60 protein-coding genes (2 of these 60 only partly in view) are annotated in these 55186 nt (G+C 68.1%); 12 read left to right on the forward strand and 48 right to left on the reverse strand.

Annotated elements, in window-relative coordinates:
- The 7 genes from pcrA to HKK72_RS03125 all read right to left on the reverse strand — a co-directional run.
- A protein-coding gene (gene pcrA / locus HKK72_RS03095; RefSeq protein ID WP_187232762.1) for a DNA helicase PcrA crosses the window boundary here: on the reverse strand, positions 1 to 1196 show its 5' portion. 1051 nt of this gene lie to the left of the window's left edge; 1196 of the gene's 2247 nt are visible here — the first part of the coding sequence; its start codon is at positions 1194 to 1196; its stop codon lies off the left edge, out of view.
- A gap of 158 nt (positions 1197 to 1354) precedes the next feature.
- The gene (dhaM, locus tag HKK72_RS03100; RefSeq protein WP_315987050.1) at positions 1355 to 1756 is read right to left on the reverse strand and encodes a dihydroxyacetone kinase phosphoryl donor subunit DhaM; all 402 of its coding nucleotides are present in this window, start codon (positions 1754 to 1756) and stop codon (positions 1355 to 1357) included.
- A 110-nt stretch (positions 1757 to 1866) separates the two neighbouring features.
- Entirely contained in the window at positions 1867 to 2574 is a 708-nt protein-coding gene (locus tag HKK72_RS03105) for a LuxR C-terminal-related transcriptional regulator (RefSeq protein ID WP_187232669.1), read from the reverse strand.
- A gap of 301 nt (positions 2575 to 2875) precedes the next feature.
- The gene (locus HKK72_RS03110) at positions 2876 to 3580 is read right to left on the reverse strand and encodes a BTAD domain-containing putative transcriptional regulator (protein ID WP_222720267.1); all 705 of its coding nucleotides are present in this window, start codon (positions 3578 to 3580) and stop codon (positions 2876 to 2878) included.
- Positions 3581 to 4159: 579 nt separating this feature from the next.
- Positions 4160 to 4876, reverse strand: a complete 717-nt coding sequence (locus tag HKK72_RS41990; protein ID WP_187232671.1) for a response regulator transcription factor — start codon at positions 4874 to 4876, stop codon at positions 4160 to 4162.
- A 150-nt stretch (positions 4877 to 5026) separates the two neighbouring features.
- Entirely contained in the window at positions 5027 to 6289 is a 1263-nt protein-coding gene (locus HKK72_RS03120; protein ID WP_222720268.1) for a cation:proton antiporter, read from the reverse strand.
- A gap of 264 nt (positions 6290 to 6553) precedes the next feature.
- Positions 6554 to 7507, reverse strand: coding sequence for an ATP-binding cassette domain-containing protein (locus HKK72_RS03125; RefSeq protein ID WP_187232673.1), 954 nt, complete (start codon positions 7505 to 7507; stop codon positions 6554 to 6556).
- A gap of 100 nt (positions 7508 to 7607) precedes the next feature.
- Between HKK72_RS03125 and HKK72_RS03130 the strand changes: the two genes are divergently transcribed.
- A complete protein-coding gene (locus HKK72_RS03130; RefSeq protein WP_187232674.1) occupies positions 7608 to 8267 on the forward strand; it encodes a TetR/AcrR family transcriptional regulator in 660 nt (219 codons plus the stop codon).
- A 247-nt stretch (positions 8268 to 8514) separates the two neighbouring features.
- Positions 8515 to 9141: a maleylpyruvate isomerase family mycothiol-dependent enzyme gene (locus tag HKK72_RS03135; RefSeq protein ID WP_187232675.1), complete on the forward strand. Its 627-nt coding sequence runs from the start codon at positions 8515 to 8517 to the stop codon at positions 9139 to 9141.
- Between the two features lie 72 nt (positions 9142 to 9213).
- On the opposite strand, the gene HKK72_RS03140 is transcribed toward HKK72_RS03135, so the two are convergent.
- The 7 genes from HKK72_RS03140 to HKK72_RS03170 all read right to left on the reverse strand — a co-directional run bounded on the left by HKK72_RS03140 (position 9214) and on the right by HKK72_RS03170 (position 16295).
- Entirely contained in the window at positions 9214 to 10593 is a 1380-nt protein-coding gene (locus HKK72_RS03140) for an acetyl/propionyl/methylcrotonyl-CoA carboxylase subunit alpha (RefSeq protein ID WP_187232676.1), read from the reverse strand.
- An 18-nt stretch (positions 10594 to 10611) separates the two neighbouring features.
- On the reverse strand, positions 10612 to 11151 hold the full coding sequence (locus HKK72_RS03145) for an acetyl-CoA carboxylase biotin carboxyl carrier protein (RefSeq protein WP_187232677.1): 540 nt from the start codon (positions 11149 to 11151) through the stop codon (positions 10612 to 10614).
- A complete protein-coding gene (accA, locus tag HKK72_RS03150; RefSeq protein WP_261986496.1) occupies positions 11148 to 12737 on the reverse strand; it encodes an acetyl-CoA carboxylase carboxyltransferase subunit alpha/beta in 1590 nt (529 codons plus the stop codon). Before accA ends, HKK72_RS03145 begins: the two co-directional genes overlap by 4 nt.
- A gap of 278 nt (positions 12738 to 13015) precedes the next feature.
- Positions 13016 to 13678, reverse strand: coding sequence for a hemerythrin domain-containing protein (locus HKK72_RS03155; RefSeq protein ID WP_187232679.1), 663 nt, complete (start codon positions 13676 to 13678; stop codon positions 13016 to 13018).
- 122 nt (positions 13679 to 13800) lie between these two features.
- Positions 13801 to 13995, reverse strand: coding sequence for a DUF5999 family protein (locus tag HKK72_RS03160; protein WP_187232680.1), 195 nt, complete (start codon positions 13993 to 13995; stop codon positions 13801 to 13803).
- A gap of 126 nt (positions 13996 to 14121) precedes the next feature.
- Positions 14122 to 14550: a nitroreductase family deazaflavin-dependent oxidoreductase gene (locus tag HKK72_RS03165; protein ID WP_187232681.1), complete on the reverse strand. Its 429-nt coding sequence runs from the start codon at positions 14548 to 14550 to the stop codon at positions 14122 to 14124.
- A 125-nt stretch (positions 14551 to 14675) separates the two neighbouring features.
- Positions 14676 to 16295 (reverse strand): MFS transporter, encoded by a 1620-nt coding sequence (locus HKK72_RS03170; protein WP_187232682.1) that lies wholly within the window; start codon positions 16293 to 16295, stop codon positions 14676 to 14678.
- A gap of 224 nt (positions 16296 to 16519) precedes the next feature.
- Between HKK72_RS03170 and sigJ the strand changes: the two genes are divergently transcribed.
- Positions 16520 to 17458, forward strand: a complete 939-nt coding sequence (gene sigJ, locus HKK72_RS03175; RefSeq protein WP_187232683.1) for an RNA polymerase sigma factor SigJ — start codon at positions 16520 to 16522, stop codon at positions 17456 to 17458.
- A gap of 51 nt (positions 17459 to 17509) precedes the next feature.
- On the opposite strand, the gene HKK72_RS03180 is transcribed toward sigJ, so the two are convergent.
- The 22 genes from HKK72_RS03180 to HKK72_RS03280 all read right to left on the reverse strand — a co-directional run bounded on the left by HKK72_RS03180 (position 17510) and on the right by HKK72_RS03280 (position 37500).
- Positions 17510 to 17974 (reverse strand): antibiotic biosynthesis monooxygenase family protein, encoded by a 465-nt coding sequence (locus HKK72_RS03180; protein WP_222720269.1) that lies wholly within the window; start codon positions 17972 to 17974, stop codon positions 17510 to 17512.
- 13 nt (positions 17975 to 17987) lie between these two features.
- Entirely contained in the window at positions 17988 to 18284 is a 297-nt protein-coding gene (locus HKK72_RS03185) for a hypothetical protein (RefSeq protein ID WP_187232684.1), read from the reverse strand.
- Positions 18285 to 18379: 95 nt separating this feature from the next.
- A complete protein-coding gene (locus HKK72_RS03190; RefSeq protein ID WP_187232685.1) occupies positions 18380 to 18925 on the reverse strand; it encodes a flavin reductase family protein in 546 nt (181 codons plus the stop codon).
- A 7-nt stretch (positions 18926 to 18932) separates the two neighbouring features.
- Positions 18933 to 19418 carry a GNAT family N-acetyltransferase gene (locus HKK72_RS03195; RefSeq protein WP_187232686.1) on the reverse strand — a complete coding sequence of 162 codons (486 nt, stop codon included), beginning with the start codon at positions 19416 to 19418 and terminating at the stop codon, positions 18933 to 18935.
- Positions 19419 to 19448: 30 nt separating this feature from the next.
- Positions 19449 to 20618, reverse strand: coding sequence for a nucleotide disphospho-sugar-binding domain-containing protein (locus HKK72_RS03200; protein ID WP_187232687.1), 1170 nt, complete (start codon positions 20616 to 20618; stop codon positions 19449 to 19451).
- Between the two features lie 10 nt (positions 20619 to 20628).
- Positions 20629 to 21636: a dTDP-glucose 4,6-dehydratase gene (rfbB, locus tag HKK72_RS03205; protein WP_187232688.1), complete on the reverse strand. Its 1008-nt coding sequence runs from the start codon at positions 21634 to 21636 to the stop codon at positions 20629 to 20631.
- A gap of 14 nt (positions 21637 to 21650) precedes the next feature.
- Positions 21651 to 22538 carry a glucose-1-phosphate thymidylyltransferase RfbA gene (rfbA, locus tag HKK72_RS03210; RefSeq protein WP_187232689.1) on the reverse strand — a complete coding sequence of 296 codons (888 nt, stop codon included), beginning with the start codon at positions 22536 to 22538 and terminating at the stop codon, positions 21651 to 21653.
- The gene (locus HKK72_RS03215; RefSeq protein WP_187232690.1) at positions 22535 to 23137 is read right to left on the reverse strand and encodes a dTDP-4-dehydrorhamnose 3,5-epimerase family protein; all 603 of its coding nucleotides are present in this window, start codon (positions 23135 to 23137) and stop codon (positions 22535 to 22537) included. The genes rfbA and HKK72_RS03215 overlap by 4 nt, the downstream gene beginning before the upstream one ends.
- On the reverse strand, positions 23134 to 24297 hold the full coding sequence (locus HKK72_RS03220) for a DegT/DnrJ/EryC1/StrS family aminotransferase (RefSeq protein ID WP_187232691.1): 1164 nt from the start codon (positions 24295 to 24297) through the stop codon (positions 23134 to 23136). Before HKK72_RS03220 ends, HKK72_RS03215 begins: the two co-directional genes overlap by 4 nt.
- 78 nt (positions 24298 to 24375) lie before the next feature.
- Positions 24376 to 25368 (reverse strand): NAD-dependent epimerase/dehydratase, encoded by a 993-nt coding sequence (locus HKK72_RS03225; RefSeq protein WP_315987051.1) that lies wholly within the window; start codon positions 25366 to 25368, stop codon positions 24376 to 24378.
- The gene (locus tag HKK72_RS39665) at positions 25365 to 26774 is read right to left on the reverse strand and encodes an NDP-hexose 2,3-dehydratase family protein (protein WP_315987052.1); all 1410 of its coding nucleotides are present in this window, start codon (positions 26772 to 26774) and stop codon (positions 25365 to 25367) included. Before HKK72_RS39665 ends, HKK72_RS03225 begins: the two co-directional genes overlap by 4 nt.
- A gap of 36 nt (positions 26775 to 26810) precedes the next feature.
- Positions 26811 to 27488, reverse strand: coding sequence for a nitroreductase/quinone reductase family protein (locus HKK72_RS03230; RefSeq protein WP_222720271.1), 678 nt, complete (start codon positions 27486 to 27488; stop codon positions 26811 to 26813).
- 2 nt (positions 27489 to 27490) lie between these two features.
- Complete coding sequence (locus tag HKK72_RS03235) at positions 27491 to 28015, reverse strand: cupin domain-containing protein (protein ID WP_187232693.1); 525 nt, start codon at positions 28013 to 28015, stop codon at positions 27491 to 27493.
- 71 nt (positions 28016 to 28086) lie between these two features.
- Entirely contained in the window at positions 28087 to 29781 is a 1695-nt protein-coding gene (locus HKK72_RS03240) for an NAD(P)/FAD-dependent oxidoreductase (RefSeq protein ID WP_187232694.1), read from the reverse strand.
- Between the two features lie 127 nt (positions 29782 to 29908).
- Complete coding sequence (locus HKK72_RS03245) at positions 29909 to 31030, reverse strand: FAD-dependent monooxygenase (protein WP_187232695.1); 1122 nt, start codon at positions 31028 to 31030, stop codon at positions 29909 to 29911.
- Position 31031: 1 nt separating this feature from the next.
- Positions 31032 to 31982 carry an aromatase/cyclase gene (locus tag HKK72_RS03250; protein WP_187232696.1) on the reverse strand — a complete coding sequence of 317 codons (951 nt, stop codon included), beginning with the start codon at positions 31980 to 31982 and terminating at the stop codon, positions 31032 to 31034.
- A 30-nt stretch (positions 31983 to 32012) separates the two neighbouring features.
- Positions 32013 to 32798, reverse strand: coding sequence for a 3-oxoacyl-ACP reductase (locus HKK72_RS03255; protein WP_187232697.1), 786 nt, complete (start codon positions 32796 to 32798; stop codon positions 32013 to 32015).
- Positions 32788 to 33144 carry an acyl carrier protein gene (locus HKK72_RS03260; RefSeq protein ID WP_187232698.1) on the reverse strand — a complete coding sequence of 119 codons (357 nt, stop codon included), beginning with the start codon at positions 33142 to 33144 and terminating at the stop codon, positions 32788 to 32790. The genes HKK72_RS03255 and HKK72_RS03260 overlap by 11 nt, the downstream gene beginning before the upstream one ends.
- Positions 33145 to 33176: 32 nt before the next feature.
- A complete protein-coding gene (locus HKK72_RS03265) occupies positions 33177 to 34394 on the reverse strand; it encodes a ketosynthase chain-length factor (RefSeq protein ID WP_315987053.1) in 1218 nt (405 codons plus the stop codon).
- Positions 34391 to 35647 carry a beta-ketoacyl-[acyl-carrier-protein] synthase family protein gene (locus tag HKK72_RS03270; RefSeq protein ID WP_222720272.1) on the reverse strand — a complete coding sequence of 419 codons (1257 nt, stop codon included), beginning with the start codon at positions 35645 to 35647 and terminating at the stop codon, positions 34391 to 34393. The genes HKK72_RS03265 and HKK72_RS03270 overlap by 4 nt, the downstream gene beginning before the upstream one ends.
- A 32-nt stretch (positions 35648 to 35679) precedes the next feature.
- Positions 35680 to 36009 (reverse strand): TcmI family type II polyketide cyclase, encoded by a 330-nt coding sequence (locus tag HKK72_RS03275; RefSeq protein ID WP_187232701.1) that lies wholly within the window; start codon positions 36007 to 36009, stop codon positions 35680 to 35682.
- Positions 36010 to 36018: 9 nt separating this feature from the next.
- Entirely contained in the window at positions 36019 to 37500 is a 1482-nt protein-coding gene (locus HKK72_RS03280) for an FAD-dependent monooxygenase (protein WP_187232702.1), read from the reverse strand.
- Positions 37501 to 38258: 758 nt separating this feature from the next.
- Here HKK72_RS03280 and HKK72_RS03285 point away from each other — a divergent pair.
- Together HKK72_RS03285 and HKK72_RS03290 are read left to right on the forward strand one after the other, a co-directional pair.
- Positions 38259 to 38945 carry a hypothetical protein gene (locus tag HKK72_RS03285; protein WP_187232703.1) on the forward strand — a complete coding sequence of 229 codons (687 nt, stop codon included), beginning with the start codon at positions 38259 to 38261 and terminating at the stop codon, positions 38943 to 38945.
- On the forward strand, positions 38942 to 39169 hold the full coding sequence (locus HKK72_RS03290; protein WP_187232704.1) for a transcriptional regulator: 228 nt from the start codon (positions 38942 to 38944) through the stop codon (positions 39167 to 39169). Before HKK72_RS03285 ends, HKK72_RS03290 begins: the two co-directional genes overlap by 4 nt.
- A gap of 26 nt (positions 39170 to 39195) precedes the next feature.
- On the opposite strand, the gene dhaL is transcribed toward HKK72_RS03290, so the two are convergent.
- Both dhaL and dhaK read right to left on the reverse strand, forming a co-directional pair.
- Complete coding sequence (gene dhaL / locus HKK72_RS03295; protein WP_187232705.1) at positions 39196 to 39840, reverse strand: dihydroxyacetone kinase subunit DhaL; 645 nt, start codon at positions 39838 to 39840, stop codon at positions 39196 to 39198.
- On the reverse strand, positions 39840 to 40835 hold the full coding sequence (gene dhaK, locus HKK72_RS03300; protein ID WP_187232706.1) for a dihydroxyacetone kinase subunit DhaK: 996 nt from the start codon (positions 40833 to 40835) through the stop codon (positions 39840 to 39842). Before dhaK ends, dhaL begins: the two co-directional genes overlap by 1 nt.
- Before the next feature lie 140 nt (positions 40836 to 40975).
- Here dhaK and HKK72_RS03305 point away from each other — a divergent pair, with 140 nt between their 5' ends.
- Entirely contained in the window at positions 40976 to 41656 is a 681-nt protein-coding gene (locus HKK72_RS03305; protein ID WP_187232765.1) for a PIG-L deacetylase family protein, read from the forward strand.
- Positions 41657 to 42026: 370 nt separating this feature from the next.
- Here the strand turns inward: HKK72_RS03305 and HKK72_RS03310 are convergent, their stop codons facing one another.
- Complete coding sequence (locus tag HKK72_RS03310) at positions 42027 to 43223, reverse strand: hypothetical protein (protein WP_187232707.1); 1197 nt, start codon at positions 43221 to 43223, stop codon at positions 42027 to 42029.
- 296 nt (positions 43224 to 43519) lie between these two features.
- Between HKK72_RS03310 and HKK72_RS03315 the strand changes: the two genes are divergently transcribed.
- Complete coding sequence (locus HKK72_RS03315; protein ID WP_187232708.1) at positions 43520 to 44458, forward strand: nucleoside hydrolase; 939 nt, start codon at positions 43520 to 43522, stop codon at positions 44456 to 44458.
- Between the two features lie 34 nt (positions 44459 to 44492).
- On the forward strand, positions 44493 to 44945 hold the full coding sequence (locus tag HKK72_RS03320) for an SRPBCC family protein (protein WP_187232709.1): 453 nt from the start codon (positions 44493 to 44495) through the stop codon (positions 44943 to 44945).
- A 22-nt stretch (positions 44946 to 44967) separates the two neighbouring features.
- On the opposite strand, the gene HKK72_RS03325 is transcribed toward HKK72_RS03320, so the two are convergent.
- Positions 44968 to 45513, reverse strand: a complete 546-nt coding sequence (locus HKK72_RS03325) for a MarR family winged helix-turn-helix transcriptional regulator (protein WP_187232710.1) — start codon at positions 45511 to 45513, stop codon at positions 44968 to 44970.
- Positions 45514 to 45625: 112 nt separating this feature from the next.
- Positions 45626 to 45757 carry a hypothetical protein gene (locus tag HKK72_RS40555; protein ID WP_261986497.1) on the reverse strand — a complete coding sequence of 44 codons (132 nt, stop codon included), beginning with the start codon at positions 45755 to 45757 and terminating at the stop codon, positions 45626 to 45628.
- Positions 45758 to 45938: 181 nt separating this feature from the next.
- On the opposite strand from HKK72_RS40555, the gene HKK72_RS03330 reads away from it, so the two are divergent.
- Positions 45939 to 46241 carry an ArsR/SmtB family transcription factor gene (locus tag HKK72_RS03330; RefSeq protein WP_187232711.1) on the forward strand — a complete coding sequence of 101 codons (303 nt, stop codon included), beginning with the start codon at positions 45939 to 45941 and terminating at the stop codon, positions 46239 to 46241.
- Positions 46242 to 46256: 15 nt separating this feature from the next.
- Here HKK72_RS03330 and HKK72_RS03335 read toward each other — a convergent pair whose 3' ends face one another.
- The 3 genes from HKK72_RS03335 to HKK72_RS03345 form a co-directional block, all read right to left on the reverse strand.
- The gene (locus HKK72_RS03335) at positions 46257 to 48038 is read right to left on the reverse strand and encodes a PQQ-binding-like beta-propeller repeat protein (RefSeq protein WP_187232712.1); all 1782 of its coding nucleotides are present in this window, start codon (positions 48036 to 48038) and stop codon (positions 46257 to 46259) included.
- A 174-nt stretch (positions 48039 to 48212) separates the two neighbouring features.
- Complete coding sequence (locus tag HKK72_RS03340; protein ID WP_187232713.1) at positions 48213 to 48842, reverse strand: LuxR C-terminal-related transcriptional regulator; 630 nt, start codon at positions 48840 to 48842, stop codon at positions 48213 to 48215.
- 52 nt (positions 48843 to 48894) lie between these two features.
- Complete coding sequence (locus tag HKK72_RS03345) at positions 48895 to 50070, reverse strand: ATP-binding protein (RefSeq protein ID WP_187232714.1); 1176 nt, start codon at positions 50068 to 50070, stop codon at positions 48895 to 48897.
- A gap of 174 nt (positions 50071 to 50244) precedes the next feature.
- On the opposite strand from HKK72_RS03345, the gene HKK72_RS03350 reads away from it, so the two are divergent.
- Positions 50245 to 51627 (forward strand): PspC domain-containing protein, encoded by a 1383-nt coding sequence (locus HKK72_RS03350; RefSeq protein ID WP_187232715.1) that lies wholly within the window; start codon positions 50245 to 50247, stop codon positions 51625 to 51627.
- Positions 51620 to 51817 (forward strand): hypothetical protein, encoded by a 198-nt coding sequence (locus HKK72_RS03355; RefSeq protein WP_187232716.1) that lies wholly within the window; start codon positions 51620 to 51622, stop codon positions 51815 to 51817. Before HKK72_RS03350 ends, HKK72_RS03355 begins: the two co-directional genes overlap by 8 nt.
- A 7-nt stretch (positions 51818 to 51824) precedes the next feature.
- On the opposite strand, the gene HKK72_RS03360 is transcribed toward HKK72_RS03355, so the two are convergent.
- The 4 genes from HKK72_RS03360 to HKK72_RS03375 all read right to left on the reverse strand — a co-directional run bounded on the left by HKK72_RS03360 (position 51825) and on the right by HKK72_RS03375 (position 54669).
- Positions 51825 to 52700, reverse strand: coding sequence for a hypothetical protein (locus HKK72_RS03360; RefSeq protein WP_187232717.1), 876 nt, complete (start codon positions 52698 to 52700; stop codon positions 51825 to 51827).
- Entirely contained in the window at positions 52697 to 53215 is a 519-nt protein-coding gene (locus HKK72_RS03365) for a HEAT repeat domain-containing protein (protein WP_187232718.1), read from the reverse strand. The genes HKK72_RS03360 and HKK72_RS03365 overlap by 4 nt, the downstream gene beginning before the upstream one ends.
- Positions 53216 to 53228: 13 nt before the next feature.
- Positions 53229 to 54032, reverse strand: coding sequence for a hypothetical protein (locus HKK72_RS03370; RefSeq protein WP_187232719.1), 804 nt, complete (start codon positions 54030 to 54032; stop codon positions 53229 to 53231).
- 148 nt (positions 54033 to 54180) lie between these two features.
- Positions 54181 to 54669 (reverse strand): cysteine dioxygenase, encoded by a 489-nt coding sequence (locus tag HKK72_RS03375; protein ID WP_187232720.1) that lies wholly within the window; start codon positions 54667 to 54669, stop codon positions 54181 to 54183.
- Positions 54670 to 55038: 369 nt separating this feature from the next.
- On the opposite strand from HKK72_RS03375, the gene HKK72_RS03380 reads away from it, so the two are divergent.
- Positions 55039 to 55186, forward strand: partial view of an alkaline phosphatase D family protein gene (locus HKK72_RS03380; RefSeq protein ID WP_187232721.1) — the beginning only. It continues 1394 nt past the right edge of the window; only the first 148 of its 1542 coding nucleotides appear in the window; its start codon is at positions 55039 to 55041; the stop codon falls past the right edge of the window.

Consider the following 55186-nt stretch of genomic DNA (forward strand, 5'->3'; position numbering starts at 1 on the left):
GCCAGCAGATCGCGGACCTCCTTGCGGTCGTAGAACCGCACCCCGCCGACGACCTTGTACGGCAGCCCGACCCGCATGAACACCTCTTCGAACACACGGGACTGCGCGTTGGTGCGGTAGAAGACGGCGACCTCGCCGGGCCTGGTGTCGCCCGCGTCGGTGAGCCGGTCGACCTCCTGGGCGACGAAGGCCGCCTCGTCGTGCTCGTTGTCGGCGACATAGCCCACGAGCTTGTTGCCGGAGCCCTGGTCGGACCAGAGCTTCTTGGGCTTCCGGTCGCTGTTGCGCTCGATGACGGCGTTGGCGGCCGACAGGATGCGCTGCGTGGAGCGGTAGTTCTGCTCCAGCATGATGGTCGTCGCGTTCGGATAGTCGCGCTCGAACTCCAGGATGTTGCGGATCGTCGCGCCCCGGAAGGCGTAGATCGACTGGTCGGCGTCACCGACCACGCACAGCTCCGCGGGACCGATGGCGCCCTCGTCGGCGCTCTCGTGCCCGACGAGCTCGCGTACGAGTTCGTACTGCGCGTGGTTGGTGTCCTGGTACTCGTCGACCAGCACGTGCCGGAAGCGCCGGCGGTAGTGCTCGGCGACCTCGGGGAAGGCCTGCAGCAGGTTGACCGTCGTCATGATCAGGTCGTCGAAGTCGAGCGCCCCGGCCTGCTGCAGCCGCGCCTGGTACATCTCGTAGGCCTCGGCGAGCGTCTGCTCCATGTGCGTCGACGCGCGGGCCTTGAACGACTCGTAGTCGATCAGCTCGTTCTTGAGGTTGCTCACCTGCGCGGAGAACGACTTGGGCGGGTAGCGCTTGGGATCGAGGTCGAGTTCGCGGCAGACCAGCGCCATGAGCCGCTGCGAGTCGGCCTGGTCATAGATCGAGAAGCTGGAGGGGAAGCCGAGCCGCTTCGCCTCGCGCCGCAGGATCCGCACGCAGGCGGAGTGGAAGGTCATCACCCACATGGCCCTGGACCTGGGACCGACCAGCGCGTCGACGCGCTCCTTCATCTCCCCGGCGGCCTTGTTGGTGAAGGTGATCGCCAGGATCTGGCCGGGATGGGTGTCCCGATGGCCCAGCAGGTGGGCGATCCGGTGGGTGAGGACGCGGGTCTTCCCCGATCCGGCGCCGGCGACGATCAGCAGGGGGCCGCCCTCGTGCACGACGGCGGCGCGCTGCTGCGGGTTCAGGCCGTCGAGCAGCGAGCTCTCACGTGGGGAGCCGCTCTCACCTGAGGGGCCGCTCTCATCCGAGCGTCTGGGGGAAATCGGTGCGGTCGACATCACAGCCGAGTTTACGGGCCGCCGCCGACTCTTTCCGCGCTTCGGTCGCCTCGGCGGCCCCTCCCGCCCCGCCGTGCTCAGGTCTTCCGGATGTCGTACGCCTCCGACGCGGCGCCGGCCACCCCGGCCAGATCCGCTCCCCCGGCCGCTGCGGAGGCGGCGGCCACCGCGCCCTCGACCAGAGGCGCATCGGCCAGCACGACCATGCCGACCTCCCCGTCCTCGGTGCGGTCCTGGAGATAGGTCTTGGCGGTCAGGACGGAGCTGCCCACGTCGGCGAGCAGCACCACTCCGGCCCCGGAGTGGGCCGCGCCGACGGCCCGTTCCACGAGTTCGAGGCTCGTGCCCAGTCCTCCGCCCACATCTCCTCCGGCGGGTTCAACGGCCACGCCTCCCATGCCCATCTCGCGCGCAAGCTCGGCGACCCCCTCGGCCAGCCTCCGGCTGTGCGAGATCACCACGATCCCCACCGTGTCCACCGGCATCTCCTCTCGACCGTGTCGCCGCTCGATCCCCGCGGCCTGGCACATCCTCCCCGCCTCAGGTGATCTTGTGCTCGCGAGCCAACGCGATCAAGGTCCGGGAGTCGTCAAGCGCTGTCTCGTTCGCCCATGGTCTCCCGGCGAGACGGATGGGATGCCCAGCCGGGGAACATGCCCACCCGATAGGCAAAGATCACGATGTGCACGCGATTCCGCAGGTCGAGCTTGGCCAGGATGCTTCGGATGTGCGACTTCACGGTGCTCTCTCGCAGCGCCAGGTCCTGCGCGATCTCGGCGTTGCTCCAGCCATGACTGACGAGCCGGAACACATCCAGCTCCCGCTCGGTCAATTGCTCGATCCGCTCCTTGGGAGGATGCCGGATATGAGAGGCAGGAGTTGCAGGTGGTGCGCCGCCGTCGTCCGCGGGCGGTGGCAGTAGGTAGTAACCCTTCGCCACCATTTGCACCGCGGAAATGAGCTGAGCCGGATTTGAATGCTTGAGGAGCAGTCCGTTGGCGCCGGACCTGATGGCCGAGAGCACGCCCTGGTCGTGCGCGTTGGCAAGGATGAGGATGCCTATGGACTGGGCCGACTGGTCGATGATCCGCCGGGTGAGCTTGTCGGTGTCCAGGTCGTGTGCCAGTGCGTCGATGATGACGACCGCCGGTTTGAGTCCGACCACCAGTTCCAGTATCTCTTCGAAGTCTCCGGACTCGCCGACCACCTCGATGTCGCGCTGGTCCGCGAAGATCGACTTTATGCCCAGCCGGACGAGCATCCGGTCATCGGCGAGAAGAACTCGGATATTCAGCATGATTGCGTCCGTTAATATCGACTGGACGGCGGCGAGGTGGGCACGAGCTTGACGAACTCTGCGATCTCACCAGACCGGGGCGGCCCAGCGGCCTTACTGTCCCCCTTGTCAGTCAGTAAAGGTTATTGTTAGCCTTCCAAATGACATGACGATATGCACGGGGCCCGGGAACGATTATCGTTTTCCTCGGCACGGGCGCATCTTAATTGCAAGCTCTTTACTATAAGGGTCAACCTAGGACTTGTGAAGGTGCGGCCCGTATTCTCCCGGTCGCGGAGCGAATTGTGCTGCTCTCAATCGCCTACAGCGCCCACAGATCGACTTGCTCGAATATCCGGTCGTCCGAGGAGAGCACCGCCTGATGCACACGCCGCAACTCCTGGTTCGGCTCCACGTCCAGTTGCTCGACGAGCGAGCGACGGACCCGGCGGTAGACGCCGAGCGCCTCACCGGTCCGGCCCGAGCGGCACAGCGCGATCATAAGCCGGGCCTGCAGGCTTTCGTTGAGGGGATGTTCAGTGGTGAGGCCCTTGAGTTCAGCGACGAGGTCGAGGTGGCGGCCCAGCCGCAGATCGAGATCGATCCGCCGGGCAAGGGCTGCCAGCCAACCCTCCTCGAGCCGCAGCGCAGCGCCATCCAGCAGTGGGCCGCCGCGCACGTCCGACAGCGCCGACCCGCGCCACAGGCCGAGTGCGCGTCGGTAATGGTGGGCGGCGAGTTCGAAACGCTGCTCGGACCCGGACTGCCTGCCCTTCCCACAGAGCCGGTCGAACTCCATGATGTCGAGCGAACCCGGTTCGATTTGCAGGCGGTAGCCCGGCGGCTGGGTCACCAGCCGCGGCAGGGTGGGCCCGTCGCCGAGCCGGCCGAGTACCCGGCGGAGCTGCGAGATGTACACCCGCAGCGCCTGGAGCGCGGTCCTCGGCGGAAGGTCCTCCCACAGCTCGCGGGTGAGCGCGCTCACCGAAACCACCGAGTTGTCGCTGACCAGCAGGACGGCGAGCACGGTACGGATCTTCTGCGCCGGAGGAGTCATTATCCGGTCTTCGCTGGACGCGACCTCTAACGGGCCGAGGAGCGAGAAGCGGGGTGTCGCCCGCCGCGGCATGCGGGCTTCGGGGATGGGCACGCCGCTGACGCCCCGGTGGCGGCTCACCTCGCCAAAGGTCACGTTGCTCATGCTGTCCACCCGTCCTGGTAAGGCAAACCGTGCGGTTCATGATCATCAAAAGGAACCGCGGGAGCTGCCTTACTTCCAGCAGGCACCAGTTGATTCGGACTTACGTTAAAACTAGCCCTCGCCGACTCTTGGCACTTCCCCAGTCCTGACGAAAGCGGTGGGCCGGAAGTGCGGAGGACCCTGGTCGCGTGGGTCCGAGGGCGGCAGTGAAAAGATGACCACGGATGATCCGCTGGGGTGGGGCGGGCGAACTAATTGCGGAGAGCAATCCTCCGAAAGGATGCATCTTCGGTTCAACCAAAGGAAACGCCGCCCGCCATTGCTAATGGCAAGAAAGATCCTAGCAAAGCCATACTGCCTTGCCGAAGTGATACGGCGGAGGAAGATCTACAGGACCAGGCGAGGTCACCTGCCATCGACCGGCACAAGACCACTCTCGTACGCGTAGATGATCAGGCGGCAGCGATTCGGCAGGCCGAGCTTGTGCAGCATGCGGCCGATATGGGACTTGACCGTGTTGTCGCTGACCGAGAGCGCCGCCGATATCTCCGCGTTGCGGAATCCGGACGCCACCAGCCGCAGGACCTCGGTCTCCCGGTTGCTCAGCCGACACGGCGGGCGGCTCTCACGGCCGATGAGCAGCTTGGGCAGACACCTTTGGTGCGCATCTCCGGCGAACGCCGGCGCGATCACGAAGTAGCCGGCCGAGGCTAAGCGAATCGCGTGCACGAGCTGCTCGCCGTCGGCCTGGACGAGCACTATGCCGCAGGCGCCCACCCACAGCGTCTCGGCCATATCGGGGTCATGGGCACTCGCGAGAAGCAGGATGGCCGGTGACGCCGGGTAGCACTTCCTGACGATGTGCTGAACCAGTCCGAGGACCTCGGCTCGGTTGCCGAGTGCCTCTATCAATACGACATCGGGACTGCACTCGACGGCCTGCTCGACGGCCCGCTCGGCGTCGGCCGCCTCGGCGACCAGCTCGATGTCCGGGGCCCGCCGGAGGACCGACCGCAGGCCGAGCCGCGAGAACTGGCTCTCGGCGACGATGGCGACGCGCATTCTGTCCTCGTCCGGCGCACTCGCCTGCTCGGTGTCCACCAGTCTGTCTCCGCTGCTCACCCGACCACCCATCCGTTCCTCGAGATCGCTCGGGCCCGGCTCTCGGGTTCGAACACGGGTCCTTGAGCACTGCATCCATACTTCTCCCGGCCGACGCGAATAGCGAGCCCTCGCTGACCGGATTCACATATTCGCGCAGCCGAATCCGACCTACGTGGACGTCTTGGCAAGAACCTTCGGAGAGACCGGTTCAATGGTCTCCGGCAGGTCGCGGACGCGCGGCAGCAGTGGACCCGCCAGTGCCGTTGTGACCAGGGCCATGATGACCATCATGGTGAACATGGGGGTGTCCAGGACGCCGAGGCCGACCCCGGCGTTGAGGATGATGAGCTCTGTGAGGCCGCGGGTGTTCATGAGCAGACCGAGGGTGCCGACCTCTCGCCAGGGCAATCCGAAGGCCCTGGCGGGCGCGGCGGAACCTATCAGCTTTCCGGCACAGGCCACGACGATGATGGCGGCGAGTTCCAGGTAGTTACGTCCGGACAGGCCGCCGATGTCCACGCCCAGACCGGTGACGATGAAGAAGACCGGCAGCAGCAACAGGCTGACGGTCTCCAGCGGTTTGCGGAGGTGCGACTCAAGGACGTCGCCCGGTTCTCGCGGCATGATGAAGCCGAACAGGAACGCGCCGAAGATGGCGTGGATGCCGATCCAGGTGGTCGCGTAGGAGGACAGGAAGACCCCCGCGGCCAGCATCACCAGCAGGTACGGAGCGCCCCGCCCGCGGGTCCAGCGGCGGACCAGGAACGCCAGCAGGGGCCGGACCAGCAGGACCATCACCGCCACGTACACCATGGAGAGCCCGAAGATCTGCACGAGATCGGAACCATCGCCGGCCGTGACGAGCGCCGAGACGAGCGCCAGGAGGCACCAGGCCACCACATCGTCGACCGCGGCACTGGCGAGCGCGAGCGCACCCACCCGCGTTTGCATCAGCCCGTTGTCGCTCAGGATCCGGGCCAGCACCGGAAAGGCGGTGACCGACATCGCCGCTCCCAGGAACAGCGCGAACGCCGTCGCGGGCACCTCCTTGCCCTGCACCGTGGAATGCTCCGCGTAGAGCACGAACGCCAGCCCGACCCCGAGCACGAAGGCCAGCAGGACCGATGACAGTGAAACGGCCGCGGCCAGGGTCTTACGCTTCCGCAGCAGTCCCCGTTCGAATTCCCAACCGATCATGAAGATGAACAACAGCAGGCCCGCCTGAGCGATCGCCGACAACAGTGGCCGCGCCTCAGCGGGGAAAATATGGTCGGTCAGGTTGCCGGGAAGCAGTCCGAGCACACTCGGCCCCAGCAGAATGCCAGCGGCGATCTCTCCGATGACCGGCGGCTGCCGAAGTCGCCGGGCGAAATTTCCGAGCAGCGTCCCAGCGATCAGGACGAACGCGATTCCGGCTATTGCAGTGGCCATGATCAGATCTACATGTGTGGCCGGACTTTCCATCAACTGTCCCCTACGTTTAGGCCAGAGTGCGGGCGTGAGGAAATCGGCTTTTGCCTGACAATGACTTTTCCATGCGCCCGTAAAGCGGGCGTTAATACAAGATGCGACGGCCTGGAAATCGCCCTTGATCTTTACTGGCTTGACCGAGACTCATGACCGGCTTGCCCGCGGCCGGCTTCCGTACGGCCGGGCGCGGAGCTCTCAGCGCCGCTCAAAGCAGACGGGGACCCGTCAGGACCACCGCTGATGACGGAAGACCTCCGTGAGGCCGGGGCTCGGGCTGCGCAGATGGAGGTCGTCGAGTGCGATGTGCACCTCGCCGAGTTCCCGGACGGCCTCCGCGAGGACGGACTTCCCGTCCGTGACCGGCACGCTTACCCGCCGGCCGGTCACGGACGGCACTCCGCCACCGATCCTGGCGAGCGCGGCGGTCGCGGCGGGCAGGTCGGCGAGGCCGTGGACGACCGCCTCCAGCAGGACGCCACCGGCTTTGAGTTTCAGCAGACCGGCCCTTCCCTCGGCGATCACCCTGCCGCGATCGAGCGTCACGATCTGGTCGGCGAACTGGTCGGCCTCGTCCATGTGGCGCGTGGTCAGCAACAGGGTCGCGCCACAGGCGACGTGCTCGCCGAGCAGCTCCCAGACGGCCAGCCGGGCGGCCGGTCCGAGCCCTGTGACGGGCTCATCGAGCAAGAGCACGGTTGGCCTGCCCAGCAGCGCAGCGGCCATGTCGAGGCGGCGCTGCCTGATGTCGTCACACGCCCTGGCGATCCGGTGGGCCACCGGTATCAGATCGAGCCGCTCGATCAGCTCGGTGGCGCGCCGCTCGGCGATCCGGCTCGGCAGCCGTGCGACCCGCCCGGCCTCGAGCAGGAACCCGTACCCAGTGCGCGACCCGTCCATTGCGGCGCTCCGCCCGGTATAGCCAAGCTGGGCGCGGACCATGGCCCGTTCGGTGACGACGTCGAACCCGGCCACGGTGACCCGTCCGCCATCTGGCTCGAGCACTGTGGTCATAATGCGTACGGCGGTGGTCTTGCCCGCTCCGGCCGGGCCGAGAAGGCCCAGCACGGTGCCGGGCGCGACGCTGAAGTCGATCCCATCGAGAGCGACGATCTCACCAAAGCGCTTGGTCAGAGCTTCGACGGTAATGACGGGTTGCGAGGCCACGGGTTGCGAGGCCATGGGCCCTCCTCCCGGTCATTCATCACATAAAACCACAGCCGCTGTAAAATTACAACTGCAGTAATTTTATTGCTGATGTATCGCGCGATAGTCTGGCGCCGTGGGGGAGCCGGACGGCCTGCGGGAGCGCAAGAAGCGGCAGACTCGTCGGACGATCGCGCGCACGGCCCTCCGGCTTTTCGCTGAGCGCGGCTTCGAGAACGTCACCGTCGCCGAGGTGGCCGAGGCCGCGAGCGTGTCAATGAAGACCGTCTTCAACTATTTCGCCACCAAAGAGGACCTTGTGTTCAGCGAAGAGGGCGGGGACGAATGGTGGATGCTGAAGGCCGTGCGCAACCGCAGGCCCGGCGAGTCGGCGATCGTCGCCGTGCATGGTCGGATGACGGGCTATCTGAGGCAGCGCGGCCTCGAAAGTGATCAGCCGCGTCAGCGGGCCAAAATCATCGCCAACAGCCCCGCGCTGCGGCTACGCCAGGCCGACGAGTTCCACCGCCACATCGACCGGCTTTCCGCGCTGCTGGCCGAGGAGAGCGGGGTCAGCTCCGAGGACCCCGAGCCGAGGCTGGCTGCCACCATGATCGTCGATGCGTTCAGCCTGCTCTGGAGCGTGGTCCAGCGGCAGATCGCGGACGGCCGGCCGGCCGAGGAGGTCTTCGACGGCCTTCCCGAGTACGCCGAGCGCGCCTTCGCCCTTCTCGAACACGGCCTGTCCGACTACGCGGTACGTGCGGCCGAAGGCCTGCCGCGAAGCAGCGCTTGACCCGGCACGTCTCCCGCCCCTCAGAGGCACGGCGGCCTAATCGACGCTTCATCGCGTCTTTACCGGCTCGTGCCAGCATGGTCAGGGGTCGCCGGAGGCACCGGAGCGTACGGCACGCAAGCGCCACCGTTCCGGGCCTTCGCCCCCAGCGGGGCCGGATGGGCGAACGGAAGACGTGCGGCCAGAGCATGATCCATACGGTCCCGTCGATGCGCCTCCACAACGGAGTGCGAGTAACGGAGACCTCATGTACGGCAAAGATCAGCTGCGGCGGTTCGGGTTGGCCGAGCGCAGGCGCGTGGCCAGGACACTTGCCGGCCTGACCGCGCAGCAGTGGGCGGCGCCATCCCTCTGTGCGGACTGGACGGTCCGGGATGTGGTCGCCCATATGGCCGACGGTGTCCAAGGCAGCACGATCGGGTTCATCGCCGGCATGGTGACCGTCAGGTTCGACATCGACGAGTACAACAAGAAGACCGCGGCGTCATTGGCGCGTCGTCCCACCCGGGAACTGGCCATGGCGTTCGACAGCGGCCGGATGAAGCTGTTCCTCAAGTTCAATCCGGGGGTGCTGCTGGTCGACACCATGGTGCATCACCAGGACATCCGCCGGCCGCTCGGACTCGGCCGCGACCTTCCGGAAGATCATCTGCGGGCCTGCCTGGAGGCCATCACCACCAGCAGGTTCTTCGCCGAGGCGTACAAGCGCGCCGACGGCCTCTGCCTGGTCGCGACGGACCTGGAGTGGCGGAGTGGCTCGGGTGGCAGAGAGGTCCGGGGCACCGCCGAGGCGCTGATGATGGGCCTGCTGGGCCGGCGGCTGGAGCGAGGGGAGCTTTCCGACGATTCGGCCTTCTGGGCGACCGCCTCGTAGCAATGGTGCCGCCGTACCTCTGGTGGACGTTCGTCGACCACCGGGAACCGGCGGCCGCCATCGCTGAGCCGCTCAGGTGAGATGACCGCCCGGCACGTCGGCATCGATCCCCGCCAGCATCTCCTCGACCAGGGACGTGCTGTGCGACGCCGCCCGGAAGCGTGGATGGTCGATGACGTCCAGCAGAAATTCGCGCGTTGTGCTCAGGTTGTCGCCGGTGATGCGGAACTCGTTCAGCGCCCGGCGCATCCTGGCGATGGCGCCCTCCCGGTCAGGTGCCCACACGATCAGCTTGGCCAGGAGCGAGTCGTAGTCCGGCGGTATGGCGTCGCCGGACCGGACATGAGTGTCGACGCGGACGAATGGGCCAGCGGCGGGGACGAATTCGTGAACGGTTCCCACGGTAGGGGCGAAATCGCGGCCCGGGTCCTCAGCGTTGATCCGGCATTCGATGGCGACTCCGCGCGGCTGGACGTCACTCTGCCCGATCCGAAGTGGTTCACCTGCGGCGATCCGCAGTTGTTCCTGCACGATGTCGATCCCGGTCACCATCTCGGTCACCGGGTGTTCGACCTGGATACGGCAGTTGACCTCCATGAAGAAGTAAGCACCGTCCGGAGCCAGGAGGAACTCGAACGTGCCTGCCCCCTCATAGCCGGCCGACAGCGCCCCCCTCCGTACCGCCTGCCCCATTTCGGCAAGGAGCGCGCCGGACAGTCCGGGGGCAGGGGACTCTTCAACGAGCTTCTGGTGGCGGCGCTGTACGCTGCAGTCCCGCGCGCCCAGGTAGATCGCGTTGCCGTGGCCGTCGCAGAGAATCTGGATCTCCACGTGCCGGGCGGCTCGGAGGTACTTCTCGAGATAGACCCGCCCGTCGCCGAAGAGCATGAGCGCCGTCGACCGAGTCTCACGGTAGGCCTCGGTGAAGCCGTCCGGCCCATCGATCACCCGCATCCCTCGTCCGCCACCACCGGCGGAAGCCTTGACGATCACTGGAAAGCCGATCTGCCCGGCGAGTTGCAGCGCGTCGTCGACGTCCAACACGTCCAGGCTGCCGGGCAACAGCGGCAGGCCGGCCTTCGCCATCAGGGCACGAGCGGAGATCTTGCTGCCCAGCCGCTCCACCGTCAAAGCCGGTGGACCGACAAAGACGATTTCAGCGGCCTCGCAGGCTTCCGCGAAATCGGCGTCCTCCGACAGGAAACCGTAGCCGGGGTGAATGGCCTCGGCGCCAGTGCAAATCGCCGCCTCCAGAATGGCCGCGGCGTTGAGGTAACTTTTCTTCGGCTGTGGCGGGCCGATCTGCACCGACTCGTCGCACAGCCGTACCGCCGCCGAGTCCCGATCGCGGGTGGAGTGAACGACGACGGAACGGATGCCCATCTCCTGGCAGGCTCGTACGACGCGCAGGGCGATCTCACCCCGGTTAGCGATCAAGACTTTCTTGAACATCAGGCTCCGATCCGCGGTCTATTCCGTGCTGACCGGCGTGAGCGCCAAGAGCCGCTCGCCGTATTCCACGGCCTGACCGTCCTCGATCAGCACCTCGACGACCAGTCCTGAGCGATCGGCCTCGACGGGCAGCATCAGTTTCATCGCTTCGATGATCGCCACCTGGTCTCCAGAACTGATCGTCGTGCCCTCCGCGACGAACGGCGGTGCACCGGGCTCCGGCGCACGGTGGAAGGTCCCGATGCTGGGCGCGCAGACGTAATGCCGGACCGGCAGGCGCTCTTCAGCGGGCAGATCATCCCCCGACCGGCCGGGCGGGCTCGCCACAGGGCCCTCGGCGGTCCGCCCGGCACCGGCCGGTGGGGACGTGATGAGGGATGCCGTGGGCGACCGCCAGTCCAGGTCGACGGTCACATCCGCCGCGGTCACGCGCAGCCGCTCGGGGCGATCGGGGAGCGACTCCAGCAGTTCGAGGGCGGCCCGCCAGACCCCGTCGAGAACCGATTCCATGCAGGGGTCCGGCGGTTGCTCTGGTTCGCCGTGCTCAGCCCCGGTCATCGGACGAGCCTCTCGAGCGTTCCGACCTCCGCGAGCGCTTCCGCCGCCCGCGTGGCCTTGGAGCAACCGAAGCGGGCGAACCGTCGCCGTCGATCTTCCACGAGCTGTGATGCGGTCATGCCGGCCAGTTCGGCGAAGCTCGCCAGGAGCGCGGCACGCAGTTGGTCGGCAGCGAGCACAGGGTCGGCCGCGAGGCCACCCGCGGGTTCCGGCAGCACGCCGTCCACCACTCCGAGCCGCAACAGATCGCGGGAGCCGAGGCCGAGGGCCGCGGCCGCCGTCGCGCCCATCCTCGGGTCCTTCCAGAGAATGGACGCACAGCCTTCCGGGCTGATCACTGAGTAGACGGCGTGCTCCCAGATCAGGACACGGTTGGCCAGTGCGATGCCGAGCGCACCGCCGCTGCCGCCTTCGCCGGTCACGAAACTGACCACCGGAACGGGCAAGGAGGCCATCAGGCGCAGGTTCTCGGCAATGGCCGACGCCTGTCCCTGTTCCTCGGCCCGTTCACCGGGAAACGCTCCCGGCGTGTCCACGAGCGTCACCACCGGCATTCCCAGCTTGGCGGCGAGCCGCATCACGCGGGCCGCCTTGCGGTACCCGGCTGGAGTCGGCATGCCGAAATTGCGTTCGGACAACTGAGCGAGGGTGTGCCCCTTCTGCTGGCCGATCAGCGCGACCGGCCTGCCGTCCAGTTGTGCGATGCCCGCGACCATGGCACTGCATTCACCAGAGACCCGATCACCGTGTAGTTCCTGGAAGTCATCGAAGGCGAGAGCGATGTAGTCCAGCGTGGTCGGACGGGTCAGATCGCGAGCCCTGCGGACCTGCTGCCACGGCTCTTCCACAGGCAGCAGCTCAGGAATGCGGACGGTCGGATCCGCCAGGACGTCGCGAACTCGATCCCATTCTCTGCCGCGGGTCCGCTGCGAACCCGCCCGTAGCAGCTTGGCGAGTACTTCACGCAGAGACCGCCTGGGCACCACCATGTCGACGAAGCCGCGTTCCAGCACGAACTCCACCGTCTGGAACTCGGGCGGCAGCTTCTGCCGGATCGTCTGCTCGATCACCCGCCGCCCGGCGAAGCCCAACCGCGCCCCTGTCTCTCCGATGATCACGTCCGAAAGGGTCGCGAAGGATGCGGCGACTCCCCCGTATGTCGGGTCGGTGATCAGAGAGACGGTGAGCAGTGCGGCCTCGTCCAACTTGGCCCAAGCCACGCTGGTCTTGGCCATCTGCATCAATGAGATGGCGCCCTCCTGCATCCGCGCTCCACCAGAGGCGGTGACCGCCAGCAGGGGAATCCGGTCCGCGAGGGCCGCCTCGGCGGCCCTGGCGACGGCCTCCCCCGCCACGGCACCGAGGCTTCCGCCCATGAAACTGAAGTCCATCACCGCCACGACCACGGGAGCGCCCTCGATGGTGATGCGAGCACACAGCACTGCCGCATCAAGGCCCGTACGGGCTCGCGCCTCCGCGAGGCGTTGCGGGTACGGCATCGTGTCGACGAAGCGCAGCACGTCCGGGACAGCGCCCCTCGGCAGGTCGAGCAGTCGGATACTTCCAGGGTCAGCGAGTTGTTCCAATCGTGTCGGGGCATTGAGCGGGCTGTGGTCCGCGCATTCCGGACATACCTTCTGGCACCTGATCCATCGTTTTCCATAAAGGATCGTCTGGCAGTTCTTACACAGAACCCACTGGGGGGACTCCGCCGATATATTGGTTATTTGGGGCATTGTCGAGAGTCCCCTTCTGGCGGCCGTGGGCCGCCATGCGGATCATTCGCTCTGGTGAGGACCGTTCGAGCGGGCCTTGCCGTACGGCCGGCTCGAAGCCAGGGGCACTGGTCCTTGATTGGCAAATGTCAGTCATTCTGCGCCGTACGGCTCTGGTCCGTGGGTCGGGAGCGCCACAGATTCCGCTTCTGGTAGCGCGGCTCCCACGCCAGCCGGTTGATCAGTTGAAGAGGCGCAGGCATCATGCTCAGGAACCTGCGCCGGTCGGCGAGCGGTCGCCCGTCGATGACCCACGGAATGTAGACCGCGGCGCCTTTGACGCCCTGACGCCGTGCCATCGCACGCTTGAAACCGCGCCAGTCCGCCGCCGTCAGCACGGATTGGATGAGCGGAAGCGCGCCTTCCTCCTCATGCCTGAGGTGGTCGGTGAGTGCCACTGACAGCTCATGGACGCGTTCGACCAGGCCGGGCGTCTCCTCCGCCAGCGCCGCATCGACCGCGGCCAGCAACGGATCGATACGGGCGTGCTCGGCCTCCATCTCCGTCAATAGCGCCAGGTCCGCGGGCCGGCCGGCCACCGCGCGGCGGAGCCTGGGCCACAGGTAGGCGTCCTCCACGCCGTGGTGAACGAGGAGCTGAGCCTTGAAGTTCTCCCACCCCATCCGCACGTGCGGGTCGAGGCCGCTCCCCGCTGCCGTGGCCGCCCGCATCCTGTCGAGATCGCGCTCGAACGCGCCGTGGGTCGCGTACATGACGGTGAAGTCGATCATGCCTTGCTGCGAAACGGCCATGATGCACCTTTCCTTTTTCAGTTCTGGAGGAGGGCGTGATCGACCGGCCGGGCGGCGGAGGCTCCCGATGACGGCCAGGAGGGTGATCGTCCTGACGGGGCGAGGGCGTGTCCCGTACGGGCTCACCTCACGGGCAGATCCGTCGGCCGGTGCGGTACGACGATTCCCCCATCGGGCAGCAGCTCGCCGGTGTCCTCGAACACCACGACCCCGTTGCACAGCAGGCTCCACCCCTGTTCTGGGTGGCAGGCCACGGTCCGCGCGGCGTCGTGGTCGGCCGCCTCATGCGGCGGACAGTGCGGCTGGTGCTGGCACATTGGCGTGCCTCCGGTCTCGACTACGTTCGACTGTGCTTCTCTGTCCTGCGGACGGCTCTCAGTTGATACTGAGTTCGCCGTCTCCCGGTCGCCCGTTCGCCGGTCCGACGGGCAACCGGGTGGGCTCTACTCGGAGGCCTGGCCAGCGTGATCGCCGGGCACCTCGATCCGAGGCACCTCCCGTGGTCTCAGCGCGAGGAAGTCGGTGGCGTTGATCCGTATCAGCACCCTGCGTATGAGGGCCGGAATCTCGGCCTGTTCGTCGTCCACGTACAACCGCGGTTCGACGAGGGGCACCCGCCGTCCGCGGGTCATGAGGTCGCAGCCGCCGGCGGCGAGAACGTTCTTCACCCAGTCGGAGTCCGAGCCGTACGGCAGCGACAGCACATAAAGGTCCCCGCGCCGGAACACCTTGACGGGAGTTCGGTACTCGCGCCCCGACCTCCGCCCGCGATGGTGGACGGCGCCGAACCCGGGCAGCCGGGGAATGACCCGGCCGACGATGCGATTGGCGAACATGCGGTTGAAACGGGCCAGCCGTCTTTGGATCGACATCTACGACTCCCTGTACTCCCGGGTGTGCTGTGACATCGCCGAGACGGACTTCTCCCGGCATTCCGGATCGGCGTCAGCGCGGCTGAGCGCGCGGAGTTCAAAGATCCTGCGCGGATCCCTCGGGGTCACCGCTCCGACGGGAGTGCGGCGGCGGGCTCGGGTGCTTCGGAGACGGGGAGGTCGTGCGGGTTCGCGGAAGGGCCGCGGTGGCTCTTGACCGCCAGGCAGGCGACCGCGCCGGCGAGCAGCACCGCGATGGAGGCGATCATGGTGGGTTGCATGGCGTCGATGAATCCATGCCCGAAGATGCTCTGGGCGAGGTCCTGGGGAACACCGTCCGGGAGCTGCTGTGCGGTCCCGCTCTGATTGGCGCCGACATCGAGCCCGTGCTTGCCGGCGTCGGCGAAGCCCGCCACGAACCCTTCGCGGTAGGGGGCGGGGACGGCCCCGGCCCGCAGCTCCGCCTGGTCGCGCAGCGCGGTGGCGAGCTGGTTCTGCAGGACGGCGCCGATCACTGCGCCGGCCAGCACGGAGCCGACCTGCCGCAGGGCGCCGTTGACCCCGGAGGCCGCACCGGTCAGTTGCAGTGGGACGTTGCGCATGAGTTCTGTGGCGATCGGGGTGAAGGTGCAGCCGGCGCCCAGGCCGATGATGAAGAGCGGGATCAGGAAGGCGGTCCAGCTCGTGCCGACATCGGCGATGGCCATGATCCAGGCAATTCCGGCAGCGTACGCCACCAGCCCGCCCACCACGATGAACTTACCGCCGAGGCGATCCGAAAGCGCGCCTGCCGGTCCCGCCATGGTCATCGCCCCCAGCGCCAGGGGGATCAGGACCAGCCCGGCCTTGAGCGGGCTGAAGCCCAGCACCGACTGCAGGTAGATCGTGATAGGCAGGAGCAGCCCGATCACGCCGAACGCCGACGCCATCCCGACGAAGTTCATGATCGAGAAGTTGCGGTCCTTGAACAGCACGAAGGGCACCAGTGGCTCGTTGTCCTGCTGACCACGCTGATGCACCAGGAAGATCACCAGGAGTACGCCGGCCGCGCCGATCAGCGCCCAGATCCAGGCGTTCCAGCTGTACCGCTGCCCCTCGATCAGCGCGAAGGACAGGCAGAAGAGCACGGCCGAGGCGATCAGCACCCCCGTGATGTCAAGCTTGTGCTTCAGGGTGCGCTGCGTGCCTGGCAGCACCGCCACGGCCATGACCAGCACCAGCACGCCGACGGGAATGTTGATGAAGAAGATCCATCGCCAGTCCAGATGAGTGACCAGCAGCCCGCCGACGCTCGGCCCGGCGATGCCGGACACGCCCGCCGTCGCGCCCCAGACGCCCAGCGCCACGCCACGGCGCTCGGCCGGGAACGTGTCAACGATGATCGACAACGTCTGCGGCAGGAGCAGCGCAGCCCCCACGCCCTGCACGATGCGGAACGTGATCAGTTGCGCTGGATCCTGGGCGAGGCCGCAGGCCAGGCTGGCCAGGGTGAAGAGGGCCACCCCGGCGATGAACAGGTTCTTCTTTCCCCGCAGGTCACCGAGACGACCCGCGGTGATCAGCAGAACGGCCAGGGCCAGGGTGTAACTGTTGACGACCCAGAGGATCTGGTCCAGTGACGCGTCGAGCTCGTCCACCATGTTCGGGATCGCGATGTTCACGATCGTGAGATCCAGGAGCACCATGAAGAAGCCGGCGGACAGGATGATCAAGATGACCCACGGGTTACCGCGCAACGTTCTCATGATGCTTCCCTAAGATCGTATGGTCTGGGGTGAGTCGCTCCGTGAGCGGTACGGCTCAGTTGGTGTTCGCGCTTGCTCAGATCCATGTGCACCCAAGAGGGCTCTGTCGCCGGTGAATGTGACATCCGAGTCCGCCGTGTGACGCAGATCACACCTCACGGCGGATGGCACGTTCTCGGTGCCGCCGGGCATCTCAGCAGGGAGCGCCTCCCAGGAGAGCCACCATGTCCGACCATCCGCACGACGGCTCGGAAGACCTCCCCCTCGACAGCCCGACGAGGGTGTTCCTCGGCCATCGGGAGCTGCTGTTCTCCATCGTCTACAACCTGCTCGGCAGCGTCGCCGACACCGAGGACGTGTTGCAGGAGACCTGGCTGTCGTGGGCGCGCAGAAGCCGGCCGCCGATGGCGGGGGAAATCGACAACCCGCGGGCCTACCTGGTGCGGATCGCGGTGAACCAGGCACTGTCCAGGCAGCAGGACATCAGCCGGCGCCGCGAGACCTACATCGGGACGTGGCTGCCGGAACCACTGATCAACGCCGCCACCGGCTCGGCCCCGGCCGGCGACACCGCCGATGCGGCCGAGCGCGGCGAATCGGTGTCGATGGCGATGCTGGTGGTCCTGGAAACCCTCACCCCGCTGGAACGGGCGGTGTTCGTCCTGCACGAGGTGTTCGGTTACACCCACCCCGAGATCGCGGACATCCTCGCCCGCACCCCGTCAGCCGTACGACAGCTCGGTCACCGCGCCCGCGAACATGTCCACGCCCGCCGCCCCCGCTACCGGACCGACCCGCATGTCCAGCAGCAGGTGACCGAACGGTTCGTCGCCGCCGTGCTCGGCGGCGACCTCGGCGCCCTCTTGCGAATCCTGGCACCGGACGTGACCATGTGGACCGACGGCGGAGGTAAGGCACGGGCAGCCGGCCCACGGCCGGTCCACGGCCGCGACAAGGTCGCCCGCGTGATCGCCGCCTTCGCCTCCCACCCCCGCGACGGCCTGCACGTCCGCTACCGGCACGTCAACGGCGACCCCTCGGCATTGGTGTTCGCAGGCGACTCCCCCTACGCCGTGCTCGTCATCGACCTGATCCCCCAAGACGAGCAGGTATGCGGAATCTACGCCGTTACCAATCCCGACAAACTGTCCCGAGTCAGCTGAGCGGACGATCACCCGGGGATGTCCGGGCGCTTCCTGGCGACCCTGCGAGCGCTATGCGACGCAGACTCCGTCGACTGCGATCTTCTCGAAGACGTGCGGATATGCGACTATCCCGTCGGGGTATTGACTGGCCTTCGCCTGGAACGCCGGATTGGAGAAGGCGGCGAAGAGCGCCTCGGTCGACTCCCATACCGCGATGTTCACCAAGAGCTGACTGTCGGCCGTACCCCGATGTAGTTGCGCCGAGATAAAGCCTGGGCTGGCCTTCATGAAGGACGCGTCCTCCTGGAAGGTGGCCAGGAATTCCGACATCAGTTCCCTGGGCACCATAATGGTGTTGATCAGAGTGACCGGACCGTTCTTCTGCTGGAACTGCGACATAAGCGGTGTCGAAGGATCCAGATCGTCGACCTTCATCTTCTTGTACCCTTTCATTTCGGATGGTTCGGAGAATTGCCGCCTGTCAGCGCGATCGTCATCGCTGCGGCCCGCGCCGGCCGCAGCGATGACGATCACTCGGGCGCTGCCGTCAGTGAAATCGGAACGAGCCCGAAACGCGCAGCGGGGTCATGACCGCGGGCTCGTCGCACCGCTCGTCGAGGTCCGCCCGGTAGCGCTGGAACTCCTCCAGCTTCTCGACGCCCGGCACCGGAAGGCCCTCGGCCTCCACGAAGCTCACGAAACTGACCTCGTCCTCGAGCTGGAATGTCGCTTCACGCAGGCCATCCGGCTGCGATGACTCCAGCGCCTCGTAGACGGCGCTGTGCAGCTCCAGGTGCCGCTCCAGCTGATCCCGCTTGACCTTGTAGCGGACCATCATCCACATGATCGGTTCCTCTCTCGTCCTGGGGCGTAATGGATTTGACGCCTCGGCTCCACCGCGCCGTTCTCGGAGCGGTCGCACGTACTCGGCAGGCCTGTTCACCCGTCCCAGATCGGATGCAGACCCGCCAGCTCTTCTTCGAGTGCACTCAGCGAACCCCGAAAAAAGATCAGTGGTTCCTGGTTCTGGCGTGGAACTCCCAGCTCGACCACTTCTCCGACGAAGATGGTGTGGTCGCCGCCCTCGAACTCGTTGGCGACCCGACATGCCAGGAAGGCCATCGCGTCGCTGAGGATCGGCGCCCCCTCGGCAGATCGATGGTGCGTCACGTCCTGGAGCGCAGCGGTATCCCTCGTCGCGAAGGTCCAGGCGAGCGGTGCCTGCTTTCCGGCCAGGAAGTTCACCACGAACGTGCGGGTTTCCTGCAGCACCGTACGGAGCCGTGATTCCTTGTGCAGGCAGAAGAGGATCAACGGAGGATCCAAGGAGACCGAGGTGAAGGAGTTGACGGTGGTCCCAGCCGAGCGAGCGCCTTCTCCCGCCGTGATCACGGTCACGCCGGTCACGAAGAGACCGCACACATTGCGTAGCGTCTTCGATTCGATCGGCTCGGCCTGGTGTAGAGGCTGACTTGCAGTGGTCATGAGCGTCTCACTTGTCCGATGCGTCGGGGGCGCGCCAGTTCATCGGTACCGGCCACTCGCCAAGGCGCTCGAATCCCAGGCTGTTGCAGAGTTTCTCCCCCTGCCAATGGGTAAAGGTGCTGACTCGATGGCACCCCAGCTCGACGAAGTGGTCGAGAAGAGCCGCCAGGCAGTCCTTCGCGTAGCCACTACGGCGATAGCCGGGCTCGGCGGCTCCGGTGATGACGTATCCGTAGATGGGTGCGAGCGAGTCCGGCCCAGGGAAATGCCGCCGGACTTCTCCGGTAATGCATGCCACCACACCGGACTCGTCGGTTTCAGTGACGTAGGCGATGAAAGTCGGGTCATTGGCGAGTCGATCGGCGATGGCTTCTTCACAGGCTTTCACCCACGGCCCACGCGGGTGAGGCCCATCTATCGCGTCATGCATGAGCACCCGGAGCGCCGTCAGACGCGGCGCATCGGCCAGGGTGGCGAGGCGTGTAGTAGGCACTGGCGAATGTCCTTGGGGTGACGGAGGTGTTCAGCGGGTGCGGGACTGAGCCATTTCGGCCAGTTGGCCGACCACGTCCTGCGGTGTGGGCATCTCCGCCATTTCGGCGGCGACCTCCTCGCTGGCAGTCCGGTAGGACGGCACCTGAAGCACCTCACGCAGGGCTTTGCCGATCGCCTCGGGGGTCGCCTCGGAGCGATCGACGGCTATGCCGGCGCCGCGGCTGCTCATGACGTGCGCATTGAGCGGCGCATCGCCCTTGTTGGGCCGCAAGGCCACCTGTGGCACCCCGGCGGCCAAGGCCGCGTACGTCGTGCCCATGCCCGCGTGGTGGATCAGCGCGTCGCAGCGGGGCAGCAGGTTGCTCATGGGCACGAAGTCCACGACCCGTACCCGCTCGGGCAGCTGCCCGATGATCGGCGACAGATCCACGCCACCGGAGGTCAACGCCAGTTCGGCGTCCAGGTCGGCGGTGCCCTCCACTATCGCCCGCAGCACCTCGGCCCAGCTGCTGTCGTCGCTGGTGTTTCCCATGGTGACGGCGATCCGCGCCCGAGACGCCCGCCGCAGTACCCACGGGGGTACCTGGCCGGACCCGTTGTACGAACAGGGCCGTACGGGGAACACCGGGAACGGCACCTCGCCCGGACTCCGCGGATTGAAGCGCTCCAGGGAGTCCACACCAAGGCTGACCTCCGCGTCGGGGTGCGCCGGGAACTCGGTGACTCCGTGGCGACGCACCACCTCCGACGGCTCGGTGGCCCACCACGGGACGGCCGGGAAGCGGAACCCGATGCCGTGCATCACACCGAAGGCACCCGCCGCGTGGGCGGCCAGTTGCGCCCAGGGGAGGAACGGCGGATAGAGCACTACGTCGACCCCCCACCCTCGGGCCGCGTCCACCAGGCCGGGCAGCATCATGTCCCCGATCTCGGCCGTCGCTCCGACGAACACTCCCTGGGCCTGATCGCCGGGGAGATCCTCCTTCGCCATGATCTCCATACAGCGGCGGTAGGGCGCGGTGACATCCTGGCCGGGGGCGGCGTCCAGCACCGGAAGACCCGCCTCGGCGGCCACCTTCAGGGTCACGCCGCCGCCCGCGAAGATCACCTCGTGGCCGGCCAGCTGGGCGGCCTGAGCCAGCGGAACCAGCGCGGCAGTGTGGGTGAACGCAGGGATCGTGGTGCAGAGAATACGCATGGAACTCCTCCTAGTTGACCGTGGTCGTTGGATCGTGTGCGCCGCGCTCGCGCTTCAGCGGTTCCCACCAGGAGCGGTGCTCCTGGTACCATCGCACGGTCGCGGCGAGACCGTCCGTGAAGGCGACACACGGGATGAAGCCCAGCTCAGCAGTGATCTTCGTCGTGTCGACGGAGTATCTGGAGTCATGTCCCTTGCGGTCGGCGACCCGCTTGACCGCGGACCAGTCCCGGCCGAGCGGCGCCAGCAGACGCTCCGTCAGCTCGAGGTTCGACAGCTCCGCACCGCCGCCGATGTTGTACACGTTTCCGGGCCTGCCCTTCTCCGCCACCAACGCGATGGCCCGGCAGTGATCGTCGACATGCAGCCAGTCCCGTATGTTCCGCCCGTTGCCGTAGAGCGGCACCATGAGCCCGTCCAGCAGATTCGTGACGAAGAGCGGGATGACCTTTTCCGGGTACTGATAGGGCCCGTAGTTGTTGGAGCAGCGGGTGACACAGACCTCCAGTCCGTACGTGCGGTGGAACGCGAGTGCCAGCAGGTCGGATGACGCCTTGGACGCCGCGTATGGGGAGGTGGGGACGAGCGGGTGGTCCTCCGTCCAGGAACCGGAGTCGATGGATCCGTAGACCTCGTCGGTGGAGATGTGGACGAAGCGCACGGTCTCGGCGTCGGCCGCCGACCGTAAGAGAGTGTGGGTTCCCACCACGTTGGTCCGGATGAACGCCCCCGCGTCCTCGATCGACCGATCCACATGGGTCTCGGCCGCGAAGTTCACCACCAGATCGGCTCCACGCATCTGCTCCGCCACCAGAGCGGCATCGCAGATGTCGCCCTGGACGAAGCTGAATCGCGGATGGTCCGCGACGAGGGCGAGATTGGCACGGTTGCCCGCGTAGGTGAGCTTGTCCAGCACCACGGTCTCTGCCCCGGCCAGTCCAGGGTAGGCATCGCTCAGCAGTCGCCGGACGAAGTGGGAGCCGATGAAACCTGCCCCGCCGGCCACGAGTACACGCATCGGAGACTCCTTGGTCAGGCGGAGAGCACGATCTCGTGACGGCTGGCGGTCTCTCGCACGTAACGGCCGTAGGCGGTGCCCGGCATCTCCTCACCGAGCCGGTGGCACTGCTCCGCGGTGATGAACCCCTTGTGCAGTGCGACCTCTTCGACACAGGCGATCCGCTCGCCCTGCCACTGTTCCACCAGCTGGACGTACTGGCTGGCGTGCAGCAGGGACTCATGCGTGCCCATGTCGACCCAGACGATGCCCCGGCCCAGCTCGGTAAGCCGGGCACGCCCCTGGGCCAGATACGCCCTGTTGACATCGGTGATCTCCAGCTCGCCGCGGGCGGACGGCGAGACGTTCTTGGCGATCCCCACGACGTCGCTGTCGTACATGTACAGGCCGGTGACGGCGAGATCGGAACGAGGCCGTGCCGGTTTCTCCTCCAGGGAGAGCAGCCGTTCGGCATCGTCCAGCTCTCCGACGGCATAGCGTTCGGGGGCCTTCACGCGGTAGCCGAAGAGCGCACATCCATCGAGTTCGCGCACGCTGTCGTCAAGGATCTTGGCGAACTGCGGGCCGTGGAAGATGTTGTCTCCGAGCACCAGCGCGACCTGGTCGTCGCCGATGAAGTCGGCCCCGATGATCAGCGCCTCGGCGATCCCCTTGGGCTCGTGCTGAATGGCGTACTCGATGCGCAGGCCCACCCGGGTACCGTCCCCGAGCATGTTCCGGAACATCTCCGAATGGGTGGGCGTGGAGATCAACAGGATCTCCCGTACGCCGGCCAGCATCAGCACGGAGAGCGGGTAGTAGATCATCGGCTTGTCGTAGACGGGCAGGAGCTGCTTCGACAGGGCACCGGTGAGCGGCCGGAGCCGCGTCCCGCTGCCGCCGGCGAGAATGATTCCCTTCATCGTCCGCCCTCTCGCCGCTCGATCCCCAGGCTGTGCGCGTACTCCGGGAGGAGCCCGCGCTCGCGTGCCTCGGACAGGGCCATGGCGGCGCGGTCCCGTTCGGAGATGACGTGGTCGATGTCCGTGGGAATCGGCAGGGCCAATTCGGGGTCGAACACCGAGATCGCGAGCTCGTTCGCCGGGACATAGCCGCTGGTGATCATGTACGACATCACCGTGTCGTCCTCGAGAGCCACGAAGGCGTGGCCCACCCCGACCGGGAAGTACATGGCGCAGAAGGTCAACTGGTCCATCAGCACCACGTCCGACAGGCCGAAGGTGGGCGACCCGACTCTGATGTCCACAACGATGTCCAGCGCCGAGCCACGGGGGCAGTAGACGTACTTCGCGCAACCGGGCGGTGTCCTGGTGTAGTGCACCCCGCGCACCACTCCCCGGCGGGACATGCTGTGGTTGGTCTGGGCGATGGGGAAGGTTCCTTCGGCCGCTTCGGCGAACGCGGAGCCCTGGAACGGAGAGACGAACAGTCCGCGCTCATCCGGATAGGAAATGGGGGTGAATTCCAGGGCACCCTCCACCACGAGTTTGCGCGCTTTCATGAGGGGTCCCTTACAGAGGGTAGGCGGCTGAGAGCCGGAGCATGACGTGGTGACAGCGTCGCCAGTACCTCGCGTACGGCGACGATGACCTTGTCCTGGAGGCCGGCGGGAAGAGAGGGGTACATCGGCAGCGAGAAGATCTCGCCGGCCAGCCGCTCCGTGACCGGCAGCGATCCCTCGGAGTAGCCGTAGCGGGCGAACCCGGTCATGGTGTGGACCGGCCACGGATAGCTGATGTTCAGGTGGATGTCGTAGGCCTTGAGCCGCTCGATGATGTCGTCCCGCCGGGGGTGGCGCACCACATAGACGTAGTACACGTGGTCATTGCCGGGGTTCACCCGCGGAAGCAGCAGGTCGGTGTCGCCCAGGCCCTCGGCGTAGCGGCGCGCCACCTCACGACGATCCGCCACATAGGTGTCGAGCCGGGTGAGCTTGCGGCGCAGGATCTCTGCCTGAACCTCGTCGAGGCGGCTGTTGTGCGCGGGGGTCTGGACCGTGTAGTAGGTCTTCTCCATGCCGTAGTACCGGAGCCTGCGCAGGTCTTCGGCCACCCCCTTCCGGGAGGTGAGCACCGCGCCGCCGTCGCCATACGCGCCGAGGACCTTGGTGGGATAGAACGAGAAGGCCGCCGCGTCACCGGTGATGCCGGCCGGCCGGCCGTTCTGGCGGGCGCCGTGTGCCTGTGCGCAGTCCTCCAGGAGGACGAGACCGTGACGGTCGGCGAGGTCCCGCAGCGGGGCCAGGTCTGCACACTGACCGTAGAGATGCACCGGCAGCAGGCACCGGGTGCGGCCGGTGACGGCCGACGCGACCTGCTCCACGTCCATGAGGTGGTCATCCGCCCGTACGTCGACGAAGACGGGAGTGGCGCCGGTGGCATCGATGGCGACCACCGTGGGCGCGGCGGTGTTCGAGACGGTGATCACCTCGTCGCCCGGCCCGACACCCAGGGCCTGGAGGGCGAGCTTGATCGCGTTGGTGCCGTTGTCGACGCTGACGCAGTGGCCGGCGCCATGGTAGGCCGCGAACTCCTCCTCGAATCCCCGGACGCTCTCTCCGAGCACCAGCCGACCGGAACTGAAGACCTTGTCGACGGCGCCCAGGATCTCCTCGCGCTCGTTCTCGTATTCAGGCAGGTAATCCCACACGTAAGTGGCCACGCTGTCCCTTCCCTGACTCTCGTTCCGTGAAGGACGGAAGACGCGAGAACTCCCGCCAGAGGCTCAGGCCGTGAGTACTCACGTGCCGGCCAGGGCCGCCACGGTGCGGTCCAGCCCCTCGCGCAGCGGCACGAGAGGACGCCACCCGGTCACGGACCGGAATGGCGCTGAATCGATGGTCACGCTGCGGAAATCCGTCTCCGGAGCATCAGAGGGCGGTTCGACCGAGGTGACGGGAACGGGTGCCGTCCCGGTACGGTCGGCCACGGATCGCGCGACCATGCGGAAAACATCACCGAGGGCGTCACCGCGGCCCGCGCCGAGCAGCCAGTGGTTGCCGACAAGCCCGTCCGGATGGTCCAGTGCGACCGCGAACGCGGCCGCCACGTCGGCGATGTGCACCAGGTCGCGCCGAACTGTTCCGTCGTGCCACATGGTGATCGGCTCGCCCGCGAGCGCTCTGCGCACCATCGCCGCGACGACACCGCGATCCGCGGTGCCCGGGGTCGCGCCCTCGCCGAACACCGTTGGCAGGCGGAGACTGACGCCGCGCACCCAGCCGGCCTCAGTGGCGTCCTTGAGTACGCGTTCGGCGGCCGTCTTCTGCCGGTCGTAGACGGTCGCGGGCCGGTCGGTCTCCGTGCCGTCAAGCGGTTCGCGGGGCGGCACTCCGACCTGGGAGGCGGCGCCACCGTACACCACGATCGGGGGCGCGCCCGCGGCTCCGCGGACCGGCCGCAGCACTTCCACCAGATCGCGCATCACTCCCACGTTGACGCGTTCCCCGCCCGGCTGGTCCGCGGCCCGCCAGCCGCCCTCGCAGAGAAGCAGATGGACGACGGCATCCGAGCCATGGACCGCGGCGGCGAGGGCGTCCCGGTCCATGAGGTCCGCGGTCACCACCTCGGTGTCGGCGAGTGCACCGATGGGTCGCGCGGCGGGCCGCCGAGCCACCGCGCGCAGCCGTACCTCCCGGCGAGCCAACCGCGTCATCACCGCCGAGCCGATGAAGCCGGTGGCGCCCAGCACTGTGATCAAGGGTCTGGCCCCGTTGCGCGTACCTGTCGTCACGGCGATCGGTCTCCCTGTCCCGCTGCTGCGCCCGGCGCCGGATCGGCGAGCAGGCTGAAGAGGCACGCGACCAGGCTGCGCGCCTGCACGTTGACGTAGTGGCAGTGCCGCAGCAGCTCGGTGAGCTGATGAACGGCCATCCAGCGGTAGTCGGGGTGGGCGTGGACGGTGTCGGTCTCGACGATCAAGTGGCGATTGCTGATCCGGTAGAAGCGCCCGCCCTCGTCCGAGAGCATGGTGTCGAAGCGGATGTCCTCGGGATCGGCGAGCCGCACCTCGTCGAGGAAGGCCGGGCGGGCGGCCGACGGCAGATGGGCATAGTTTCCGGGGGTGCATTGCACGGTGGGCGCGAGCTCGGCGACGTCGACGAGGCCCGGCTCCACCCGCAGGTGCATCAGGGCGTGCAGTACCCCGTCGATCCGGGTGACCAGGAGGGCGATCAGCCCGTCCTCGCTGGTCGCGAGCATCGGCTGGGTCCAGCGGCCCACCTCGCGGCCGGCCGACTCCACCCGCATCCCGATGGTCTCGAAGAAGTCGCCGGTCTCATGCCGGATGCTCTCGGCGCTCCGACACCATCCGGTCAGCGCACGCAGCGGGACCGGTTCGACGATCACCTCGGTGCGGCTGCGCACCTCTGTGATCCAGGAATGGATCTCGCGGTCCCCGTGGTGGCTGCCGCCGGCCGGATCACAGGATCTCAGCAGCGCGGCGGTGAAGGTGTCGCCGTACCCGGGATGCCGCTCGCGCAGCACCCCGACGGTCAAGGACAGGCAGGAGAGAACGGTGCGGGTGTCCATGTTGACCAGATCGTGGCAGCGCAGCAGCCGCAACACCTGACCGACGGTCAGCCACTGGAAGCCGTCCTGCGCCGGGATTTCGTCGGTCGTCGAGACGATCATGTTCCGGTTGCGTTTGCGCAGAAACCATGAACCCTGTTCGGACTGGCGGACATCGACGAGCACTCGGTGTGCGGGCGCGTCGCGGAAGTACTCCAGATATGGCACGGACTTCCCGCCGTGTGCGCCGGTGTAATTGCTGCGGGTCGCCTGCACACTCGGAGATATCTGCAGGCCGTCGCGGTTCCCCGGCTCGGCCTTCAGCTGCATGAGGAAGTGCGTTACTCCGTTGATCTCCTTGGCCAGGATCCCGAGTATTCCGGTATCCGGTTGATTGATGATCGGCTGGCACCAGCCGGAGACCGGCGCATCGGAGACGCTCACCCGCAGGCCCATGACCGAGAAGAACTTTCCGCTGCGATGCCGCAGCCAGCCGGTGTCGGGATCGCTGTACCAATGATCCAGGCTCTCCAGCGGGATGCGTTCCGCATGGGTGTAGATACGGCTCTTGACATCCTCGAGATTGCGATGAAATTCCGCCGGCTCGATCTCATTCCCTGCCGCAAGCACGGATTCTGTGATGTTCGACGCTGTCGTCACCATGGGTCAGAGGTGCTGGGGGTCAAGGTCGTCGGGAGTCAGCCTCATGATGGGCAGAAGGCGCTTCGCCCTGTTCTGAAATTCACCGATGAAGGGGTACGCATCGGTGAAGCCCCGCCAGCAACGGTCCCGCTCGTCCCCGTACAGCTCCTCCGCGGTGACCGCGATCTGCTCTCTGCCGATATCGATGGTCGCCTCGGGCTTTGCACTCAGGTTCAGATACCACGCCGGGTGAGCGGCCTTGGGCCCCCCGGGCACGTCAAAGTGCCCGGGCACGGCGACCACGACGAAGCGGCCGCCATCGTACAGATAGGCCACAGGAGTGGTCCGTTCTTTCCCGGTCTTCCTGCCGAGCGTCGTGAGCAGCAGGGCGTTCAGGCTCCCGAATTTCCCGAGAACCCTTCCGTGTGATTTCCGATAGAGAAAGATGTTCATCCGAAGGAAGAACTTGTTGATCGAGTGCTGGATCTTCGTCGGCGGCTTTGAATAGAGGTAGACGTTCACCCGAACGAACGCTTTCATGAACCTGCCGGCGTCCAGTTGCGGCTTTGTGGTGGACCACGAGGTCAGCATTCCCGTCTCGCGTATTTCCGGGTGCTGCGCCTCCGGGTGCTGCGCCTCCGGGTGCTGCGCCTCCGGGTGCTGCGGCTCCGGGTGCTGCGGCTCCGGCTTGGTCTGCGTCATGGTCAATCCCTCTTCTGATCGAGATGGCTGGAGGCGCCGCCGGCAGGACCATCGTGCGGGTCGCTCTGCGGACGGAATGCGACGATGCGGTGGCGGGCGGCGAGCTCCCGCATGCGGTTCCACTCCGGAGGTGAGTCCTGACTCATCAGCAGGCTCAGCTCTTCGAAGAACCTCTCGATGCCACCCGGGGTCACCATGCACAGCATCCGGCTCGGTCTGTGCCATGTGTTGAAGAACGAGTGACCCACCCCTCGGGGGCCGTACACGAGCACGCCCGAAGGAGCCTTGTGGACGTCGCCGTCAAGTCTGATCTCGAACTCGCCGTCGATGACGAACAGGGCCTCGTCCGTGTCCTCGTGAATATGGAACAGCGAGCCCTCACCCGGGGGAACGCACACTTCGTAGAACGAGTACAGGCCGCCGGTGTCTTCGGCGCGGAGCAGAAAGCGCGCGGCCTCCTCCCCGCCCCATGTGATCGGCTCGACGTCATCCAGGTGGACGACCTGCTCTGACCTCATCGTCGTCATGGCGTTTCCTCATGGCCGGCTTTCCGAAATGCCGAATTGCTGTTCTGCGCGAACGTGACGGCTCTGGGCGGCTACAGCGCCTTCTTGCCTCGTAGTCCGGCTTTGACGACCCCGGTCAGCATTGCGCGTCCGAGTTCCCGCATCTCGGGCGGGGCGTGGCGAGTCGCCCAGTACATGAACTTGGCCATCATGAGCGTGGAGGGCAGGACGAAACGGGTGTCTTCGGGGTCCTTCCAGCCGAAGACGGGGTTGACCAGGTCGCACTCGTTGAGCATCTTGAAGATGCTGTCGGCGGCGCTGTCCCCGTCGATCTCCCCGATCTCGTACTTCTCGCAGATCTCCGCGGTGGACTCGAGGATCTGCTTGAACTCCGAGCTCTCGGGCCACCAAAGGCCGGGATAAGGAGCGTTCTCCAGGTCTTTGAAGTGCTGCTCGTCCTGGTCCAGGGCGTAGTTCAACCGAGCCCGCGTCAGCCGCATCACCCCGGGTGTGAGGAACGCCGCCCACACGCGGAAGACCGCGTTCCACAGCCGGAAGTGCGAGAACGCGATGAATGAGCTGTTGACCAGGTCGTCGTTGTAGGCCAGCAGACCCCGTTCCAGCCTGTCGACGTACTCGAACCGCTCGACGGAGAAGTCATCGTCCTTGAGCGCTTCGAGGAGCCGGCTGATGAGGGCGTAGGTGCCCTCGAAGGTGTTGGAAAGACCTCGCGAGAACAGTGGGTCGAGGAATCCGGCCGCATGCGACATCAGCGCCCAGCGATAGCCGATCGACTGCTTGGACGAATACTGGAGCCGGTCGGTCGACACCCACTCACGGACCCTTTTCGCGCCCACGAACTGCCGCTTCACGGAGGGGTACATGTCCAGGTAGTGGTTGAACTCCTCCTCGGGGGTCATGTCCGTCGGCTTGGGGTAGACGCGCTCGTCGAAGGTGAGACCGACACTGCACAGCGGGTTCTTCGAGTCCTTCGTGTTGTTGAACGGAATGATCCAGAACCAGCCGCGCTCGATCATGTGGTGCAGGGTGCCGCCGTTCCATGGCGCAGGGGGACGGAGACTCTCCGGATGGTGGCAGACGTCGTCGAACGGCTTGATCCCGATGTAGTGCGTGAACAGGGAGCGCGAGTGGTGCTTGAAGCGGGCCGGTTTCTCCCGCAGATCGAACTTCTCCGCGACCGGTGAGCGGAAGCCACTGGCATCGATCAGGAACCTCCCCCGGAACACCTCGCCGTTCTGGCCTGTGACCGTGACGCCGTCCTCGTCGAAGTCCAGGTCGGCCGCACGCCAGTTCTGCCGGGTGGTGCAGCCGTACTTGGCGGCGACGTGGAAGTAGTAGGAGTCGGTGTCCTGGCGGAAGAGGTGACTGGCCTCGGTGAGGAGCTTCGGGATGACGAACATGGTCGCCTCGCGCGGGTCGGGCTCCTGGCCCGGATTCTGCTTGATGAAGCCGAAGCTCTGCTTCTTCCCGTGGAAGGGGCCGATATGGCGGGTGACGGCCTTCACGTCGAGCAGATGACGGAGCTCGGGAACGTCGAACCGCACGGCCAGGATGTGCAACCACTCGATCAGTTGCGGGGTCATCGACTCACCGATCGCGAAGCGCGGATGCGAGCCGGCGTCGACGAGCACCACCTTGGCGCCCTGACGAGCCAGGATCGCGCCGCTCACCGAACCCGCCAGACCGGAGCCCAAGATCACGACGTCGCACTGGTTCACCTTGCCGGAGCTCGTGGCTCCGTTCGTTGCCTTGACCCTGCTCGGCATGAGCGCGCCCTCTCCTTGGAATGAAGGTGTTCGTATATCTCTTTGCGTATTGATCTCTGTCATCCGGGCACCGCGATCGCGTACGTGTCGGACGGCGGATCCAGCAGTCGGCAGTGGGTGCCGCCCGTCAACGGATGTCGAGGCCGCTGATCACGCCGGCCAGCCGATCCCGTACGGTCGGGAACTCGATCAACTCGGCCAGCACCGCACGTATGGCGTCGACCTCATCGCCGCCCAGCAGGAGCAGCGCCTGAGCCTCGATATTGCTCAAGACCCGCCGTCCCACCGCGTGCCGCTCGTCGTGATAGGAGTCGAGCAGCCCTTCCTGCGCGCGGCCGGTGACCTCCGCGGCCAGCTTCCAGCCGAGGTTCACCGCGTCCTGGAGGCCCAGGTTCAATGCCTGACCGCCGACCGGCATCTGCTGGTGAGCGGCATCTCCGGCGAGCAGGACCCGTCCGTCGCGGTACCGCTCCGCCAGGCGGCTGGCGTTCCCGAAGGCGTTCAGCCAGATGGGAGTGCCGCCGCTGATGTCTTCGCCGGTCACTCGTTCCCAGGCCTTCGCGACCTCCGAGAACGAGGGCTCCTCGACGCGCCTTCGGACCGGACGGCCGAGCTCGTGGACCATCACGCGCGTCACGCCGTCAGGACGTCGCGAAGCGATGGCCAGCCCGTTCGGGAACCGCTCGAAGCGCCGGTCGGGCACGTCGATCCCGGCCACGTCGGCGCGGAGCAGTTCCCTGCTCGCGTCCCGCCCAGGGAAACCGAATCCGGCCAGTCGCCGTACCGAACTGTCCTCGCCGTCGCATCCGACCACGTAGGCGGCGCGCAGAGGGTCGGTGCCCTCCGGGCCCGCCACCTCGACGTGGCCTTCCGCCACGGTCAGGGACCGCACGTCGTAGCCGCGCCGGAGATCGGCGCCCAGGCCGACGGCCCACCGCTGGAGGAGCGCCTCGATGCGGGTCTGGGGCACCTTCCACTGGCCCGGATAGGGGGTGGCGAGCCCGGTCAGATCGAGCGGGAGCCCACCGAAATGCCCCATCCCCTGGTTGGGCGGAGTCCCCACCGAGTCGAGCAGGCCCCGCTGATCGAAGATCTCCATGGTGCGGGCATGCAGGGTCGAGGCCCGGGATTCGGTGGTCGGCGCGGGCAGTCGCTCGAGTAACGTCACCTCGGCCCCGCCGAGCCGCAGTTCCCCGGCCAGCATCAGGCCGACCGGCCCTGCGCCGACGATGACGACCTGTGCGTCCATGTCAGCGCCGGCCTTCGGCGTACTCCTTGGCGTGTCCGAGCGTGGCCAGGCTGTTGGAGCCGAGCGCGTTCCGGATGAACTCCCGAGCCTGCGCGACACCGGCATCCGCACCGAGGATCTTCGCGATGTTCGCGGTATTGATCACCACGGTGTGCTGTGAGGTCGCGGTGACCCCGTCGCCGTCGCTGTCCAGCCGCCAGTGGCCGGTGTGCAGCGTCATCAGCGCCGGCAGGGTGATCTGCTTGTAGACGATCTCGCTGTGCGGGAAGCACACGCGCACCGACTTGGTGGTGTGCGTCGAGCCGTCTTTGGTACGGGTCTCCATCTCCAGGATCTGCAGGCCGGGGGTGTGCTCATCGAGCGAGACCCGGGCGACGTGCGGCAACCGCTCCTTCCAGAGCTGCGCCTCGTTGATGAAGTCGTAAACGTCCTTGGCGGCGCCGTCGATCCGCACCGTGTCCTCGAACGACAGCATGAGGTCGTCCGCGGAGCCGGTGGTGGTCGCCTCGACATTGGCCTTGAGGGCCGCGAGTTCGGACCGGCTGTTGCGGTCCACCGCCTTCTCGATCCAGGCGAGGTCGCCTGGATCGTCGTCGACCGCCCGAAAGTCGTGCAGCAGCCGCACCCGGCACTCGCCGTCGGAGATCGGCTCGATCAGCCAGGTGCCGCCCATGGCGGCCACCGGCGGAGTGGAGACCTCCTGACGGAACTCGATGCGCAGCGCCACGGGGTCGAGCACGCGGCGCGACGTCCAGTTCTTGGCCTCCCCGTTGGCCGTGGCCCAGATCCGGATCCGCTCGCTCTGCCCCGACCGCTCGATGTGGCCGACGTGCACGGTCGGCGGGAAGATGCGCGGCCAGTTCTCCACTTCCGCGATGAGCCGGTAGACGGCGGCGGCCGGTGCGCTGACCGTGACCTCGTGCTCCATCTCGCGGTGACCGAGCTGCTTCATGCTCACTCTCCTTTCGGGTGTCGCCGGACCTCAGAAGTTGCCCAGACCGCCGCAGACGTTGATCGCCTGCGCGGTGATCGAGGCGGCGGTGTCAGTGGCCAGATAACCCACCAGGCCCGCGACCTCCTCGGGGGTGGAGTATCGGCCGAGCGGGATCTTTGCCCGGAACTTCTGGAGGATCTCCTCCTCGGAGGTCTTCCAGGCCGCCGCATAGCCCTGCCGGACGCGCTGGGCCATCGGAGTCTCGACGTAACCGGGACAGACCGCGTTGACGGTGATGCCGGTCGGTGCCAGCTCGTTGCCGAGGGCCTTGGTGAAACCGACGACGCCGTGCTTGGACGCCGAGTAGGGGGCGCCCAGAACGACTCCCTGCTTGCCGGCGGTCGAGGCGATGTTGATGATGCGGCCTCGGTCGCGGTTCCGCATGCCTCCGGCGTTCAGGACTTCCCGGGTCATCAGGAAGACACTGTTGAGGTTGGTGTCGAGGACGTCGAACCACAGCTCGTCGGCGATGTCTGCGGTGACACCACCGCCGCTGCGGCCCGCGTTGTTCACCAGGACGTCGGTCGGCCCGAACCGGTCGACCGAGGCCTGGACGAACGCCCGGATGTCATCGCTCGACCTGACGTCACATGCGATCCCGTCGACGTCGAAGCCCTCGTCCCGCAGTTCCTTGACGGTCAGCTCCACGTTCTCGGCAGAGCGAGCGCAGATGAACACCTGATGTCCCTGAGCGGCCAAGGCCTTGGTGACGGCAAGCCCGATTCCGCTGGTGGCCCCGGTGACAAGAGCCACCCGCCGCCTCTCAAGCGACATGGCTTCTCCTCTGAGTCGCAGTGGTGGTCGGCACCGTCCCCGCCCGGTCGGGCGGGGCAGCGGCACTGTGCGGGGTCTCGGCCCAGGCTGTCGCGGCGAGCTGCTGGTTCACGGCCGTGAGCAGGGTCCGCGGCGTTTCGGCGCCGGCGACCGCGGAGTCCTCGAGGTTGATCCCGTACTCGCGCTGGATCCGGCTGCTGGCCTCCAGGACGGCCAGCGAGTCATAGCCGAGCTCCTCGAAGACGAGGTCGAGGACGTCGCCGTCGAGGTTGACGCCCTCGTCTTGACCTGCGGCCTCACGCAGCACGCGTTTGAGGTCCTCAATGGTGAGTTCCTGAACGGCCATCTCGGCCCCTTCGCTGTTGTTGCGGCTCTGAGTCATCTGCCGGCCCGGCGCACGACCATCGCGGAGTTGAAGCCGCCGTATCCCCGGGCGAGCACGAGCGCCGCGTCCACCGGCGTGCTCCGCGGCTCGGCGAGCACCACGTCCAGGTCGTACTCGGGGGCCGGCGAGATGTTCGTGGTGGGCGGGATCAGCCCGTGCCGGATGGACAGCAGCGCGGTGACCAGGTCGAGTGGGGCGGCGCCGGAGTACATCCGGCCGGTCATCGTCTTCGGCGCGGTGACCGGGACCCCTCGCGGCCCGAACACCGCGCCGATGGCGGCGGCCTCTACGCGGTCCAACTCCGGGATCGCCGCCGCGTCGGCGAACACCACGTCGATCTCGCCCGGCGCCAGACCGGCGTCGTCCAGGGCCAGCTGGATCGCCCGCCGTAGCCCGGGCTCGCGCCCGCTGCCCGGCTTCGGATCGAACGTCGATCCGTACCCGGCGATCTCGCCGTAGACCCGCGCGCCACGTCCACGCGCGGACTCGATGTCCTCCAAGATGAGCAGCGCCCCGCCCTCTCCCGGCACGTGCCCGGCCGCTTCGGCGTCGAAGGGCCGGTAGGCGCGGTCGCGGTCGTCGCTGGTGCTCAGGCGGCCGCCGGTGAGCTGGGCGACCCAGCCCCACGGGCAGATCGACCCGTCGACCCCGCCGGAGACGATCAGGCGGCTGCCCTTACGGATCTGTCGCCGCGCCTGGGCGATGGCGTCCAGTCCGCCGGCCTGGTCGGAGACCACGACGACGCCGGGGCCACGCATGCCGTTACGGATCGAGATCTGACCCGTGTTCACCGCGTAGAACCAGGCGAACGACTGGTAGGCGCTGACGTAGTGGCGGCCCTTGCTCCACAGGTTCTGCAGCTCGCCCTGGCCGAACTCGAAGCCGCCCGAGGAACTGGCGGTCACTACGCCCATGTCGAACTCCGGCCACTCCTTCGGCCGGACTCCGGCGTCTGCCAGTGCCCAGTCGGCCGCGACGAGGGCCATCCGGGTCATGTGATCGGTCTGCGGGATCAACCGGCTCGGCAGATGGTCCTCGGCGACGAAACCCGGCACCTCACCGGCCAGCCGGGCCGGGTAGCCCGCCGCATCGAACCGTTCGATCTCGCCGATGCCGCTCTTTCCACCGCAGGTCGCCGTCCAGTACTCCGCCGTCCCAAGCCCGTTGGGGGCCATGACCGCCACCCCCGTGACGACCACGGGCACGCTCACGCCACAGTCCGCAGCACCATTGCGCTCTGGAAGCCGCCGAACCCGCTGCCGACCGTCAGTACCGCGTCGGTCGTCCACTCCCTGGCCTTGAGCGGGACGTAGTCGAGGTCGCATTCCGGATCGGGCTCGTGCAGGTTCGCCGTGGGCGGGATCAGATCGTTCTCGATGGCGAGCGCGGAGGCGGCGATCTCGATGGAGCCGATCGCGCCGAGCGAATGCCCGACCATCGACTTGATGGAACTCGCCGGAGTCCGATAGGCGTACTCACCGAGGCTTTGTTTGAACGCCGCCGTCTCGTGCCGGTCGTTCTGCGTGGTGCCCGAACCGTGGGCGTTGATGTAGTCGATCTCGTTCGGGTTCATGCGCGCCTCGCCCATCGCGGTACGGATGGCCTCGGCCATCTCGCGGCCGTCGGGCCGCAGACCCGTCATGTGGAAGGCGTTGCACCGGGTGGCAAAGCCCGCGATCTCGGCGTAGGCGTGGGCGCCGCGCCTTTTGGCCCGCTCGTACTCCTCGAGGACGAACATCGCCGCCCCCTCCCCCAGGACGAACCCGTTGCGGGACTTGTCGAACGGCCGGGAGGCGTGCTCCGGGTCGTCGTTGCGCGGTGTCGTCGCCTTGATCACGTCGAAGCACGCCACGGTGATCGGGGAGATGGGAGCGTCCGAGGCGCCGGCGATCATCACGTCGGCACTGCCCTCACGGATCAGCTCGGCGGCGTAGCCGACCGAGTCGAGGCCGGACGTGCAGCCCGTCGAGATCACCGTGGCCGGTCCCTCGGCCCCCACCGCCCAGGCCACCTCGCTCGCGAACGAGCTCGGCACGAGGTAGTCGTAGAGGTGCGGAACCGCGTACGTGTGATCGACGAGGTCGAGCCGTCCGCCGTCGCTGACGACGCGGTACTCCTGGTCCAACCCCATCGTGGCGCCGACCGCGCTGCCGACGGTCACCCCGGTCCGGTACGGGTTCAGGTCCGCGGTTTCGAGCCCGCTGTCGGCCACCGCCTCCGCGGCGGTGACGACGGCGAACTGCGCGGCGCGGTCCATGCGGCGGATCTCCTGCGGACGCAGCCCGTGCGCCTCCGGGTCGAAATCGACCTCTGCCGCCACGCGGGAACGGAAGGGGGTGGGATCGAAGAAGGTGATTCTTCTGGTCGCGGTCCGGCCGTCGCTCAGCAGACTCCAGAAATTCTTGACACCGATACCCCCCGGCGCAACGACCCCGATGCCGGTTATCACTACTCGCCGTCTCATCTGGATGTCCTCTCCTTTCGCGAAGAGGTTCATCACGAAGACTTGGTCCGGTGATAGAAACGCGTGGCCATCGCGTCGGCGGGCGAGCGCCAGGTCGCCGGGTCATAGGCCTCGATGTACGGCTTGAGGTCGGCGCTGACCTGCTTGAAGAGCGAATGGTCCTTCGCCTGCTCGATCGCCGCACCGCCGTCGTCGGAGTCGAAATCCTGAAGGTGAAAATAAAGGCCGTGGTAGAAGAAGAGCTGACGGCGCCTTGTGCCCATGAGATCCGGCATATCGGTGCGGTCGAATTCCCGGAAGATCCGGGCGACGTCGGCACTGGCGCCCGGCTCCATCCGTGCCACGATCAGGGTGCTGTGCATCGGATCTCCTTATGCTGAGATGGTCGTGACAGGCGAACCGAACCAGCGGTTCAAGGCCGCCGACAACGCATCTCCATCCGGCCCCGCCCATGCGACATAGCCGTCGGGACGGACCAGGACCGCCGTGGTCTCGGCGAACGGGCTGCCCGCGGGCAACTCGTGCGGCAGCGCCGGAACGATCTGGATCCGGTCAGACCAGGGGGCCGCGGCGCGGCGCAGATCGGCGCCGTCGGTGAAGTCGAACAGGACGCCACGGCCCTCGTGCAGCGGCTCGATCGTGGTGGTCTTACCTCCCGCGCCCACCAACTCCTGGCTCGGGATGCGCCGGCCGAGCAACGCGTGGTCACCTGCTCCGACGTCGTAGCGGAGATCCAGGCCACTGACCATGCCGGCCAGGTGACGGCCGACCTCTGGGAACTCCATCAGTTCCGCGAACACGTTGCGAAGCGGCTCGACCTCGGCACCGCTCAGGTAGAGCAAGCCCTGTGCCTGCGTGTTCATCAGCACTCTGACGCCCACTGGATGCCGTTCCGTGTGGTAGGTGTCAAGCAGGCCCGGCGGAGCCCAGCCACGAACCGTGGCGGCGAGTTTCCAGCCGAGGTTCATCGCGTCCTGCACGCTGACGCTGAGCCCTTGGCCGCCGGCGGGCAGGTGCGTGTGAGCGGCATCGCCGGCGAGCAGCACCGATCCGCGGCGATACTCGGTGGCCTGGCGGGTCGCGTCACTGAACGAACTGACCCACAGCGCGTTGCCGCCGTGAATGTCCTCGCCCGTCAGCCGCTCCCAGGCGTCCGCCACTTCCGCGAAGCCCAGTGGTTCCGTACGCCGCTTGGGCGGAGTGCCGCGCTCGCACACGATGATGCGGTCGACGCCGTCACCGAGCGGGGCGGACATGACCATGCCACCAGGTCTCTTCTCGCCGATCTGGCGGGCCCGCAGGTCGCATCCGGCCACGTCGGCGAGGAACATCTCGATGGTCGCGTCCGTACCGGGAAAGTCGAACCCGGCGGCCCTGCGCACGGTGCTGCGGCCGCCGTCGCACCCCACCAGGTAGCGGCCGCGCAGCCGCCTGCGGCCCTGCGGCCCGTCGACCTCGAGGTCGACACCCTCGCCGTCGTCGCTCAGCCCCACGGCCTCCCAGCCGCGTCTCACCTCCACGCCGAGCTCCGCCGCCCACTCGCCGAGGATCGTCTCGATGCGCGCCTGCGGAACGCCTCGCGCTCCGAAATGGGCGCCTTCCAGCACGCTGTAGTCCAACGGTATGCCGCCGAAATGCCCGAGCGCGCTTGTCTCGATATCTCCGAATCTGGGCAGCAGACCACGCTGGTCGAACAATTCCATTGTACGGGCGGTGAACCCCAGGCCCCGCGACTCTCCCGAGGGCTTCTCTAGCGTGTCCAAGGCGATGACCTCTACTCCGCCGAGCCGCAGTTCCGCAGCCAGGACGAGTCCTGAGGGGCCGGCGCCCACAACGATGACCGGAGCATCCATACTTCTCTCCTTGACCTACGAGAGCCGTTCGCGAAAGCCGAATGAAGGCGGGAGAGACCTGGCGCGAGAGATCATTTAAGTAAGGCCGTCAGTGGACAGACGGGCCGTCTCTGCGGTGCGGTACGCCAGGCAAGGGGATCTAGGCGCCCAGTCGGGCCGAGATCATTTTTCCGGGATCTGCGTCTCCGGATCTGGGCATGAATCTGCCGCCGAATGCATCGTGACAGCTACAGGCGTCCAATGTCAATATACGTTCGCCATTAACGACATTTGCCCAGGTCATGGCCACACAGACCGAGATCTTGGCCACATATTTCCCCGACGTGGCCGCACCGCAGAGCTAAAGTCCAGATAACAACGCCATAAAATCAATCGTCAGATCTGGAGCAGAAACCCAGCCCTGGTCGCGTGGACCGACGGCGATCAATAGGTGGCCGCGAACGGTCAGCCGGATGAGGCAGGCGGACCAGTTGCGGAGACGGCATCCTACGAAAGGATGCATCTTCAGTCCACCTAAAGAACGCACCGTCCACCATTGCGAACGATAAGGATCTTAGTAAATCCCTGCGGCAGCCGGCAAGCAATCCGGGCGCACATGACCAAGCCTTGCAAAAAGCCGGCGGCGGCGAACGGATATTGACATGGGCCGGGCGAAGCTGCCAACATGCAATTGGTGGCCGCTTCATGCCTCGCGCCGAAGATCAAATGATCTCGCCCGCGAGACCCGCCTCCCGCCATCACGACAGTCCGGTGATGAAATGAATACTTTGCTGTGTGTGCGACAAAATTGCGGCAGTGGGCCGCACGCGACACGATTTCACCGTACCGCGGCCCCCGGGCTGCGGCTCTGCACCACGTGCTTCCACGAACTCAAAGCCAACCTCGTCGAACTGCCCGAGATCTACGGTGACTGCGAATCCGCCCGGCCCCCGCAGCGCAACCCCACCCTCCAGCGGGTGAGCGGCAGTCGCCAGACAACCGGAATACTCCTCGACGAGGCGGCCATCGCCACCCGCTCGAGCATCCTCGGTTTCCTCGCCTCCTGGTCCGCGCTGGTAGCCGACGAGCGCGCAGTCACCAAACCGACCCGCCGATACCCCGCAGACCTCGCAAGCTTCCTCATCAGCCACCTGAGCTGGCTGCTCGCCCACTCCGCCGCAGCCGACTTCGCAGAAGAAATCTCCCAGCTGACAACACGCGCCTGCCGGACGGCCTACACCCAACCAGCTCTGCGCATCGACCTTGGCCAATGCATCCACCTGGACTGCAACGCGGCCATGACCACGACGCCACCCACCCGGGACGGCAAACGCACACGCGAAGTACGCTGCACCGCGGGCCACACCTGGCAACCCCATCAATGGCTACAACTATTCCACCAAATCGAGCGAACAAAGAGCACTCGCAGCAGCACCAAGCCACAAAGGAACGAAGGCGCCACATGAGCTGCCCACCGCAGCGTGAAAAGCGACTCGTCCCAACACAACTCGCCGCACTGGCATCCGGAGTCTGCGAGGCGACCATCCGGAAATGGGCGAGCCGCGGCAAACTCACCCGCTACGGCAGCCGCGCCCGGGCACAGTACGACCTCAACGAACTCGCGGGGCTCGTGAGCACGACGACCTGCGCTCCCCCATCCGCCGGCCCAGCGGAGACCGCCGAGCGGTGAGGGTGATCGCCGCAGCGGCGTCGGCGTCACCCCTCGCCGTGCGCGTCCGACGTGTCCGCGGCGACGTCGGCGAGGGCCCGCATGAGGAGCACGGTCGAGGCGGCCCCGGGGTCCTCGTGGCCGACACTGCGGGTGCCGAGATAGCTGGCCCGGCCCTTGCGCGCCTGCAACGGCACCGTCGCGACAGCGCCGTGTGCCGCCGCCTCGGCGGCCGCCTCGGCGCAGGCGGCCGGATCCCCGTGCCGGCGCAGCGCCTCCTCGTAGGCGTCCACCGCCGGGGCGAGCGCGTCGACCATGGTCTTGTCGCCAAGTGCGGCCTGGCCGAGCCCCTGGATGCCGTCGAGCGCGGCGCGCAGCGCGGTGCCCAGCGCGGGCGGGTCCACCTCCTGGGCGTCGCCCAGCGACTTGCCGGCCGCCCGCAGCGCGCCCCCGTAGAGGGGCCCGGAGGCTCCCCCGGTCTTGGACACGATCGCCCGGCCGGCCGCGACGAGCACCTTTCCCGGGCCAACGTCGTCGGGCAACGCCGCGACCGCGGCGGAGAACCCGCGATTGAGATTCAGGCCGTGGTCGCCGTCGCCGATCGCCGCGTCGAGCCTGGTCAGCCGCTCGGAGTCCGCCGCGATCAGCTCGGCCGCGCGACGCAGCCAGGCGGTGAAGAACGTCGCGTCCATCAACGTCCCCAGCGGAGCGCGGGCGTCTCCACCGGCGCGTCCCAGAGCTGGCGCAGCTCGGGCGTGAGCCGGCAGACCGTGACCATGCAGCCGGCCATCTCCAGGCTCGTCACGTAATCGCCCACCAGTGACCGCGCGACCGTCACCCCATGGCCCTCGAACCAGTTCGCGGCGGCGGCGTACGCGATGTACTGCTCGATCAGCGGGGTGCCGCCCATCCCGTTGACCAGCACCAGCACCTCGGCACCGTCCAGCGGCATGTCGGCGTGGATGGCGGCGAGCGCGGCGGCGACGATCTCGTCGGCGGTGGCCAGTTTGGTGCGCTCCCGCCCCGGCTCGCCATGGATGCCGACGCCGAGCTCCATCTCGTCCTCGCCGAGCGTGAACGTGGGCTCCCCCGCGGCCGGGACCGTGCAGGAGGACAGCGCCACGCCGAACGAGCGGGTCCGCTCGTTCACCTCGCGCGCCGCGGCCGCGACCTCGGACAGGCCGGCTCCGGCCTCGGCCAGCGCGCCGGCGATCTTCTCGACGAACAGCGTCGCGCCGGTGCCCCGACGGCCTGCCGTGTAGGTGCTGTCCTGCACGGCCACGTCGTCGTCCACGAGCACCGAGACGACCTCGATGTCGTCGTCCTCGGCCAGCTCCGCGGCCATCTTGAAGTTCAGGACATCGCCCGTGTAGTTCTTCACGATGTGCAGGACGCCCTGGCCGCCGTCCACGGCGGCCGTCGCGGCCAGGATCTGGTCGGGTACGGGCGAGGTGAAGACCTCACCCGGACACGCGGCGTCGAGCATGCCGAAGCCGACGAAGCCGGCGTGCAGCGGCTCGTGCCCGGAACCGCCGCCGGACACCAGGCCCACCTTGCCCGTGCGAGGGGCGTCGGCCCGGACGACGACCCGGGCCTCCGGATCGACGCGCAGCGATGGATGCGCCGCGGCCAGGCCGCGCAGCGCGTCGGAGACGACATCGGCAGGATCATTGATGAGCTTCCTCATGGGTCACTCGTACTCCCCTTCACCGCCGAAATCCAGCCCCACGACGAACGCCGTTTGTACGGATACGCAGGGATCGTCCTTAAGATGGCGAGGTGATCAGCGCGCTCGATGACAGTGAAGTGCGGCGAATCCTCGTCGTGATGGCCCATCCCGACGATGTCGACTTCAGTTCGGCCGGGTCGATCGCCACCTGGACCGACCAGGGCATCGAGGTGACCTACCTCATCGTCACCGACGGTGACGCCGGCGGGTTCGACACGGCGGTCCCGCGGTCGGAGATCCCAGGCATCCGGCGGGCCGAGCAGCGCGCGGCGGCCAAGTGCGTGGGCGTCGACGACGTACGGTTCCTCGGGCACCCGGACGGGCGGGTCGAGGCGACGTTCGACCTGCGCCGTGACATCGCCAGGGTGATCCGCCAGGTGCGCCCGGACCGCGTGCTGACGTCCAGCCCGGAGCGGAACTACGAGCGGATCGCGCCGAGCCACCCCGATCACCGGGTGGTCGGCGGGGCGACGCTGGACGCCGTCTACCCCGACGCGCGCAACGCCTTCGCGCACCCGGAGCTGCTCCGTGACGAGGGTCTGGACGCGTGGACCGTGCGTGAGGTGTGGATCGCCGGCGGGCCGGCCCCGAACAAGCACGTCGACGTCACCGACGTCTTCGACCGCAAGCTGGCCGCGCTGAGAGCGCACGTCAGCCAGACCGCCCATATGGACGGTCTCGATCAGATGCTGCGCGGCTTCCTGACCCGTAACGCCGAGGCGGCCGGCTTCGCCGAGGGCCGGCTCGCCGAGGTCTTCCAGGTCGTCCCCACGGCGTGATGGCCGCGCGCACCCGCTCACCGTGGCCGGCTCCTCACCACCTGGAAGAGGGGCGGAGACCGAGGGCTACGAGCCGACGCTGAAAGTCCGCACCGCACAGCACCCGCTGGGCGGCCCCGGCCGAAGGCGGGCGCTGCTTGGTCGCGACCTGCGGCTCACTCAGCCGCCTGACGCCCCGCCCGTCGGCCGGAGTGGACGGCGGTCGTCCGCCGACCGTGTTCCGCTCCAGCGGGTGCGCCTTCAGGCTGTCTTCGCACCGGTCACGCTCTCCAGAGGCCTACGTCCACGACCGGCCGGGACCTTCGTCACAGCGGGCAACCGGCGGCAGCCGGCGACGCGCCGCCGCCTGTTCGTACCCTCCTGCCCCGGCTCACAGGGCCGACGAACGGCGATGCGAGGTGAAGCCGGTGAGACTCCTGACCCCGGCCTCGGAGATCAGCCAATGGTCGCCGATCCGTACGGTCAGGGCAGCGCCCTCGCACGGATTGCCGTACAGGATCCCGTCCACGATCTGGGGAGCCCAGTCCTCCTTGTCGGAGAACGCCGTCGCCGACCCGTCCCCGAGATCGGCCGCCGGTTCCTCGCCCGGCGGAGACCAGAGAGTTATCGCTCTGAACCGCAGCAACCGACGGCCTGCCGAATCGCCGAGCGGAAAGACCTCGACCTTGGCGCCGACGAGCATCAGCGTCACCGCCAATGAGGGCACTGGATTTCTTTCCAGCCGCCGCAATTCGCGTCGCCACCACAGGTGGCATACACCGACGGCGGCCCCGAGGAAGATGACCAGCAGTCCGCCCGCGTACCAGCCCATCGCGTCGTAGGGGTACCACTCGACGCGCGCCCAAGCGCCGTCAACCCGCACGTCCACGGACTCACCGACCGCGAAGTCCGAGAGGAACGGAACACCCATGTCGCGCTCGTCACCATTCGCCATCAGAACCCGGATACGGGAGTCGGCCTCGTTGCGAGCCACCACTGTGGCCGTCTGAAAGGCGGATCGCTCCCAATGCGCGTCCTCCACCTGCTGCTTCTGGCCACCGAACGCGATGAGCCCCGCTCCGGCCGCGACCACGACGAGCGCGGCGATGCCTCGTCCCGGTTGCAACGCGCGCTTGGGCACGCGACCGACCTCCGGCGCAAGCGCGGGCACCGGCGGCGCCAACGGCAGGGCCGTGATCTGACGCGGACGGGCTCGTTCCCGGGCGATGACTGTGCAGAGCGTCCAGATGCAGAAGGGCGTGAGCACGACCGCGTTCCCCAAGACCTCAGGACTCGGAGGCACGAGTGCCAAGATCAACACTGCGACCGCGCCGACGGCGGCCGCCCTTGGTGCGAACAGCGCCCACACCAGATTCGCCAGGGTGAGTGCGACGACTGCGACCTCGCCGAATGTGGACCGCTCACATGGCGGAAGCTCCCCACATGCGCTCGGCATCGTCATCCCGATCGCAAACCCGCACGCCAAGGTCCAGCCGATGGCCGACCATTCCGGTCGGAGCCACCGCCGCAGGCCCGCCGCCCGCCATCGGCGTCCGTCCTCTGCGGTCCAGGGGACCGCATTCGCCATCTCGACCATCCCTGATCGCCTCCGACATGTCGTCCGCGCGATGCCCCGGTGCAATGATTCGCCACAGATGATCAGGAACATACGGAGCAGGTCAAGACGCCTCATCGAGCGGTCTTGCGCATGGCCTCAGGTGGTCATCAAGATCGCGGGCCGGCCGCCTTGTGCTCCGGGACGGCGTGCCGGAAGACGGCGAGTGGGCGCAGCCGCAATTGACACCGTTTGCGTAGCAACGTAGGGATCATCCCTAAGATGTCGACGTGGTCAGCGTGTTCTAGACGCCCGGGTGAGAGGTGGCAATGCGCAAGATCCTGCTGGATTGCGACACCGGCATCGACGATGCCATCACGATCCTCTACCTGGCCTCGCTGGTGAAGGCGGGCGAGGCCGACCTGGTCGGTGTGGGAACCGTGCACGGCAATGTCGACCCGGCGACGGGCGCGCTCAACACCCTGCGCATCTTCGAGATGACCGGCATCAAGGACGTGCCCGTGGCGGTGGGCGCCGGCCGCCCGATGGCTCAGGACGTGCATTTCGCGCACGACTGGCACGGCACCGACGGCCTCGGGGAGACGCACCTGCCAGTCCCGGCCACAACGCCGGACGGAAGCTCCGCGCCGGAGCAGATCGTACGGCTGGCCAGGGCGCATCCCGGTGAGCTGACGCTGATCGCCATCGGGCCGCTCACCAACCTCGGTATCGCCCTGCTGCTCGAGCCCGACCTGCCCGAGCTGATCCGGGAAGTCGTGATCATGGGCGGCGCCTTCGACCACCCGGGCAACATCACCACGCACGCCGAGGCCAACGTCTGGCACGACCCGGAGGCGGCGGATCTGGTCTTCGCGGCCGGCTGGCCGACCGTGCTCGTCCCCCTGGACGCCACGCACCCGACCGCCGTGGGCGACGAATGGCTGGACCGGCTCGCCGAATCCACCTCGGACGTCGCCAAGTTCGCGGTCCGCATCCTGGACTTCTACGTGACCGCCTACACCCCCACGTTGAAGCGCCGCGGCTGCGTCATCCACGACGCGCTCGCCGCCATGCTCGCCGTCGACCCGTCACTGGGCCGGTACGAGGAGCGCCCGGTGCGCGTCGAGCTGCGCGGCGAGCTGACCCGCGGCGCGACGGTGTGGGACGCGCGGTCGCTGCCCGCCGAGGACGCCCGCCGCCCCGTGAGGGTCGTCGTCGGCAGCGACGTCACCTCCTTTCAGGAGCGCCTTCTCGCTACGTTGCTCTGAGGACCGCCGCACCCGGCCCCCCAGGGAGACCACCGTGCCGTACCGCATCGACGTCAGCGCGACCTCGTCGGCCCCGCCCGAGATCGTCTTCGACCATCTCGCCAAGGCGGTGACCTGGGCCGACTGGGGCGGCTTCCCCTTCAAGTCCATCCGCGAGCGCGCGGGTGCGGCGGACCCCGACGGGATCGGGTCGATCCGGCGCGCCGGCCGGTTCCGCGAAGAGGTCGTGGCGTTCGACCCGCCGGCGCACTACGCGTACACGATGCTGGCCGGCGCCCCGCTCAAGGACTACCGGGCCGACGTGACCCTCGGGTCGGCCGCGGGCGGCACCGCGATCCGGTGGGAGGCCCGGTTCGAGCGGAGGATCCCGGGCACCGGCGCACTGCTGCGGGCCGCGTTCACGCTGCTGCTCCGTCGCCTGGCGCGCGGGCTGGCCCGGCACGCGGACCGCTGCGAGACCGGCTGCGCCGCGCACCGGGCCGCCTGAGGCCGGGCCGGTTCAGAGCGGCTCAGCCGCGGCCCCTCTCGCGGCCGGGCTCGGCCCACGAGTCGGTCAGCGCGTTGAACCGGCCGAGCATCCGGGCCAGTTGCTCGACGTCCCCCAGCTCCCACGTGCCGAGCATCGCCCGGAACCGCTCCTGCCGGGCCACCCGGGCGTGGCCGAGCCGCTGCCTGCCCTCGCCGGTGAGAACCAGCAGGTGCGCGCGGCCGTCGGCGGGGTCGGGCTCGCGCTCGATCAGCCCGAGCTCCTCCAGCACCTTCAGCTGGCGGCTGATGGTGGCCTTGCCCACCCCGAAGTACTCGGCGAGATCGCTGGACCGCGCCGGCCCGACCTCGTCGATCCGGATGAGCAGGCTGTAGGCGCCGGGCTCCAGCTCCGGGTGCACCTCACGCCCCATCTCCGCCGAGAACGCCCGGGCGCGCCGGAGGAGGACGCCGAGCTGCTGCTCGACCGCGCAGTACGCCTCGTGCTCATCAACGCGCTGACCGGCGTGCTCGTCGGCGTGCTGACCGGCGCGCCCGCCGGTGCCGGCCGCCACTCGGGCCTCGCTCATCGTTGTGTCTCCTCCCGGTGTCCTTACGGACAACGCTCAGGCCTGCGGCGAGGACTCCCCCCGCACCGCCTGGATGTCGAGTTCCGCCTTCAGCGTGGCACCGATCAGGGAGTCAGGCGGGAGAGGACGTCAACACGAAGTCCTCACGGCGCAACTCGGTGACGGCGCGGAACGCGGTGCGCACGCCGCCCCACAGGTAGTGGGCGCCCGTGCCCTGGCCGGCCAGGTTGAGGGCGCTCGCCACCGGCGGATGATGCCCTGCACGACACGGGCGGCGATGAGCATGGCGGGGTTCTGCGCGACTCCGGCGATCGCCGAGCCGATGACGAAGACGATCAGGCCCAGCTGGACGAGGACCTCGCGGAGGTCTGACGGCGGACAGCGGAGGCTTGACAGCCCGATAAGGGAATTAGCAAACTGGCTAAATGCTCTCGATCGCAGTGCTCAAGGCCCTGGCCAGCGAGCGGCGGCTGCAGATCCTGCAGTGGCTGAGGGACCCGACCACCCATTTCCCGCCCCAGGCCGACGGCGACCTCGAACGCGACGGTGTGTGCGTTCTCTTCATCGCCGACCGCCTCGGCGTCAGTCAGCCCACCGCGGCCGAGCACCTGAAGATCCTCGCCCAGGCCGGGCTGATCGAGGGCAAGAGGATCAAGCAATGGACGTTCTACCGCCGCGACGAGGCGCGCATCGACGAGATCAAGCAGGCCTTCCGAGGGGACTGGTGACCGTGTACGGCTCGCTCAGCGAGACTCGAGCCCCTTCGCCACGGTCCGCGCCGCCTTGAGGAGGAACGGGTCGGACATCGAAGGCACGTCGTCGAAGACCACGACGTACCGTCCGGCCCGTACGACGAGCGAAGGCTGGAGGTTGATCTTGATCTCGTAGGCTTCGTCGCCGACGTTCGGTATCGCCCTCGCCTCCGTCCCGGACGCGTCCAGCAGTTCGTCGGCCTCCTGCGCGGTCGCGGCCACCCAGCCGATCCGCACCTCCGCTCCGCCGTCGACCTTGCAGCTCCAACGGCGGATCGACGCCGAGCCGAGGCGGAGCGGATCCGCCGGGTAGTTGTCGGGGTCGCGTGCCCATGAGGTGCCCTTCAGAAGGGCACAGACATCGGGCCAGGCGTCAGGTCGGACCCCGCCGAGCTCGACCGGTGACGCGCCGTCGGCCGAGGCGTAGGCGGCCAGCCGGAGGCCGGTGTTCAGCAGCCTGGCCGTGTAGACCCGGTCTCCGACGATCCGCACGTTGTCGATCACCGCGTGCCCGTTCTTGTTCGGCCAAAAGCCGCGCTTCGGGAAGGGCAACGGAACGGTCGCCACGCGGGAGGTACCCGGGTCGATGGCGTCCAGAGCCGCCGGCACCAGGCCGGGATCGAGGTCGAAATGGGCGGGAGCGTACTCACCGAGCCACGAACGCAGTCCGTACACCCTGCCGCCGACGGCGACCAGATCGACGAGCTCGCGCTCCCACACGCGCCTTTCCAGCTTGCCGGTACGGGTGTTAACGAACCCGAGCCACGTCCTGGTCCGGGAGTTCCGCACGCCGTCACCGTCGTGGTGGCTCACGACGGCCCGGTCACCGGCCACCGCGAAACCGCTCGCGCTGACGCGTCGCGCCGACTCCCCCAGGATCTCCTTGCCGTCGGCCCTGATGAGCGAGAACCGGTACAGAGAGGAGCCGGGCCCCCTCCTGGTCAGCATGGTGATCCCGCCCTGGACCGATCCGCCGACCAGGCGGCCGGCGTGGGCGGGCCGCTCCCACCGGACCGCTCCCGTCGCCGCGTCGAGGGCGTACAGATCCTTGTCCGGCTCACAGTTCGCGTTCAGTACGAGCAGGGACCCGTCGCCGTCGAGGGGGTCCGGTTTACAGGTCGCTCCGCGCGGAATGGTCCAGGTCCAGCGCTGCCTGCCGGTGCGGGCGTCCACCGCGATCAGCGTCTTCTTCTCGGCCTCGTCGCGGAGCACCGCGACACCCCCGGACGCCGTCCGCACCACCTTGTACCGGAAGAGCGAGCCGTCGTGGAGCGGGCGGAAACGGTCCGCGCGCCACAGCACCCGTCCGCTGACCGCGTCGAACCCGGTGGTGCGGAGGTCGGCCTTGTCGTCCGGGAGCTTGGCCCCGTTCGCTCCGACCGCGACGGTGGTGACGACCAGCGTGTCGGCCGTCACCGCGAGGCCGGCCAGATTCCGTGACCTCTCGTAGTAGTGCCACCGCGCCGCCCCGGTCCGGCCGTCGCGCACGTCCAGCCCGCGGCCCGAGATCACCACGACCTGCCCCGCGACGAACTCGATCGACGGGTACGGGTCCTGCGGCGGCGCGGCCGCCGCGGGGAGATCGGCCTGCCAGATCCGCCGGAACGGCCCGGTCCCCGGGCCCGCGTCGCCGAACGGCTGCGCGGCGGCGGTGCTGGTCGAGTGGTCGGCCGGCGGCGCCGAGGGCTTCGGCGGCGCATCGGAGCCGCTGCATCCGGCGGTGACGGCCGCGACGACCATGAGCATGGCGACGTACGCCTTGGGGACCCTCACCGAACCTCCTGCGACGGGAACGCCGAACACCGGTCGAAACATGGACGCCCGAGCGACCGCGACGGTTTCACGCCGCCGCGCCGCCCGGCGTCGCCGGCGTCGGCCCGCCCCTCCGCAGGGGCCCGGGCACGAAGGCTAGATCAACACGGGCTCGGAGGCCAGACCGGCCGGCCGCTAGACCAGCCGGCGGGCGGCGGCCCAGCGGGACAGTTCGTGCCGGTTGGAGAGCTGCAGCTTCCTCAGGACGCTGGACACGTGCGTCTCGACCGTCTTCACCGAGATGAAGAGCTCCTTGGCGATCTCCTTGTAGGCGTAGCCGCGCGCGATGAGCCGGAGGACCTCCCGCTCCCGCTGGGTCAGCTGGTCGAGCTCGGGATCGATCGCCGGCGCGTCGGTGGCCGCGAAGGCGTCGAGGACGAAGCCCGCGAGCCGAGGCGAGAACACCGCGTCGCCCTCGGCCACCCGGCCGATGGCGGCCGTCAGCTCGGGCCCTGAGATGGTCTTGGTCACATAGCCGCGGGCTCCGCCGCGTACGACCCCGATGACGTCCTCGGCGGCGTCGGACACCGAGAGGGCGAGGAAGCGCGCCGACGTCGCGCCCTGCAGCCGTCGCAGCACCTCGATCCCGCCGCCGCCGGGCAGGTGCACGTCGAGCAGCACCACGTCCGGCTCCGCGCCGGAGATCACGGCGACCGCCTCGTCGACGTCGCCGGCCTCGCCGACGACCTCGACCGACTCGCCGAGCTCCGCCTTCACCCCGGTACGGAACATCTGGTGGTCGTCCACCAGAACCACACGTCTCATCAGACCGTTCTCCCTGCCCGTTCGACCATCGCCGCGCGTTCGCCGGCCGCGGTCACGAGCGTTTCATCTCGAACCGGACTTCGGTGCCCTCGCCCGGGGCGGTGCGCACTGTCGCCGTCCCGCCGTTGCGATCCATACGTCCGATGATGGACCCGCGGACGCCCATCCGGTCCGGCGGGATCGCGTCGAGATCGAATCCCTTGCCGCGGTCACGGACGAAGATCGCCACTTCCTGGCCCTCGACCTCGGCGAAGACCGAGACCGACGGCGCCCCGGCGTACTTCGCGGCGTTGACCATGGCCTCGCGGACGGCCTGAAGCATCGCGGCGAGCCGGGTGTCGAGCGGGCAGTCGCCCACGCAGACGACCTCGATGGGCACGCCATGGTCGTCCTCCACCTCACCGGCGATCTTCTGCACCGCCGCCGCGAGCGTCTGGTCGGGGTCCGCGCGCGGCGCGTACAGCCAGCTGCGCAGTTCCCGCTCCTGTGACCGGGCCAGCCGCTGCACCTCACGCGTATCGCCGGCGTTGCGCTGGATCAGCGTCAGGGTGTGCAGCACCGAGTCGTGGACGTGCGCGGCGAGTTCGGCGCGTTCCTGGGAACGGATCCGCTCCCGGCGCTCGGCGTCCAGATCCTGCCAGAGCCGCAGGACCCACGGGGTGGCGATCATGGCCACCCCCGCCAGGATGACCGTGGTGGCCACAAGGATCTGACGCACCTCGTGCCCGCTGGCCTGGCCGGTGCCGATCTGCTGGAAAACGAAGCCGCCGATCCCGGCGAGCACGAGGAGCATGCCGACCAGGCTGCGGATCCACATCCGCCGCAGCGGCATCGTGGTCGTACGGACCCATCGCTGGCGCTGGTCACGGTCGGCCTGCTGCCACAGGATGGCGCAGCCGATCCCGCACACGATGAGCGGCCACAGCGCCACCTGGCCCAAGCCCCGCGACCAGGTGACGAACGACAGCCCGGCGATCAGGGCTCCGTAGGCCGCCAGCTGAAGCCAGTCGCGGCGCGCGGCCGGCTCGTCGCGCTGGGGCACGAGCACCCAGAAGGCGGCGTAGGCCGCCATTCCCATGCCACCGGCCACGACCAGCAGCACGAACGCCAACCGTACGATCACCAGATCGAGGCCCAGGTGGTCGGCCAGACCGCGGGCGACGCCTCCGAACAGGCGTCCGTCGGCCCGGCGGACCAGCCGGGTCTCGGACTGTGCGCCCTCGGTCATCTGTCTCCCTACGTGCGGCGTCCGGTGGGTGTCGCCCACCGTTGCAACGATGGTCACACGTATGGCGGGGCAGCGGTATCGGGGCGACCCCGGAATCGCCTGTCGCCGGGTCTCAGGGTCGGATCAGGGGTGTCCCTGATACCGCGCACGAGCGAGACCCGCCACGATGGGCCCATGACGCAGGACAGCCCTGAACCCGACCCGGCCGAGCCCACGAAGCCGGACGCGCACCCGAGGCCGGACGAGCCCGTGAAGAAAGGGTACGCGCACGGCAGCGCCGATCGGCTGCCGCGCACCCGGGAGGGCCGCGTCATCACGGGCGTCTGCGCCGGGCTGGGCCGCTACACCGGCATCGATCCGCTGCTCTTCCGCGTCGGCTTCGCGCTACTCGTGGTGGCCAACGGCGTGGGGATCCTGTTGTACGTGGCCGCCGCGCTGCTCATGCCCGACGAGCCGGCGGCCCCGTCGCCCGCGGGCACCTCGCCCATGAACCCGTCGGTCATCGAGCAGGCACTGAGGCGCCGCTTCGACGGCGACACGGTGCTCCTCCTCCTCGGCGGGCTGCTCTCCCTCGGGGTACTGCTCAACATCACGGGCTCCCCCGCCGACCATGGCCCGCTGACCGTGATCACGGTCTTCTCCCTGGTCCTGCTCGTCGCGCACTCCCGCAACGCCGACTTCGCCGAGCTGGTCCGGACGCTGCCCGAGCGGCTCCAGGGCCACCCGCTCGAGCCCCAGTCGCCGCCGCCCGCCGCCCGGCCCATGTCGCTGGAGAAGAACACCGGCCTGCCCGAGGGCATGATCGACCTCGCCACGCTGGGAAGGGTCCCCGGAGCCGGCCATGCCGCGCCCGCCTCGCAGGCCGTGCCGACCCCACCGGCCTGGTCCGCCCCACGCCCGCAGCCCGAGCCCCGAATCGCAGGCGCCACCGGATCCTCATGCCGGCCGTCGGCGGTGCTGACGTCGGTCACCCTGCTCCTGGGAATGATGGCGGCGGCCGTGATGATCCCGGTGGCCGGCGGCCATCCCACGAACAACTCCGTACAGATCTTGACCGCGACGGGGCTGGCCGTCATCGGGTTCGGACTGCTGATCGGATCGGTGTTCGGCCGCGGCCGCGGTCTCGTGGCGTGCGGAACCTTGCTGTCGCTCGGCTTGATGACGACGTCCGTCATCGCGGAGGCGCCCGTGAACGGCCAGTTCGGCGATGTCGAGTGGCGGCCCGTCGACGCGACCAGGGCCGAGCAGTCCTACAAGGTTGCCCTCGGCAGCGGCCGGCTCGACCTCACGGCGCTGCCGCTCACACCAGGCCAGCGGATCAAGGTCAACGCCGAGATCACGGTGGGCGAGCTGCGGGTCACGGTGCCGCGCACGGCGCGCATCGATCTGCATGTCCGGGCCGGTCTCGGCGACGCCACCGTGGAACACCAGGTCACCAGCGGCCCCAACGCCAAGGTGAGCAGGACCTTTGAGCCGGAGAGCCGGCCGAAGAACCCTCCGATCATCGAACTGCACGTCCGAGGCAAAGTCGGCAACGTGGAGGTGAACCTTGCGTAGGCACCGGTTCGACCCGGGCTCGCTGCTCGCCGGACTGCTCTTCCTCGCCGTCGCGGGGGTCTATCTCGCCGGCGGATTCGGCGACCACGCCGTCGTGCCGGCCGAGATCCTCGTCCCCGCCGTGTTCATCGGCCTCGGCGTGGTGGGACTGGTGCGGGTGCTGACCCGGTCTCGCCGCCGCGAGCCCTGAGCGTTCGTCAGCAGGTGATGGAGGAGCGGGGCGTCGGCTGCCCCTTGAGGGCCTGCCTCAGCCTCGGGCTGCCATCGATCGACGTCACCTCTCCCGCGGGCGGCCTGGCGCTCGCGACCGGCGCGTCCCCCAGCACCTGCAGGGAGTAGTTCACCGGCTGGCGGCCGTTCAGGTCGACGGTCAGGTACAGGTTCCGGACCAGGTTGAAGTCGTCTATCCAGGCTTCCGCCCGCGCCGACGCGGTTCTGCCCTGCGCCGCGCCGAGGAGGACCAGCAAGGTGGTCCGCTGCTCGGCCGGGCCTGCGCACACCGCTCTGCGCACGTCGACTCCGAAGGAGTACTTGCGCACCCGGATCCTGCCCTCCACCGTGTCGGTGCCGATCGAACGGACCGACGTCGCTCCGCCGATCACGAAGAGCATCGACAACTGGTCGTCGCGCGAGGGGACCCCGTCGGCCCTCAGCTGAGCCGCCGGCATCGCCACCCAGGACTTCCCGGCCGGCAGCAACTTGCGCACCGAGGCCGACCCTGGTTTCAGCCAGGCCCGCTCACCCGAGGTGCGGGCCTCAGAACGCACGCCGTCGGTGTCGATCACGAGGGCGGCCTCCCCGTCCGCCTTCCCGAGGCGAAGCTCCACCTGCTGCTCGTGACGGGTGTCCCCGGACCTGATGGAGGTACGGGTGAGCACATGCGCGGGAACCGCGTTGATGGTCGCGTTCACCGACTGGATGGACAGCGAGGAGCCCGACATCGAGGAATTGGGCACAGGCGTACCCGTGCCGCTGGTCGGCTCGGCCTTCGGCTCATCGCTGCACCCGGTCGCGCCCCCCATGAGCAGGGCCGCCGCCATGGCGCCGCCGGCCAGCCGTCCGGCCGGCGTCACGAGGACGCCTCGACGGTCAGGCGGGCCAACCCCGACTCGGCCGCCGACCGCACCTGTTCCTCCGGGTCGTCGAGTGCGCTTTCGAGCACCGGCCGCACCGAGGGGTCCCCGGTGAGCGCCAGGCTGAACGCCAGAACGCCTCGTACGGCGGCCGACTCCTCGACCGCCCAGCGGTCTCGCATGGCGGCCGAGGCCGCGTCGACGAGGCCGGCCGGGGCCGGCCGCGAACCGTAACCGACGATCTTGCCGAGCGCGTCGGCGGCCGAGGCGCGTACGCCGACCACGGGGTCGTCCAGAGCGTCGGCCAAGGCCGGCACCGCGGAGCGGACCAGCCGGAAGCCCAGCAGGTCGCACAGCAACTGGCGGGTGAGCGGCCGGCGCGCCCGCTCGAGCGCTCCGACCAGTGCCGGTGCAGGCGCCTCTCGTTCGAGCCGCCACATCAACGGGCGCCGGTCCGGAGTCTCCTCCTCGAGGGCGCTGACGATGGCCTCTGGGCCCAGGTTCCGATCGATCATGTTCCGGCCGCCCTCAGAGAACGACAGCGCATACGACGACGAACGGTCCGCATGCGGGAGACAATATCTTGGCGCCCCACCAGATCGCCGCGCCCAGCGTCAGGCCGCCGCCCACGACGATCGCACCGTTCTTGACGGTCTCCGGGTCCACGGAGAAGTCACTCTGGTTCTCCCCCGCCTCGTCGCCCGAGTCGTCGTTCGGCTGGGTGCCGAAGTTGTCCTCGCCACGGACCCTGCCGTCCGGGAACACGTTAGTGTGCGAACCGTCCTTGTGCTGGACGTCCCAGTGGTCCTTGTGCTTGGTGTCCCACTCCCACTTGTTGCCGTCCTTGTCGATGTATCCCGGCTTCTGGCCCCTTCCCCCTACCCTCTTCGGCTTCCCGTGACTGTTCTTGGGCGGCACGTAGGGGCGGGGTCCGCCCGTCGGCAGTTTGTCGGGGCTTCCGATGCCGGGGCCGCCACCGACCGGTGCCGCCATCTGGACCTGCAGATAGTCCAGGGGCTGGCCGCCCAGCGGCTGGACCTGCGGCTGACCCTGTTGTCCTTGCGGCTGTCCCTGCGGCCCGCCCTGCGGTCGGCCCGGCTGGCCCGGCTGGCCCTGCTGCCCGCCGTCGGCCGTGGTGCCCTGTCCGTCCTCATCCGGTCCGGACTCGGAACAGTCCTGCTGGGCGACCCTGCACACCGCGTTCACGGCGGCGGAGGTGATCGTGCCTCCTATGCCGGTGACGACCAGCGCGAGCGTGATCACGCCCACCAGCAGCACCACTGCGATATAGGAGACCGAGCCCTCTCCCCGATCCAAGCTGAGTCGTCTCACCGTCCGGACCCCCGTCCACCACGAGTCGAATCTTTGACTCAACCTCTGACTCAACAACAGCCGGGAGTTGATGGACAGGGCCCGGGGACCCATTCGAGACCCATGACCGGCCGGCGGCGGGCCCGTCACACCGGTCGGCGGCGTCCCCTCACCGCGCGGCGTGAGGGCCGCGTGCGGGCAGGGCGTGGAGCGTGATGGCGTAGGTGGGGCCGGGGTTGGCGAGTTCGTGCAGGCGGCCCTCGCCGGGCGAGCCCGACGGCGCCTTGCGGGCGAACACCCGGGCCCGGTTGATGCGCAGTGGGCGCTCGGTGGCGCCGTCGGGGCTGATCGCGACCTCGGTCAGCTCCCCGGCGACCAGCATGGCGACCGGAGTGGCGTCATGATCGTGCAGGTGGGTGCGGTGGCCGGGCGGCCATACGGTCAGCCACAGCTCGATGTCCTCGGTGCCGTCGAGCCGCGTGCGGACCGGCTGCGCGGCGTCGAAGCGCACCAGGTGCCACCAGTCCGCCGGCCGTGCCATGTGCTCGTGGATCAGGGCGGCCAGCCGGCCGACGGTCGGCGGGCGCTTGGTGATCACCCGCTGGTGGGGGTCGTCCTGGCCGTGCATGGTGATGTCGGGAATGAGATCGAGGTCCACCGGAAGTCCTTCGTGTACGGGCGGTGAGCCGGCGTCCGCGGACGCGGCGGTCACGAACCTGGGGCGAGCAGCCGGAGAGCCCGGCGGAAGCGCTGAGACGTCAGGTCAGCGACAACAACACGAAGGACACAGCGCGGCGGCCGTACGGCTGCGGAGCTCGGCGGAGACCGCTGAGCCCGGCGCCAACTGGCTACGACGAGAATCACGCGCTGGCATGCACACAAGGAGACACTCCATCACAGTGAGTTGTCAACCCGAGTGCACGTCATGGACCCGCCGGATTCTCCGGGCGGACACCATCGGGTCTGGCGCAGTTCGCGCAAGCCGCGCATCATGCGCATGGCCACATGATCTAGACAGGAGTCATCCATGGTGTTGGACCGGCGAACCTTCCTTCGGACCGGCCTTGTCGTAGGCGGGGTTGTGGGCGGCGGGACCGTCCTCGGCACGGGCGGTCCGGCCGTCGCGGCGCCCTCGCTGGTCCGCTCGGGCCGGCCGCGACTGACGCACGGGGTGC

Source organism: Actinomadura sp. HBU206391 (assembly GCF_014323665.1).
GTDB lineage: Bacteria > Actinomycetota > Actinomycetes > Streptosporangiales > Streptosporangiaceae > Actinomadura_C.

What these genes read in the sequence shown, in the direction of transcription:
- HKK72_RS03105 (WP_187232669.1), bottom strand. Translation starts at nt 2,574, where the DNA reads ATGCTGAATATCCGAGTTCTTCTCGCCGATGACCGGATGCTCGTCCGG.
- HKK72_RS03120 (WP_222720268.1), bottom strand. Translation starts at nt 6,289, where the DNA reads ATGGCCACTGCAATAGCCGGAATCGCGTTCGTCCTGATCGCTGGGACG.
- HKK72_RS03125 (WP_187232673.1), bottom strand. Translation starts at nt 7,507, where the DNA reads ATGGCCTCGCAACCCGTGGCCTCGCAACCCGTCATTACCGTCGAAGCT.
- HKK72_RS03135 (WP_187232675.1), top strand. Translation starts at nt 8,515, where the DNA reads ATGTACGGCAAAGATCAGCTGCGGCGGTTCGGGTTGGCCGAGCGCAGG.
- HKK72_RS03140 (WP_187232676.1), bottom strand. Translation starts at nt 10,593, where the DNA reads ATGTTCAAGAAAGTCTTGATCGCTAACCGGGGTGAGATCGCCCTGCGC.
- HKK72_RS03145 (WP_187232677.1), bottom strand. Translation starts at nt 11,151, where the DNA reads ATGACCGGGGCTGAGCACGGCGAACCAGAGCAACCGCCGGACCCCTGC.
- HKK72_RS03155 (WP_187232679.1), bottom strand. Translation starts at nt 13,678, where the DNA reads ATGGCCGTTTCGCAGCAAGGCATGATCGACTTCACCGTCATGTACGCG.
- HKK72_RS03160 (WP_187232680.1), bottom strand. Translation starts at nt 13,995, where the DNA reads ATGTGCCAGCACCAGCCGCACTGTCCGCCGCATGAGGCGGCCGACCAC.
- HKK72_RS03165 (WP_187232681.1), bottom strand. Translation starts at nt 14,550, where the DNA reads ATGTCGATCCAAAGACGGCTGGCCCGTTTCAACCGCATGTTCGCCAAT.
- HKK72_RS03170 (WP_187232682.1), bottom strand. Translation starts at nt 16,295, where the DNA reads ATGAGAACGTTGCGCGGTAACCCGTGGGTCATCTTGATCATCCTGTCC.
- sigJ (WP_187232683.1), top strand. Translation starts at nt 16,520, where the DNA reads ATGTCCGACCATCCGCACGACGGCTCGGAAGACCTCCCCCTCGACAGC.
- HKK72_RS03185 (WP_187232684.1), bottom strand. Translation starts at nt 18,284, where the DNA reads ATGTGGATGATGGTCCGCTACAAGGTCAAGCGGGATCAGCTGGAGCGG.
- HKK72_RS03190 (WP_187232685.1), bottom strand. Translation starts at nt 18,925, where the DNA reads ATGACCACTGCAAGTCAGCCTCTACACCAGGCCGAGCCGATCGAATCG.
- HKK72_RS03200 (WP_187232687.1), bottom strand. Translation starts at nt 20,618, where the DNA reads ATGCGTATTCTCTGCACCACGATCCCTGCGTTCACCCACACTGCCGCG.
- rfbB (WP_187232688.1), bottom strand. Translation starts at nt 21,636, where the DNA reads ATGCGTGTACTCGTGGCCGGCGGGGCAGGTTTCATCGGCTCCCACTTC.
- rfbA (WP_187232689.1), bottom strand. Translation starts at nt 22,538, where the DNA reads ATGAAGGGAATCATTCTCGCCGGCGGCAGCGGGACGCGGCTCCGGCCG.
- HKK72_RS03215 (WP_187232690.1), bottom strand. Translation starts at nt 23,137, where the DNA reads ATGAAAGCGCGCAAACTCGTGGTGGAGGGTGCCCTGGAATTCACCCCC.
- HKK72_RS03230 (WP_222720271.1), bottom strand. Translation starts at nt 27,488, where the DNA reads ATGACGCAGACCAAGCCGGAGCCGCAGCACCCGGAGCCGCAGCACCCG.
- HKK72_RS03235 (WP_187232693.1), bottom strand. Translation starts at nt 28,015, where the DNA reads ATGACGACGATGAGGTCAGAGCAGGTCGTCCACCTGGATGACGTCGAG.
- HKK72_RS03240 (WP_187232694.1), bottom strand. Translation starts at nt 29,781, where the DNA reads ATGCCGAGCAGGGTCAAGGCAACGAACGGAGCCACGAGCTCCGGCAAG.
- HKK72_RS03245 (WP_187232695.1), bottom strand. Translation starts at nt 31,030, where the DNA reads ATGGACGCACAGGTCGTCATCGTCGGCGCAGGGCCGGTCGGCCTGATG.
- HKK72_RS03250 (WP_187232696.1), bottom strand. Translation starts at nt 31,982, where the DNA reads ATGAAGCAGCTCGGTCACCGCGAGATGGAGCACGAGGTCACGGTCAGC.
- HKK72_RS03255 (WP_187232697.1), bottom strand. Translation starts at nt 32,798, where the DNA reads ATGTCGCTTGAGAGGCGGCGGGTGGCTCTTGTCACCGGGGCCACCAGC.
- HKK72_RS03260 (WP_187232698.1), bottom strand. Translation starts at nt 33,144, where the DNA reads ATGGCCGTTCAGGAACTCACCATTGAGGACCTCAAACGCGTGCTGCGT.
- HKK72_RS03270 (WP_222720272.1), bottom strand. Translation starts at nt 35,647, where the DNA reads ATGAGACGGCGAGTAGTGATAACCGGCATCGGGGTCGTTGCGCCGGGG.
- HKK72_RS03275 (WP_187232701.1), bottom strand. Translation starts at nt 36,009, where the DNA reads ATGCACAGCACCCTGATCGTGGCACGGATGGAGCCGGGCGCCAGTGCC.
- HKK72_RS03280 (WP_187232702.1), bottom strand. Translation starts at nt 37,500, where the DNA reads ATGGATGCTCCGGTCATCGTTGTGGGCGCCGGCCCCTCAGGACTCGTC.
- HKK72_RS03285 (WP_187232703.1), top strand. Translation starts at nt 38,259, where the DNA reads ATGAATACTTTGCTGTGTGTGCGACAAAATTGCGGCAGTGGGCCGCAC.
- HKK72_RS03290 (WP_187232704.1), top strand. Translation starts at nt 38,942, where the DNA reads ATGAGCTGCCCACCGCAGCGTGAAAAGCGACTCGTCCCAACACAACTC.
- dhaL (WP_187232705.1), bottom strand. Translation starts at nt 39,840, where the DNA reads ATGGACGCGACGTTCTTCACCGCCTGGCTGCGTCGCGCGGCCGAGCTG.
- dhaK (WP_187232706.1), bottom strand. Translation starts at nt 40,835, where the DNA reads ATGAGGAAGCTCATCAATGATCCTGCCGATGTCGTCTCCGACGCGCTG.
- HKK72_RS03305 (WP_187232765.1), top strand. Translation starts at nt 40,976, where the DNA reads ATGGCCCATCCCGACGATGTCGACTTCAGTTCGGCCGGGTCGATCGCC.
- HKK72_RS03310 (WP_187232707.1), bottom strand. Translation starts at nt 43,223, where the DNA reads ATGGCGAATGCGGTCCCCTGGACCGCAGAGGACGGACGCCGATGGCGG.
- HKK72_RS03315 (WP_187232708.1), top strand. Translation starts at nt 43,520, where the DNA reads ATGCGCAAGATCCTGCTGGATTGCGACACCGGCATCGACGATGCCATC.
- HKK72_RS03325 (WP_187232710.1), bottom strand. Translation starts at nt 45,513, where the DNA reads ATGAGCGAGGCCCGAGTGGCGGCCGGCACCGGCGGGCGCGCCGGTCAG.
- HKK72_RS03330 (WP_187232711.1), top strand. Translation starts at nt 45,939, where the DNA reads ATGCTCTCGATCGCAGTGCTCAAGGCCCTGGCCAGCGAGCGGCGGCTG.
- HKK72_RS03340 (WP_187232713.1), bottom strand. Translation starts at nt 48,842, where the DNA reads ATGAGACGTGTGGTTCTGGTGGACGACCACCAGATGTTCCGTACCGGG.
- HKK72_RS03345 (WP_187232714.1), bottom strand. Translation starts at nt 50,070, where the DNA reads ATGACCGAGGGCGCACAGTCCGAGACCCGGCTGGTCCGCCGGGCCGAC.
- HKK72_RS03350 (WP_187232715.1), top strand. Translation starts at nt 50,245, where the DNA reads ATGACGCAGGACAGCCCTGAACCCGACCCGGCCGAGCCCACGAAGCCG.
- HKK72_RS03365 (WP_187232718.1), bottom strand. Translation starts at nt 53,215, where the DNA reads ATGATCGATCGGAACCTGGGCCCAGAGGCCATCGTCAGCGCCCTCGAG.